Genomic DNA, 57,671 nt, shown 5'->3' with positions numbered 1-57,671 from the left:
CGTCGGCGCGTTCGCCGCGTACCTGCTCTCGCGTCGGGTTCAGCGGCAGACCCGTGACCTGGCTTTCTCCGACATCTCGGCGTTGCTCGCGGAGCGCGAGGCGATGCTGCACGGCATTCGGGAGGGCGTCATCGCCCTGGACCGTGTCGGCCGCGTACGGCTCCTCAACGACGAGGCGCTGCGCCTGCTCGGGCTCGACGCGGAGGCCATCGGGCAGCCGCTCGACGACGTGCTCGGGCCGGGCCGCACCACCGATGTGCTGGCCGGACGGGTCACCGGCACGGATCTGTTGACGGTGCGCGGTCAGCGCGTCCTGGTCGCCAACCGCATGCCGACCGACGACGGCGGCGCCGTGGCCACCCTGCGCGACCGCACGGAACTGGAGCAGCTGGGCCGTGAACTCGACTCGACCCACGGTCTGATCGACGCCCTGCGCGCGCAGGACCACGAGCACGCCAACCGGATGCACACGGTCCTGGGGCTGCTGGAGCTGGAGATGTACGACGACGCCGTGGAGTTCGTCGGCGAGGTGGTCGGCGACCACAGGGTCACCGCGGAACAGGTCACCGAGAAGATCCACGATCCGCTCCTGGCCGCCCTGCTGGTCGGCAAGGCCACGGTGGCGGCCGAGCGCGGGGTCGCTCTCTGGGTCGCGGACGGGACCCTGCTGCCCGACCGGCTGGTCGATCCGCGGGGGCTGGTCACCGTCGTGGGCAACCTGGTCGACAACGCACTCGACGCCGTCGCGGGCACCCCGCACGCGCGCGTGGAGGTCGAATTGCACGCCGAGGGACGCACGGCCGTGCTGCGCGTACGGGACACCGGGCCCGGAATTCCGGCGGAGCGGCGGGAGCTGATCTTCACGGACGGGTGGTCCACGAAGAAGCCACCCGCGCACGGCAAACGCGGACTCGGGCTCTCCCTGGTGCGTCGGCTCGCCGAGCGGCAAGGAGGCAGCGCGAAGGCGGCGGAGGCCGACGGCGGGGGCGCGGAGTTCACGGTCGTACTGCCGGAAGCGCTCACGGAGGCCGGTCTCGGGCCGGCGGACAGCCTGGAGCCGGCGGAGGGTCTGGTACCGACGGAAGGCCCCGTGCCGGCGGAAGGTCTCATGCCGGGCCCGGAGGGCGAGCCCGGCCGCGGGCCCGCACCGGAACTCGTACGACAGTCGGAGACGTTGTCCCAGAACACCACCGGCGCCACCGTCGCCGAGGAGGAGTCGCGATGATCGAGGTTCTGGTCGTGGACGACGACACGCGGGTCGCGCGGGTCAACGCCGCGTACGTCGACAAGGTGCCCGGCTTCCGTGTCGCCGGCGAGGCGCACAGCGCCGCCGAGGCGCTGCACGGGATAGAGACGCTGCCCCACCTGGACCTGGTCCTGATGGACCACTACCTGCCCGACGAGACGGGCCTCGCGGTCGTCCAGGAGATGCGCCGACGCGGCCACCAGACCGACGTCATCATGGTGACCGCGGCCCGCGACATCTCGACCGTCCAGGCGGCCATGCGGCAGGGCGCCCTGCAGTACCTGGTCAAACCGTTCGCCTTCGCGGGCCTGCGCGCCAAGCTGGAGGCGTACGCGGGTCTGCGCCGCACGCTCGACGGCGGCGGCGAGGCCGAACAGTCGCAGGTGGACCGGATTTTCGGCGCCCTGTCGGCGAGTGTGGAGCCGGACCTGCCCAAAGGGCACTCCCCCACGACCGCAGAGCTCGTCCGGCGGGCCCTGGTGACCGCCGAGGGGCCGCTGTCCGCCCAGGAGATCGCCGAGGAGACCGGACTGAGCCGACAGACCGCCCAGCGCTATCTGAAGCTCCTGGAGCGCACGGGACGGGCCAGGCTGACCCTCAAATACGGCGACGCGGGCCGCCCGGAGCATCGCTACGTCTGGGCGACCCGCGCCTGAGGGCACGGCCGAAGAGGGGAAGATCCCGAAGGCGGGGCCACGGGGCGGGGGGAAGAGGCCGCGCCCCGCTCTGACCTGGACCAGTGGCGGCCGTCATTTCTCCGCCGGTGGTGGCCTCGGTGACCTTGGTGGCCTTCTTCCTCAGCCGGTGACGGCCTTCTTCACGAACTCCGTGGTGTACGTCTTGCTCAGGTCCACCTTGGCGTTCTTGATGTTGGGGTTGAACGCCTTGAGCACCTTCTCTACAGTCGCGGGGCCGTCCACGGGCATCACGCCGTCCTTGGTGAACATCGGCAGCGTGCTCTGGATGGCGGTCGCGTAGAGCGTCTTGTTGCCCTGTGAGTAGTCGGCGGGCATCTTGGCGGCGATCTCGGAGGCGCTGTGCGTGGACATCCACTTGAGGGTCTTCACGAAGGCGTTGGCCAGCTTCTGGACCGTCTCCTTGTGGCCGTTCACCCAGTCCGTCTGCATGTAGAGGCTGGAGGAGGGATACGGTCCGCCGAGCGCCTGCTGCGAACCACTCGGCGTACGCATGTCGATGAGCACCTTGCCGAGGCCCTTCTGCAGGACCGTGGCGACGGTCGGGTCCGTCGTCATGCCGCCGTCGATGGCCCCCTTCTGGAGCGCCGAGACGAAGGTCGGACCCGCGCCGACGGCGACCGGCGCGAACTCGCTGACCTTCACACCGTTCTTGACCGCGAGGTACTTGGTGAGGAAGTCGGTGGAGGAACCGAGCCCGGTGACGCCGAGCTTCTTGCCCTTGAAGTCCTTGGGCGAGGTGATGTCGTCCGCTCGCTTGTTGGAGACGATCTCCACCTCACCGGGCGCGTGCGAGAACTGCACGACGGACTCCACGGCCTTGCCCTTGGTCTGCAGGTCGAGAGTGTGGTCGTAGAAGCCGACGGCTCCCTGGACCTGTCCGGACACGAGGGCGGTCTCCGCCTGCACACCGGCCGGCTCACTCAGGAGTTCGACATCCAAACCCTCGTCGTTGAAGTAGCCGAGCCGCTGCGTGAGCATCGCCGGCATGTAGATGACCTTGTCCAGGCCGCCGACCATGATCTTGACGTGCTCCCCCTTGCCGCCGCCCCCGTTGCTGCCGGAGTCGGCGGTGGTGGAGGCCGCGTCGTTGGCGCAGGCGGTGAGCGAGGAGAGGGCGAGCAGACCGGCGGCTGCCAGCGCGGAGTATCTGGCGGTCTTGCGCATGATGGGTCACGTCCTTGTGAGAGGGCAGTGCGGGAAAAAGGGGTGTCCTGGGAAGCGTTGAGCGGAAAGGGAGCACCCTGGAGAGCGTTGAGAGGAAGTCGGGCACCCTGGGCGGGTGCTGTCCGCCGATCAGCTCTCGGAGTCCGACGGCTTCCAGCGGAAGATGCGGCGCTCGGCGAAGGTGAGCAGCCCTTCGGCCAGCAGGGCGACGACGGCGAGGATGACCATCGCGGCGTACACACCGGCCGCGTTGAAGGTGCCCTGGGACTGGGCGACGAGCAGGCCGATGCCCTTGGTGGCGCCGATGTACTCGCCGACGATCGCACCGATGAGGGCGAAGCCGAAGCTGACGTGGAGGCTGGTGAAGATCCACGAGGTGGCGGAGGGGATGACGACCTGAAGGGTCACCCGGCGGTCGCTCGCCCCCAGGATCCGGGCGTTGGCGACGAGGTTGCGGTCGACCTCGCGGGCACCCTGGAACGCGTTGAAGAAGACCGGGAAGAAGACCAGGACCACGGCCGAGGCGACCTTGGAGGCCGGCCCGAGCCCGAACCAGATCACGAAGATCGGCGCGAGGACGATCCTGGGTACGGAGTTGAGCACCTTGATGTATGGACCAAGGACATCGGCGAGGAAGGCGATGCGGCCCAGCGCGATACCGAAGACCACACCGGCCACGACTCCGATGACCCAGCCGAGCAGTGCCTCTTGGAGCGTGTACCAGACCTGCTCGCCGAGTGAGCCGAGCGCCGTCCCGTGGGTCACCCAGGTGTAGACCTGGTCCCAGATCTTCGACGGCATCGAGAAGTTGAACGGGTCGATGATCTTGGCGCGTGCGAACACCTCCCACAGGCCGAGCACGGCGACCAGGAGCACCGCACGGGCGGCGGCGACGATCATCCTGCGTCTGCGGGCGGCACGAGCACGGGAGTGGGCGCGTCCCGGCCTGGCGGGCTCGGTGGCGGTCGCCGCGACGACGGTCTCGGGCATGACGTCAGGCGACATTCGCGGCGCCCCTCTCTCGGGTGATGCGGACCTCTTCACCGAGGGACTCCCAGATCTCACGGTAGATCTCGATGAACCGCGGCTCCAGGCGCACCGATTCGACCTTGCGCGGCCTCGGCAGATCGATGTCGAAGACCTGCTTCACGGTGGCGGGGCCCGCCGTCATCACGACGACCTTGTCGGCGAGCGCGATGGACTCCTCCAGGTCGTGGGTGACGAAGACGACCGAGGCGCCCGTGCCCTCCCACAGCTCCAGCAGCTCGTCCGACATCAGGGCCCTGGTCTGCACGTCGAGCGCCGAGAACGGCTCGTCCATCAGCAGGATCTCGGGGTCGTTGACGAAGGTCGCGGCGAGGGCGACGCGCTTGCGCTGACCGCCGGAGAGCTGGTGGGGATAACGGTCCTCGAAGGCCGACAACCCGACCCTGGCCAGCCATTCGCGGGCCCGCTGCTTGGCCTCCGTCTTCGGAACACCGCGAAAACGCGGGCCCGCCATGACATTGGACAGGACCGTCCGCCAGGGGAAGGTGGCGTCCTGCTGGAAGACGAAGCCGACCTTGTCGCCGACGCCCGCGACCGGCTCACCGGCCACCAGGACCTCGCCCTCAGTGGGCTCCTCCAGACCGCTCACCAGGGTCAAGGTCGTGGACTTCCCACAGCCGGTGGGACCGACGACGGCCACGAACTCGCCACGACCGATGGTCAGATCCAGTTCCCTGACCGCCGTGTGCAGACCCCCTGACGGGGTCTTGAAGATCTTGCTCGCGCCCCGCAGCTCAATGGCGGGGCTGGTGTCTGCGCTCATGGCCCGGGACCGTAGATGTGGCGCGGGCCACAGCATCAGTCTTCTGGGCGCAAGGCCTTCTTATGCTTGCAAGAGTCTGTTGTGCTCGTTTTGCTCGCGCTACAACAGCGGAGCCGAAACACGGGCTTAACGCTCGCCAGGCCTTGAGAGAAAGAGGCCCGATGATTGACGTCCTGGTCGTGGACGACGACTTCCGCGTCGCTGAGATCAACGCGAAGTACGTGGGGAAGGTTCCCGGATTCCGGGTGGCCGCCCGCGCGCACAGCGCTGCCCAGGCCCTGGCCGCCGTGGAGCGCGCGCCCGTCGACCTGGTCCTGCTCGACCACTATCTGCCCGACCAGACAGGCCTCGAACTGGTGCACCGCATGCGCGAACGCGGCCACGGCACCGACGTCATCATGATCACCGCGGCCAGCGATGTGACGACCGTGCAGGCCGCGATGCGTCTGGGCGCCCTGCACTATCTGGTCAAGCCGTTCACCTTCGCCGCGCTGCGCACCCGCCTCGACTCGTACGCGGCCCTGCGGCGCACCGTCGACCGGGTCGGCGGGCGCGGCGTGGCGGGTCAGGAGCAGGTCGACCGGATCTTCAGCGCCTTGCGCACCACGCCCGTCCCGTCGTCGCCGGGACTGCCCAGCGGCCATTCGGAACCCACCACGGACCTGATCTGCGGTGTCCTCCACCGCGCGAACCAGCCGCTGTCGGCCCACGAGGTCGCGGCCGAGACCGGGCTCAGCCGCTCCACCGCGCAGCGCTATCTGCGCCACCTGGAACAGGCGGGACGGCTGCGCCTCTCGCTCAAGTACGGCGACACGGGCCGCCCGGAACACCGGTACGCCTGGGTGGCGCCCTAGCCCCACGCCGTACGCCGAGCCCATGGCATCGACCCGGCGCTCGACGCATGTCGTGGGGCCGTACGTCACTGGGGGCGCCCCCACTGCTTGAGGCGCCCCCGGACACTCAGCTGGGGCCGCCTCAGACCGCGCCGGCACCCGTCAGCGACCGCACCTCGGTCTCGGCGTGCTTGGCCTCGTCCGGCGGCTCCGCGGACGTGACCGTGCCCAGCCAGCCCGCCAGGAAGCCGAGCGGAATCGACACCAGGCCGGGGTTCTGCAACGGGAAGTACTGGAAGTCCACGCTCGGGAACAGCGAATCGGGACTCCCTGTCACCACCGGCGACAGCAGGACGAGCAGCAGCGCGGGCACCAGGCCGCCGTATACGGCCCACACGGCACCGCGGGTCGTGAAACTCCGCCAGAACAGCGAGTACAACAGCACCGGCAGGTTCGCGGACGCGGCGACCGCGAAGGCGAGGCCCACCAGGAAGGCCACGTTCAGATCGCGGGCCAGGAGCCCGAGCGCGATCGCGACCACCCCGATACCCACCGCCGCCGTACGCGCCACGGCGACCTCGCTGCGGGGCTTCGCGTGCCGACGGCGCATCGAGGCGTAGAGGTCGTGCGCCACGGACGCCGAGGACGCCAGGGTGATCCCGGCGACGACCGCGAGGATCGTTGCGAAGGCAATGGCCGCGACGACGGCAAAGAGAACCGTTCCTCCCGCGGAGTTCGCGCCGCCGCCCAGATCGAGCGCCAGCAGCGGAACCGCCGTGTTGCCCGCCGCGTTCGCTCCCCGCACCTCCTTTGGGCCGACGATCGCCGCCGCGCCGAAGCCCAGCACGATCGTCATGAGATAGAAGCCCCCGAGGAGCCCGATCGACCAGACCACCGAGCGCCGCGCTGCCCGTGCCGTGGGCACGGTGTAGAAACGCGACAGGATGTGCGGCAGCCCGGCCGTGCCGAGCACCAGCGCGAGGCCGAGACTGATGAAGTCGAAGCGCGCCGTCCAGTCCCCGCCGTACTTCAACCCGGGCGCGAGAAACGCGTCACCATGGCCACTGCGCTCCGCCGCCGCACGCAGCAACTCATTCACGTCCCCGTGGAACCGCACCAGGACGAGCACGGTCAAGGCGATGGAACCGCTCAGCAACAGGACCGCCTTGACGATCTGAATCCATGTGGTGGCCCGCATCCCTCCCAGCGACACATAGATCACCATGAGCGCGCCGACGCCGATCACCGTCCAGTTCCGCGCCGCCTCGCTCGAACCTCCCAGCAGTAGCGCGACCAGGCTGCCCGCCCCCACCATCTGCGCCACCAGATACAGAACGGACACGGTCACCGAAGAGGTTCCCGCCGCGATCCGCACCGGCCGTTCGTCCATCCGGGCCGCGACGACGTCGGCGAGCGTGAACCGCCCGCAGTTGCGTACCAGTTCGGCGACCAGGAACAGGACGACCAGCCAAGCGACGAGAAACCCGACGACATACAGCAGCCCGTCGTAGCCGTAGAGCGAGATGAGCCCCGTGACCCCCAGGAACGACGCCGCCGACATGTAGTCGCCCGAAATGGCAAAACCATTCTCCATCGGCGAGAACAACCGCCCGCCGGCATAGAACTCCTCGGCAGACCCGTGTCTGTTTCGACTCACCCACGTCGTGATCCCCAGCGTCACCGCCACGAACGCGCTGAACAGCAACAACGCCAGTGTCTGATGGTTGCCGGTCACCGCTCACCACCTCGGACGCCCCGGGTCAGCTCCTGGGTGTCCCAGCGCAGATCCAGTGCGGCCCGGTCCCTGCGCAGCCGCGCATGCCGTGCGTACGCCCACGTGAACAGAAACGTGCTGAGGAACTGCCCGAGCCCCGCCACCATCGCCACGTTCACCGCGCCGGCGACGGGCCGGGCCATGAACCCGGGCGCCGTCGTCGCGGTCACCACATAGCCCACGTACCAGGTGAAGAACACGGCGACGCCCGGCACCACGAACCTCCGGTACCGACTGCGCACTTCCTGGAAGGCGGCGCTGCGCTGCACCTCCAGATAGACGTCGGCCGTCCCGCCCGTGCGACCTTCGTGCTCCGGGCGCGCGAACGGCACGGCGGGTGCGCCCGTGCTGTCCAACTCACCCCAGCCGGAAGCGAGCGCGTCGTACCAGGGGTCATCGAACCGGACCTCCCCGGTATCGCGCCCGTCGTGCTTCTCCACCGAACTCTCCTTGTCCGCGACCCTTTTTCTGCCGCGTGCCCAAGGATGGACAGATCGGGAAGATCCCGGACTCTTCTCTCCGCGCTCTTCACCCCATCAGGTGACTCATCCCGTCGGTGGCCGTACGAGACCTTTCCCAAAGGCGTAACGCACCGCCTGAGCACGGTCCTTGAGGCCCGTCTTGGCGAAGAGATTGTTGATGTGGGTCTTCACGGTGGCGGGGGAGACATGCAGTCTGCGGGCGATCTCCTGATTGGTGAGTCCCTCGGCGATCAGCAGCAGCACCTCGGTCTCCCGCGTGGTGAGCCCGTCGGGCGGCTCCACGGGCGCAACGGCCGCGGGCGCCGGCTCCGACAGCCGCTCCAGCAGTCGCCGTTGGATGCTCGGCGAGAGTCCCGCGTCCCCGGACAGCACGCTTTCCACCGCGCGCACGATCTCGTCGCCGCCCGCGTCCTTCGTGAGATAGCCCCGGGCTCCCGCTCTGAGCGCGGGGAACAGCGACTCGTCGTCCGCGTACGTGGTGAGCACGACGACCTGTGTCCCCGGATGCTCAGCGCGAATACGCCGGGTCGCCTCGACGCCGTCGCAGCGCGGCATGCGCAGGTCCATCAGCACGACGTCCGGGGCGAGCTCGGCCACCAGCGCCACGGCCTCGTGCCCGTCCCCCGCCGCACCCACGACCTCGATCCCCGGCAGCAGGCCCAGCAGCATCACAATGCCTTCGCGCACCACGGTCTGATCGTCCGCCACCACGACCCGAGCCGGCTTCCTGGTCCCCTCCTCCGTCATACGGGCACCCTCAGCGTCACCACGAACCCCTCCTCGTCCGGCCCGGCCTCCAACGAGCCGCCCAGCAGCTCAGCACGCTCCCGCATGCCCAGCAGACCGTACCCGGCCCCCGCACCGCTGAGTTCGCCCGGCGGTCCTCCCGAGTCCCGTACGCCCAGGGTCACTTCGTGCTCGCCGTACTCGAGCCGCAGGTGGACCTGGGCGCCCGGCGCATGCTTGCGGACGTTCGTCAGGGCTTCCTGCGCCACCCTGCGCACCGCCTGCGAGGCCTCGGCGGGCAGCGGCTGCCGTTCACCCGAGACGGTGATGTCGGCGCCGTCCGCCGTGGCGACCAGCTCGCTCAGGAAGTCCTCCACCGGGGACATCTCCCCGCGAAGGGCGGAGAGCGCCTGCCGGGTCTCGGCGAGCCCCTCACGGGCCATCCCACGTGCCGCCACGACCCGCTCGAGGATCTGCTCCCGGTCGCCTCCCCGCTCGATCAGCAGCCGGGCCGCCTCCAGATGCACCATCTGTGCCGAGAGACTGTGCGCCAGGACGTCATGGATCTCCCGCGCGATCCTGGCCCGCTCCGCCAGTGCCGCGGACTCCGCCTCGGCCACGCGAGCCGCCCGCTCCTGAGCGAGCAACCTCTGGGCACTGCCGCGGGCCTCCGCGTCGAGGCGCAGCACGTATCCGGCCAGGGCGAGCCCCCCGGCGGTGGCGGCCGTGGTCAGCCAGACGTCGTTGTTGACCGCCGCGAACGCGCTCAGTGCCACGGAGGTGGCAGGCAGCGCCGCCACTAGAGGCAACCTCTCTATGGCGCTGATGGCGCACCCGCACCACAGGACGATGGCCGGCACCCGGAATCCCGTGCTCGCTCCCACCGTCGCGATCGCGAGCAGCAGGGCGAGCAGCGCCAGGGACGGCAGCAGACGGTGTTCGAGCGTGGTCCGCCAGAAGGCCCACGCCGCCAGCCCGCAGACGAGGACCCCCAGAGCGCCCGCCGCGATCTTCCAGGCGCCGAGATGGCCGCTCGTGAAGGTCGTCCACAGGAGCAGGCCGAGGGCGAAGAGGCGCGCGGCCCAGGCGAGCGCACGCCTGGACCTGACCACTCCCGCTCGGGACAGCGCCTCGCGGGAGGGCCAGCGCTTCAAGGCGTTCTCCGTCACACGCGCTCCTTCCACGAGCCCCGGGGCACGTCGTCACCGTACGCCGTCGCCTGCGTGACGGCCGGGTACAGAGACTGAGAGCGCCAGGCCAGGATCCCGGAGCGGACCAGCAGAGTGGCCGCGAGGGCGAGCAGCAGGGCGGAGCTGTCCTGATGGACGCCCAGCAGGGCGCCGATGCCGAACAGTCCCAGCCGCAGGGCTATGCCCACGCCCCAGACGGCCGCGCTGGCCTTGGTGCTCTTGCTCCACACCGAGCCGTCCGGCTCCGCCCATATCCGTGTCGTCCACCCCCACGCGGCTCCGATGGCCAGCCCGATGAACAGCTCTGCCCCGAGCAGCAGAATCGCCTCGGTCCGATGGTGGACGTCGATCAGGCCCGGCTCCCGCAGAGCGATCACGGCCAGGACGACGGGCACGATCCACCAGCGCCTGTCCGTGCTGATCCTGCGCGTACGGAACTGGCGCGCGATGACCAGCACTACAACGGCAAGGATCACCAAGGCATTGACGAGCCCGGACATCACGACCTCCGTGGGCGAGGAAAGAGCGGGTTCCGACAGCCAGCGCTGTCGACGCCTTCGACGCTACGGAAATCGGCAGCTCAGCAGATCGGAGCCGGGGTGGATCGCGGGTGGATCCGCACCCACCCCATCCCTCCACCCACGGGTGGAGCCCCCCAGGCCCCCACCGCGTTTCTCGCCCCCGCCGCCCCTACCCGTCCCATCCCTCGGGGCTACGCCCCCCTGTCGGCCTGAACGGCCTCGCCCTCACACGCCGGACGGGCTTGCACATGCGGACCGGCGTCCCCAGCCTCGCGAGGAACAGCGCGAGCGACCCTCACCACCCAGCACCCGCAGCCGGGCCCCCACGGAAGGGGCCGTGGCGGTGCGTCGCAAGCCCGTCGCTTACGCCCGGATCGAGCAGCGGTTCCCTTGCCCGGCCCACGTCCGATCCGGCGGCGACGGGCTCGAGGTACCGCCACGGCCCCGACCCACCACAGCCACCCATCACAGCCACCCGGCACCGCCGGCGCAGCGCCTACGCGTCGATACGCGACCGATCCAGCGTCGCCGCAGAGCTGGAGATGAACTCCTTACGGGGAGCGACATCGTTCCCCATCAGCAGGTCAAACACCTGCTCGGACGCCTCCAGGTCGGAGATGTTGATCCGCCGCAGCGTCCGGTGACGCGGGTCCATCGTCGTCTCCGCCAGCTGATCGGCGTCCATCTCGCCAAGACCCTTGTAACGCTGGATCGAGTCCTTGTAGCGCACGTTCTTGCGCTGCAGCTCCAGCAGCGTCTCGCGCAGCTCACGGTCCGAGTACGTGTAGACGTACTTGTCCTGGCCCTTCTTGGGCTGGCTCAGCTCGATGCGGTGCAGTGGCGGCACCGCCGCGAACACCCGCCCCGCCTCGACCATCGGTCGCATGTACCGCTGGAAGAGTGTCAGCAGCAGAATCCGGATGTGCGCACCGTCGACGTCGGCGTCGACGAGCAGGATGATCTTCCCGTACCGCGCTGCGTCGATGTCGAACGTCCGGCCGGACCCGGCCCCTATGACCTGGATGATCGCACCGCACTCGGCGTTCTTGAGCATGTCCGTGACGGACGCCTTCTGGACGTTGAGGATCTTGCCGCGAATCGGCAGCAGCGCTTGGAACTCGGAGTTCCTGGCCAGCTTGGCGGTGCCGAGCGCGGAGTCTCCCTCGACGATGAACAGCTCGCTGCGCTCGACGTCGTCGCTGCGGCAGTCCGCGAGCTTGGCGGGCAGCGAGGAGGACTCGAGGGCCGTCTTGCGACGCTGCGCGTCCTTGTGCTGACGGGCCGCGATCCGCGTACGCGCGGCAGCCACGGCCTTCTCCATCACGACCCGGGCCTGCGCGGCCGCGTCCCGCTTCGTGGTGGTCAGGAAGGCCTTGAGTTCGTTGGAGACCACGTTCGTCACGATCCTGCGGGCCGCCGAGGTGCCGAGGACCTCCTTGGTCTGCCCCTCGAACTGCGGCTCCGCGAGGCGCACGGTGACGACGGCGGTCAGGCCCTCCAGCGCGTCGTCCTTGACGATGTCGTCCTCGGCGACCCGCAGCAGCTTCTTGGCCCGCAGCACCTCGTTCATCGTCTTGGCGACGGCCTGCTCGAAGCCGGCGACGTGGGTGCCGCCCTTGGGCGTGGCGATGATGTTCACGAACGACTTGAGGTTCGTGTCGTAACCGGTGCCCCAGCGCAGCGCCACGTCGACGCCGAGCTCACGGGTGACCTCGGTGGGCGTCATCTGTCCGTGGTCGTCCAGGACCGGGACGGTCTCCTTGAAGGTGCCCTGCCCGGAGAAGCGGAGGACGTCGCAGACGGGCTTGTCGGCGGCCAGGTACTCGCAGAATTCACTGATGCCGCCGTCGAAGCGGAAGGACTCCTCGCCCTTGCTGCCGCCCTCGCCGAGCCCGTATTCGTCACGGACGACGATGGTCAGGCCGGGCACCAGGAACGCGGTCTGGCGGGCGCGCTGGTGCAGGTTCTCCAGGGAGAGCTTGGCGTCCTTGAGGAAGATCTGGCGGTCGGCCCAGTAGCGCACGCGCGTGCCGGTGCGGGTCTTGGGGATCCGCTTCAGCTTCCGCAGACCGCTGCTCGCGTCGAAGGCGGCCTCGGGACCGTCCGCCTTGAACGCTCCCGGGGTGCCGCGCCGGAAGCTCACCGCGTGGGTGTGGCCACCACGGTCCACCTCGACGTCGAGACGGGCGGAGAGCGCGTTCACCACGGAGGCGCCCACGCCGTGCAGACCGCCGGAGGCCGCGTACGAGCCGCCTCCGAACTTGCCGCCCGCGTGCAGCTTGGTCATCACGACCTCGACGCCCGACATGCCTGTCTTGGGCTCCACGTCGACCGGGATGCCGCGGCCGTTGTCGCGCACCTCCACCGAGGCGTCGTCGTGCAGGATCACCTCGATGTGGTCACAGTAGCCCCCGAGGGCCTCGTCCACGGAGTTGTCGATGATCTCCCACAGGCAGTGCATCAGACCGCGGCTGTCGGTCGAGCCGATGTACATGCCGGGGCGCTTGCGTACGGCCTCGAGCCCCTCGAGGACGAGCAGGTGCCGCGCGGTGTAGTTGGAACCGTCCCGGTCTGCTCCGGTCAGCAACGCTGTGGACGGCACGGACGTGTCGGCGGTCACGCGGTTCGCTCCTCGCTGAATTTCAGGTGGGACCCTTTTGGGTAAGGGGTCGGCTTCGGTCTCCGCTCAGAGGGTACCGAGGCCTGGTAGAGCCGTTGTAACGCCACCCTCGCATGAACTCAGACTAGTCCAGGCTCGCATGGGTGTTCGATCCCTCGATGGAGTGAAGTACATATCACGTTCCCTTCCAGGCATGAACCATTTAGGCTCCGGGCACGTCCTCATGAACAACCGGCAAGCCAGCCGGGGAGGGCTGACCCTGACAGACAGCGCGAACCCGTAAGACACAAAGACACGTAATACGGCTCATTCGCCGCCACCCGGCAGCAGACAGCCGCCCCGGAAGAATTTTTCGAGGAAAAGCCACGAGCGGGAACGTTTTCGGCCTGGTTGGATGTTGACCCTGGTACGACAGCTCGTCGAGCTAGAGAAGAGGCGACGTGACTACTGTTCTGACCCCCGCGAGCCCGCTGACGGCCGCTGACCGCTGCGACCGTTGCGGCGCCCAGGCATATCTGCGCGTCGTCCTCCTCAGCGGCGGTGAACTGCTCTTCTGCGCCCACCACGGGCGCAAGTTTGAGCCGGAACTCAAGAAGATCGCCGCTGAGATACAGGACGAGACGGAGCGACTGACGTCGGTCCCGGCAACGTCCAACGACGAAGAGCGCTGACACTTCGCGTCAACGACGACGAGCCAGCTCTGGCAATAGGCCGGTGTACGGGCGGTCACCCCTGCTACTCGGGGTGGCCGCCCGTATGCGTACCGCTTCCCGGGCGGTGCGGTGTGCCTCCGCCCGGAGCCTCACGGCCCCGTGCAAAGGCGACAGGCGCCGGGCTCAGGCACGTCAACGCGTCACCGGTTCACACCCTTGCCGCGCACCTTCACGCGCCACCGGCCCGCTCCGGCGCACGTTGACGGGCCACCGGTCCGTACCGCTCCAGCGCACCTCCCTTCGTCACCGGCGCGGATCAGTCCCCCCACGCGCCACCTGGTTCCCTTCACCCGGCGCCCCGTGATCCGCGACCCGGTGCGGTCCGTGCCACATCCCTCCCACGCCTTCAGCGGCGCTTACCGAGCGCCTTGACGACGTCCGAGACCCGCGTGTAGACCCCGGGGCTTCCGGCCTGCCCACAGCCGCTGCCCCACGACACAAGGCCGATCAGCCGCCCCTGGGCCACCAGCGGGCCGCCGCTGTCCCCCTGGCAGGCATCCCGCCCACCCGCGGCCGCCCCGGCGCACACCATGGAAGTGGCTTGATAGGTTCCGTCCTCACTCCCCGGGTACGCACGCTCGCAGATGGAGTCGGACAGTACGTTCACGCCCGCGGACCGCAGACCGAGCGCGTAGGTGCCGGTGCCTGTCGTATCGCCCCAGCCGTAGACCGTGGCGGCCGTGCCGGGTGCGTACGCGGGATCCCCTGAGGGGGCCATACGGATGACCGAGCTCTGGGGCAGCGGGGAGGCGAGGGTGATCACGGCGAAGTCACCGGCGTTCGTGACGGCGTCGTACTGCGGATTGACCCAGGTGTCGCGCACCGGGATCTCCTTGCCGTTGCCGGACAGCAGGTCGGTGCGGTCCGCGATGATCTTCAAGTCGCGCATCTGCTGCGGCGGAGCCCCCAGCACGAGCGGGCTCAGGCAGTGGGCCGCAGTCAGCACGAGCGACGGGCCGATCACCACGCCCCCGCAGAACTGTCCGGCCCGCGTTCCCCCGAACCGGTCACGGCTGGACAGTGCGACCGTCCACGGGCTCTGGGCGATGTCGACCGGATGGCCCCCGATGACGATGTCGTCGGTCGCGGCCGGGGCGGGGGATGCCAGCGGTATGAGGGCCGCGGCGGCCGCAAGGGCCAGTACTGGGGCGAAAGGACGGCGCATGCGCTTTCCTCACTCTGGGATGGTCATGGAAAACCCAGAGTGATCCAGCGGACGGCAGTACGCACTCCATGCATGCGCCGAGGGCCCGGCTCCCCATCGGGAGCCGGGCCCTCGGCGACAGACGGTCGAGACCTAGTCGAGGTAGTCGCGCAGCACCTGCGAACGCGACGGGTGGCGCAGCTTCGACATCGTCTTGGACTCGATCTGACGGATCCGCTCACGCGTGACGCCGTACACCTTGCCGATCTCGTCGAGGGTCTTCGGCTGACCGTCGGTGAGACCGAAACGCATGGAGACGACGCCCGCCTCGCGCTCGGACAGAGTGTCGAGGACGGAGTGCAGCTGCTCCTGGAGGAGCGTGAAGCTGACCGCGTCGGCCGGGACGACGGCCTCGGAGTCCTCGATGAGGTCACCGAACTCGCTGTCGCCGTCCTCGCCCAGCGGGGTGTGCAGCGAGATGGGCTCGCGGCCGTACTTCTGAACCTCGATGACCTTCTCAGGGGTCATGTCGAGTTCCTTCGCCAGCTCCTCCGGGGTGGGCTCGCGGCCCAGGTCCTGGAGCATCTGACGCTGCACGCGCGCGAGCTTGTTGATGACCTCGACCATGTGCACCGGGATACGGATGGTGCGGGCCTGGTCGGCCATGGCGCGGGTGATCGCCTGACGGATCCACCAGGTGGCGTACGTGGAGAACTTGTAGCCCTTGGTGTAGTCGAACTTCTCCACCGCGCGGATCAGACCGAGGTTGCCCTCCTGGATGAGGTCCAGGAAGAGCATGCCGCGGCCGGTGTAGCGCTTGGCCAGGGAGACCACCAGGCGGAGGTTGGCCTCCAGGAGGTGGTTCTTGGCCCGACGGCCGTCCTCGGCGATGATCTCCAGCTCGCGCTTGAGCTTGGGGGCGAGCTTGTCGGCGTTGGCCAGCTTGTCCTCGGCGAACAGGCCCGCCTCGATGCGCTTGGCGAGCTCGACCTCCTGCTCGGCGTTGAGCAGGGGGACCTTGCCGATCTGCTTGAGGTAGTCCTTGACCGGGTCGGCGGTGGCGCCGGCCGCGGCGACCTGCTGCGCGGGCGCGTCGTCCTCGTCCTCGTCGGACAGGACGAAGCCCTGGGCGCCGTCCTCGGCGGGCTCCTCGGCACCGGGCTTGCCCGGGGTCTCCTCGACCGCCTCGTCGTCGATCAGCTCGACGTCGTCCTTCTTGGCGGTGGTCTTCTTGGCGACGGCCTTCTTGGCGACCGTCTTCTTGGCGACGGCCTTCTTGGCGACCGTCTTCTTGGCGGCGACCTTCTTGGCGGACGCGTCCTCAGCCGGATCGTCGGCCATGGGCACCGCCGGGGCGGTGGTGGCGGTGGCCTTCTTGGTGGTCACCGTCTTCGCCGCGACCGTCTTGGTGGCGGTGCGCTTGGCCGGACTCTTCGCTGCGACGCTCTTTCGGGTGCGCTTGGGCTCCGCGGCACTGACCATCAGCGTCACACCCTCTTCCTCGAGGATCTGGTTGAGGCTGCGCAGTACGTTCTTCCACTGAGTGGCCGGAATCTGGTCAGCTTCGAAGGCCCGACGCACGTCATCGCCGGCGATCTGCCCCTCAGCCTTTCCCCGCTCAATGAGCGCCATGACAGAGACGGACTCGGCGATCTCCGGCGGGAGCGTACGGGATGTGCTGGCCGACACGAACAACCTCTCGGAACGTTGGAAAACGGCTTCCGGCCCCGTCCACTGCGGACAGGAGCCGACGACCGCCGACTTGGGGATGGGTCGACGGCGCGGGCGGGAGCCGGGAAGATGCACAGCGCCGTAAACGGCGTCCGTATTCCCTCCTCGGCTGTCACCTCTTAGGTCATCGCGCAGTTCCGAAGAGCGTTACGCCCAATCTGCGTGGCCCGAGTCACACCCCATAAGTGCCCAAAAGCGGCCAGACACGGTCAGAGGAGGTCAGTCGATGGACTCATCACCTCAAACCGATGGGTTCATCACCTCAGCTGATGGCTTGATCACCTTCATCACATCGCCGGATCCCGCCGGATCCCGGAAGGATCCGACGGGGTCCGGCGGGGATGCTCCGCCGACCAAGCGATGCCACGAGAGGGCACACGCCCCCCGACCGCGCCGCCCTCGGGGCGCGATCAGTGCTCGCGCGGCGCGGGCACCACGCGCTCCACCTCGGGGTGAACGGCGAGCAACTGCCGCATGGCCGCCTCGGCCGCCGCGCCGTCGGCCTCGGCCAAGGCGTCGACGATCCGGCCGTGGTGCGTCAAGGAGGTCTCGGTCGGTCGGTCGCAGCCGGTGACGGGGCCGCCGGAGACCTGGAGCGCGGCCGAGACGATCCCGGAAAGGTGCTCCAGCATGCGATTGCCCGATACCTGGATGAGTAGCGAATGGAACTCCGCGTCGGCCCGCGAGAAGGTGAGCGAGTCACCCTGCGCCATGGCGTGGCCCATGATCTCGACCATGTCTCCGAGACGCTGCTGGACCTCCTCGCGCCCGTGCCCGGCGGCCAGGCGCGCGGCGAGCGGCTCGATCGTCCAGCGCAGCTCGCTCAGCTCGCGCCGCTGGTCGTCGCGCTGCGGCCCGAAGGCCCGCCATTCGATGATGTCCGGGTCGAGGAGATTCCAGTCACTGACGGGACGCACGCGCGTGCCGACGTTGGGGCGGGCGCTGACCAGCCCCTTCGCCTCCAGGACGCGGAGCGACTCACGGACGACGGTACGGGAGACCTCGAACCGTTGTCCGATCTCCTCGGGGACGAGCGGACGGTCCGCGCCCAGGTCGCCGGAGACGATCATCTGACCCAGCTGCTGAACGAGTTGGCCGTGCAGTCCGCGTCCGCGGCTGCCCGCGGCGCGCCGGCCGACGCGGCCCAGTTCCGGGTCCGCGCCCTCCCACGCGGAGGCGCCGACGCGTTCGGCACCAGGGCCCTCGGCGTAGGGGTAGCGGTCGAGTCCGCCCGGGCCGGCCAGGCCGGAGTCTGAGGAGCGGGCGGCGGTCATCATGGTGTGCGCAAGGGTACTCACGGATCATTTGTCGGCGCTGTCTCCAACTCCCTTGAGGTCTTTGGTGAAAAGCACACGAAAGGGTGATCGCTCACCGCGTCGCAATTGACGCCTTATCGGAAAGAAATGGGCGTTCTCCGGGGAGTTGTGCGCACGGCGAGAACGGAAGGGTAAGGACGGTCGTCATCGCACCCTGCTGCGCAGGGTCGTGAGCAGATACGCGCAGAGCAGAGCGGTCAGCGACAACATCAGGGCACCGCCGACAGGTTGGGCGACAAGGCGCGCCCCGGCCGCGATATAGCGCGCTCCCCCGAACGGCCATTGCATCAGCAGGAGCTCGCGCAGTCGCTCGGAAAACCCGGCCGCTTTCCGCACGGACGGACCCGCCAAGGTCTTTTGTACGAGTGGTACGACCACGACCGGGACGGCGAGCACCGCCGCGAGCCCGGCGGTGGTCGACCGGAAGATGCCTGCCGCCAGCACTCCCGCCCAGGCGCAGCCCACCGTGAGGCCGATCCAACTCGCGCTCAGCGAAAGCCAGTCCGGGGAACTCCGGCGAGATCTCGCCCGTAGACGAGATAGAGCATTTCGAGGTCGCAGCCCACCGTGAGGACGGCCAGCGCCAGCGCGGTGACCGAGGCGACGAGGAGTTTGGCGGCGAGCAGTCCCAGGCGGCGGGGGACGGTGCCGCGGTCCGCGGCCAGGGCGGGGTGGCGGAACTCCTCGCCGAAGGCGAGCGCCCCGAGCAGTCCCGCCCCGAGCGCCGCGGGCGGCAGGGGGCATTCCCGCGGCCAGGCGGCCAGGAGCCGCGGCTGGGGTGTGTGACCGATTCTGGCCAGGAGTACGGACAGCAGAGCTGAGGAGACCAGCACGGTGATCGCGGTGAGGTAGCCGGTGCCCACTCCGGTGGCGCGCCGCAGTTCGTAGCGCAGCGGACGCAGTGGGCTCGGTGCGTGGCGTACGGCGATGGGGGGCGGGAGCTGGGGCAGGTCCCGCGCGCCCGGCGAAGCGGCCTCACGGGTCCGCGACTCGGCCGTCGGCCTCGGCTCGTCGGGCGTGCGCGCCCCCGTCGCGGCTACGGCGGTGGCGGGTTCGTCGGTCGCGGGGGCGTCCTCCGTGGGGGCATCGTCCGCGGGGGCGTCCTCCGTGGGGGTGGAGGTCGCGGAGGCAGAGGTCAGGAGGGCAGAGGTGACTACGGTCGCGGAGGCGAGGCCCTCGGCGGGGAGCGTGGCACGTGGCCCCATGTCGCCGGTCTCGTCGGCGAGTTGGTGTACGAGGATGCCGTGCCGGAAGGCGGTCTCACCGATGTCGGCGCAGGTGCTGCCGTACACCGAGAGCCGGTTGCCGTCCTCGCGCACGACCTCGACGGAACGCTGCGCGGCGCGGGCCTCCTTGGCGAGCAGGGCTCCGAGGCGGGCGGCGTGCGGACTGCGGACGGCGACCCGGGGGCGGAGCCGGGTGCGGGCGAAGTCCGCGGCCTCCTGGTCGGCGACGAGCCGGCCTCCCTCCAGCGTAATGACCCGGTCGGCCGTCCGAGCGGCCTCCTTGGGGTCGTCCGTGCTGAACAGAACAGTGCCTCCGTGGGCCGCGTGCGCCCGCAGAATCCCGTGCAGCCAACGACCTTCGGTGACGGAGAGCCCGCCGGCGGGATCATCGAGGACGAGGGCGTGCGGATCGGACAGCAGCGCACAGGCCAGGCCCAGACGGCGATCCATACCGCGCGACAGGGTGCCCAGCCGTTCGTCGCACAGGCTCACGAGCCCGACGACCTCCATCACTTCGTCGACGCGCCGAATCGGGGCACCGGCGGCCGCGCACACCATGCCGAGCTGTCCGCGGATCGTACGCGCGGGATGGCCCGGCACCTCGCTCAGGAGCACCCCGACTTCACGCATGGGATGGGCGATCCGGTGCAGTGGACGGCCTCTGAAGTAGGTGATTCCACGGCCCCGCTGGAGTTCGAGCATGAGCCTCAGCGTCGTCGTCTTGCCCGCGCCCGGGGCTCCGAGGAGCGCTGTGACACGACCCGGGCGCGCCTCGAAGGACACGTCGTCGACGGCGGGGGAGCTCCTTGCGGGGATTGCTGGTCAATCCGATGGCCTGGATCACTCACAGCAAGATAGCGTGACATTTGCGGTTTTTCGGGCACCTTGCGGCTCATCCGAGGCAGCTCTCTCCACTCTTTCGGCGCGACGCGCCCTGCGAGCCGATCCGCCCTCGTCAGACCTCGGGGCGCAGCATCGGGGGATTGAGCAATGTGGCACCGCCGGCGCGGAACAGCTGCGCGGGTCGGCCGCCCTGGCGCGTGGTCGTGCCGCCTGTGGGCACGAGGAACCCCGGAGTGCCCGTCACCTTGCGGTGGAAGTTGCGCGGGTCGAGTGCCACCCCCCACACAGCCTCGTACACTCGGCGCAGCTCTCCGACGGTGAACTCGGACGGGCAGAAGGCGGTGGCCAGCGACGAGTACTCGATTTTGGACCGGGCGCGTTCCACCCCGTCCGAGAGGATCTGGGCGTGGTCGAAGGCGAGGGGTGCCGCCTGCTCTCCGTCGCGGCCGTAACCGCCCTGTTGCAGCAACTCCTCCACCGGCGCCCAGCGCGCGCTGTTGGCGTCGCCTCCGGCCCTGGGCGCGGGCAGATCGGGGGCCAGCGCGAGATGGGCGACGCTGACCACCCTCATCCGCGGGTCGCGCTTGGGGTCGCCGTAGGTCGCCAGCTGTTCCAGGTGCGCGCCGTTGTCCTGTGCCGGGGCCGACGGATCATGGGCGCGCAGTCCGGTCTCCTCGACCAGCTCGCGCGCTGCCGCCTGTGCCAGGTCCTCGTCGGGCCGTACGAAGCCGCCCGGGAGTGCCCATCGTCCCTGGAAAGGCTGTTCCCCCCTCCGTACCGCCAGCGCGCACAGGGCATGGCGACGCACGGTCAGCACGACCAGGTCCACGGTCACGGCAAACGGCGGAAAGGCCGACGGATCGTAGGGCATGTCGCGATCATAGTCGTCTGCCTGACGATAAACACGCCCTTCGTCAGTCGCTTCCACTGATGATCCACTTCCGTCCTGTACGGGTCCCACCGGCCGCCGCCGGTCGCCGTCCGAGGACGCGTCGCGCGAGGTCACACGCCCAACTGCAGTCCGTCGGCCGCCTCCTCCACCATCGCGAGACCGAGTCTGCTGACGCGCACGGAGAACGTGGCGCCCGCGATCCGCAGTCCCGTCAGTCCGATCTCGCCCAGCGGCGCGCTACCGACCGGGCGCAGTGTCACCGTCCGGGCCGGGGCGTCGGGGCGGATGCCCGCGAGGGAGGTGAGGAGCAGCACCCCGGCGGCCGCCGCCGTGGCCGCAGGCCGACAGGCAGCGGGGTGCGGGAGCGGGGCGCCGCCTTCCGTGCGCTGCTCTCCCGCGTACATCTCGGGCAGCCTGTTTCCGAAGGTCTCGGCGGCCGCCAGCAGCCCCCGGAGCAGAGCGCTCGCCTCCTTCTCGTAGCCGGCGGTGACCAGGCCGGTGACGGCGGTCACGGTCTCCTGGACACGCACGGCGCCGCCGCGGTGTCCGAAGGGGTTGTACGCCGCCTCCCTGGCACCCAGGCTGCGCAGACCCCAGCCTGAGTCCATGGCCGGACCGCCGAGCAGCCGTGCGAGCTGCTCGGTCTGCGCCTTGTCGAGGAGGCCGGGGGCGAACACGCCGGAGCCGAGCAGCCCCGTGTCGAGGAGGTGGGCGGTGCTCGCGCCGAGGTGGGGTACGAGGCGCCCGTCCGGTGCCCGGGCGGCCGCCGGTCTGCCGCCTCCCCGGTCCTCGGCCCAGAAGTCCCCGCGGAACGCGGTCCGCAGTTCCCGGGCCCACTGCACCAGTCCCTCGCCACCCGGCCGGCCGTACGTGTCGAGCAGATCGGCGCCCAGCAGTGCCGCGCGGTGGGCGTGCGCCTGCGTCTCGCAGCGGAACGGACCGCCGGGGTGCGGGTCGGGCAGATAGGTGCCGTCACCGGCGGTGGTACGCAGCCAAGCGAGGCACCGCTCGGCAGCGGGCAGCAGTTCCTCGGTCTCCTGCTCCGGAAGTCCCCAGCGCCTGGCCTCCGCGAGCAGTACGGGGAACAGCAGGGTCGCCTCGGTGGCCGTGCAACCCGGTGGCAGGTACGGGCCGGCGTCCCGGCGCGGGCCGGGGATCAGGCCGGACTGCGGTCCGCGGCCCGCGATTTGGGTACGGGCGAGGGTCCGCAGCGTGCCCGCGGCGAGCCGGGTGCCGAGTGGCAGTGTCATCCGGGCCGCGACCAGTGCCTCGGCCGGCGCCAGGCCGCATCGCCACGGCGCCCCCGCCGCGAGGTGCGTGTCCGACGGGTGGGCGGCATCGCGCAGCAGTAGCGCCCGGAGGTCCTCGACGCAGGTGTCCATGAGCGCCTGGACCCTGGGGTCGTCGCCGGTGGCCCGCGCGGCGGAGAGCGGGCTCGTGGCGCCGCGGCCGACAGCTCTGGCCGGCCACGCACCGCCCGGTCGCACCCTCAACTCCACGCTCCGGGTGCCACCGGGTGGCAGTTCGAGCTCCCAGCGGAGCAGTCCCGCGGAGGCCAGCGCGTCGGCGGGCGGTGGGTCGGCGGTGACGATCGAGCTACCGGTGGCACAGGACCATCGCAGGCCCGAGTCGTGGACGCTGGCGGGCAGTTCGGGCCCGGCTCGGCCCGAGGCGACGGCGCCGAGCTCCGCGAGATCCGTGGCGAGGGCGACCTCGACGGGCACGCGCAGGGCGCGGGGGAGGCGCTGCGCAGCGTGATCCGTTCCGTGCCGTCCGCGTCGCGCGTCCGCTCCACGACCACGTCGGGATCCGGGCCGCCGTCGGCGGAGGCGCGCACCGTCCCGACGAAGCGGGCTCGGTCGGCGGCGACCATCCGGGCCTGTACGGCGAGCGGTTCGCGCCCCGCCACTCGCACCTGGCAGCGGGACAGCGTCCGGCGGCCGGCGCGGTAGAACCCCTCCAGCCCGCGGCCGGTCAGCTGCCCCTGGTCCGTGGAGATCGCCAGTCCCGGCAGGGCGACGCAGATCAGGGCGTTGTGCACGGGTGGCAGGTCCGTGGTCCGGCGCGGCCCGGGAAGCGGGGTGTGACGAGCCGCCGGACCGCCCGGGCCCGCGAAGGGGCTCAAAGTGCTCTCGGCTCCTGCGAACGGGGCCTGTGAACCGGCGCGGCGCGGGAAGGGCTGAGCGGGCCTGCGCACCGGCGGGAGGGCGCCGTCGGGATCGGAGGGTGGAACGGGCAGGGGCATGTGGCTTCCTCGGTCAGTGCGCCTGTGGCGCGCTCGGCGCCGGGTTGGGGGCTCCGAAGGGGCGAGGGCGTTCGGCGGCGCGGCCCAGCCACGGTTACCGCCGCACAGGTGAACGGAACGGCCCCGTCCGAGGTCACGCCCTGGGCCGGGCAAGCAGACCAAATGGCGGTGGGATGGTCGGCCGGGCATACCGCGGACGGCTGGTACGGGTGCGGTGGGGGCCGAGGGTTCGGGCTTGGAGAGCGCGGGCGCGCGCTGTCCGCCCGTGCCGCGCGGGCTGGGGCGTGCCGCCGCGCGCCGTCCGCCCGTGCCGCCCGGGCGGGGGTGTGCCGCCGCGTCGAGTGGGGTGACATCCGGCGCCCGGAGCACCTCAGGTGTCACCCGACCCGATGATCGTCGATCCGCTCCGCTCGCCCCGCTCACGTCTCCTCCCCCACAACCCGCCGACCACCCTTGCGGCGGGCACGTGCCCTTTCGCTCGCCGCCTCAGGCGCGCGCCCAGGTCCCTCCCCGCCGGGCGCGGCCTCATCGGTGGGCCGACGCCGACGGAGGCTGCCCGCCCCGGGGTGACGCCCGTTTCCGCGCGATGCCCCGATCCCCGCCCTGCGTGCCCTGCGCCGACGTCGGTTCGAGGTGCCCGGCGGCTCGGCGACATCGCGTGGCGTCGAGCGATCGGGACCCGATACCTGTTCCCCTTCCGCCCCGCTCCGGCCGGTGCGCTCCGCGCGCAGGCAACGGCGGATCGACTCCGGGTCGAGGCCCTCGTTGCACGCCTGGTGCAGAAGGCGGGCGAAGAGGTAGTCGGGATCGGCGCCGAGTGCCATGGCCAGGGCCTCGCGAGCCTCCAGTTCGTCACCGGTCGACCAGGCGACCCACCCGGCGAGGGTGAGGGGTGCCGCCGCGTGCTCGCCGTAGCGGCCGACGCACCGGCGGGCCAGCGCCCGCCAGAGGCGCAGGGCCGGGCCGGCCTCGTCACCCTCCATCCACTCGGCGGCGCGGTCACGGGTTGCGCGGTCCTGGAGTCCGAGGATCAAGGCGGCGGCCTCGTCGTGCTCCAGGAGGCCGTCGTCGCGGAGGTCCGCCGGGCGTGTGCCGGACGCGGGCGGGGCGTCGGCGAACCGCTTCACGATCTGCCGGGCCAGTCCGAGGGTCTCCTCGGCCACCTCCGCGCGGCCGTCGCCGTCGAGGATCCTGGGAACCAGGGACATGCTCGCCGTGTCGAGCGCGGTCTGCTGATCCCGTGCGACCGCGCCTTCCCACGGAATGAACCGAGCGGTGAACTCCCTCAGCGATCCGCGAACTTGGAGGCCGGCGTAGGTCGCGGCAGCGGCCAGGACGGAGGTGCCGGGCAGTCCCATCGGATGCCCCTCGGACGGACAGCACCCCTGGCCGGGGCAGCAGTACGACCAGAAGCGGCCGTCGGAGATGCACAGAGCCTCGATGACGGGGACGTCGAGGCGACCGCAGGCCGTGCGCAGAAACTGCGCGAGCGGCCGCAGACGTTCCATGACGTCCCGTCCCGATTCCCCGGTCCCCGGCTCCTGGCAGAGGTAGGCGACCATGCTCTCGGGCCGTGCCCCTCTGCGCTCGCTTCCCTTCACCAGTCCTTGCGCCAGCTGATCGGCGACGGACGGCCAGTCGTCCACGTGAGCGGAGATGCCGAGCCGTGCCCGCCCACCGAAGCGGCCGCGCCTCTCCCCGTCGTGCAGGGCCACCAGCACGACGCTGTCCTCGGGCCGGTAGCCGAGCAGGTAGGGCAGGGCATCGGCCAGTTCGGCCGGTGTGCGCAGGGTCACCTGGTGCCGACCGGGCAGGTCGCGCCCATCGTGCGCGCCCCGTCCGCTGCGCCCGCTCGGCGCGTGGCCCGCGCTGTCTCCCCCGTGCCGACCGCGCCCGCTGATGTCACTGTCACCGGACATGTCGGCCGCTTCGCTGTGATTCGTCATGCCGTGACCATCCCGCGGATCTTGAAATTCCGCTTTGCCCTGTGGATAACCCTGGCCATGACCACGACATGACTTGTCCACAGCCAGGCGGTCTCGTTCGCGCTATGTCCGACCCATCGGGTTGCATGGGGCCATGAGCAACGACGACCCACGCCCCCCGACCCCCACGGACCTGCCCAACGCCGACCTGCGCGCCGCGGCCGATGTCGTACTCGCCCGCCTTGTCGGCGCCCCGGCGGGCGAGGCCCGGCTGCGCGAAGACCAGTGGCGCGCCATCGAGGCCCTGGTGGCCGACAAGCGCAGAGCCCTCGTCGTGCAGCGCACGGGCTGGGGCAAGTCCGCCGTGTACTTCGTCGCCACCGCGCTGCTGCGCGAGCGGGGCGCCGGGCCCACGGTCATCGTCTCGCCGCTCCTCGCCCTCATGCGCAACCAGGTGGAGGCGGCCGCCCGCGCCGGCATCCACGCGCGGAGCATCAACTCGTCGAACACGGAGGAGTGGGAGACGATCCAGGCCGAGGTGGCCGCGAGCGAGGTCGACGTGCTCCTGGTGAGCCCGGAGCGGCTCAACAATCCCGATTTCCGCGATCAGGTGCTGCCCAAGCTGGCCGCGGCGACCGGCCTGCTCGTGGTGGACGAGGCACACTGCATCTCCGACTGGGGACACGACTTCCGGCCGGACTACCGCAGGCTGCGCACGATGCTGGCCGATCTCCCGCCGGGCGTCCCCGTCCTGGCCACCACCGCGACCGCCAACGCGCGCGTGACGGCCGATGTGGCCGAACAGCTGGGCACCGGCGCCAGCACCGACGCACTCGTCCTGCGCGGACCGCTGGACCGGGAGAGCCTGAGCCTCGGTGTGCTGCGGCTGCCGGACGCCGCCCACCGGATGGCCTGGCTCGCCGAGCACCTGAGCGACCTGCCGGGCTCGGGCATCATCTACACACTCACCGTGGCCGCCGCCGAGGAGGTCACCGCGTTCCTGCGCCAGAGCGGGCACACCGTCACCTCGTACACCGGAAAGACGGAGAACGCGGACCGCCAGCAGGCCGAGGAGGACCTCCTCGCCAACCGCGTCAAGGCCCTGGTCGCCACCTCCGCGCTGGGCATGGGCTTCGACAAGCCCGACCTCGGATTCGTGGTGCACCTGGGCTCCCCCTCCTCCCCCATCGCGTACTACCAGCAGGTGGGGCGCGCGGGCCGCGGGGTGAAGCATGCCGAGGTGCTTCTCCTGCCGGGCAAGGAGGACCAGGCGATCTGGGAGTACTTCGCGTCGATCGCCTTCCCTCCGGAGGAGCAGGTGCGCCGGACCCTGGACGTCCTGGCCCGCGCCGAGAGGCCGCTCTCGCTGCCCGCCCTCGAACCCCTGGTGGAGCTGCGCAGGTCCCGTCTGGAGACGATGCTCAAAGTGCTCGACGTGGACGGCGCGGTGCGGCGCGTCCAGGGCGGCTGGATCTCCACGGGCGTGCCCTGGACGTACGACACCGAGCGCTACGCCTGGGTCGCCAAGCAGCGGGCCGCCGAACAGCAGGCGATGCGCGACTACGTGTCGACCACCGGCTGCCGGATGGAGTTTCTGCGGCGTCAGCTCGACGACGAGCTGGCGAAGCCGTGCGGGCGCTGCGACACGTGTGCGGGAGCCCGGTTCGAGGCGTCCGTGTCCCCCGCCGCACTCGACGCGGCCAACGGCGAGCTGGGCCGCGCCGGTGTCGACGTCGACCCCCGCAAGATGTGGCCTACGGGCCTGCCGGCCGTCGGCGTCGACCTGAAGGGGCGAATCCCGGCGGGCGAACAAGCGGCACCGGGGCGCGCCTTGGGGCGGCTCTCGGACATCGGCTGGGGCAACCGGCTGCGGCCGATGCTCACACCCCAGGCACCGGACGGACCCGTGCCGGACGATGTGGCGAAGGCCGTGGTCGGCGTCCTGACCGACTGGGCGAAGGGGCCGGGCGGCTGGGCCTCCGGGCAGCCCGACGCGCAGCCGCGCCCGGTCGGCGTCGTCACCATGGCCTCGCGCAGGCGTCCGCAGTTGATCCAGTCGCTGGGCGCACGGATCGCGGAGGTCGGCCGACTGCCGCTGCTGGGGTCCGTGGAGTACGTCGGCGAGGCCGTCGCACAGGTCTCCCGGAGCAACAGCGCCCAGCGGCTCAAGGCACTCGACGGAGCGCTGGCCGTGCCGCCCGCGCTGGCAGCCGCCCTCAAGGAAGCAGGCGGTCCCGTGCTGCTCGTGGACGACGCCACCGAGACGGGCTGGACGCTCGCGGTCGCCGCGCGCATGCTGCGACGATCCGGGGCGCAGGGGGTGTTGCCGCTGGTCCTGGCCGTGCAGGCATGACCCACGTGTCGCGAACGAGAACAGTGGGCAGGGATATACACGACGTATAGCCGGAAAACGGTCGGTGGCCCCAATTGCTCGTTGCCGCAGCCAAGTTCGACAGGAAGAATTGAGGTCCGCTCCCCGCACGGCTCGCCCGTGATCCGGTAGGGCTCTGCTGCGGCGTGCGCTCCCCCAAGTCCGACCCCGCCCGCTGTGTGGGCGCGTAGCCGAAGGGAGGACCGTGACCTTCGGATTCGCTCCGTCCTCGGCGGCATCCATGTCGACGTCTGCCGATCTGTCCGCCGCTTCCGCCAACCCACTGACCCGTATGCTCGAACCCGCCGAATGGGCCGCTGCGGGGATTCCGCTGCTGCGCAATCCCCGGGAGGTCGTCAGCGGATTGCACGCACGGCACCGGCCGAGACCCACGACCGCCGTCGTGGCCGTCCTCGACGCGGACGAACGGCTGCGGGCGAGCGCCTCGTTCACCCGGCGGTCGGCGCCGGCCGACGGCTGGATGTTCCGCAACTCCCTGCTGGCGCAGCTGCGCCGGGTGATCCCGCACGACCTGCGCCGCCGCACCCCGGTACGCACGGCGGTACTGCTCTACTGCCGCGAGGGCGACGCACGGTGGACCGAGGAGGACGGGGCGTGGATGTGGGGGCTGCGGGACGCCTGCACCCTCCACGGGCTGCGCTGCGGCGCCTACATCACGCTGACGCACGACGGCTGGCAGGTACTCGGCGAAGGCCGCGGCGGACGCCGTCCGAGCGCGGACTCCCCACCGGAGTCCTTCGCTCTGACCGAGGCACCGCCGCCGCTCCCGCGCACCGGGGGCGCCGCGTCGGAGGTGCTGCGCCGGGCGGCCGCCCGCTGAGTCGCCCGCGGCCGTGAGGCCTCGGCGCCCGCCCAGGCACCGACCCGCCTTGCAGGCCCCCTGAGGAGCACTCGTCCCCCGGGGTTCGGGCGCGTCCGCCCCGTCGTGGGGCCCCGCGGCGCGGCAGGACCGGGCAGGGGCAGTGCCATAGCGCTCGCGCCCGCTCCAGCGGCGTACGCGCCCCTCCGGAACATGCGGACGACCACCGGGGCCGTCCGACGCCGACGTACGCCGGGGAGACACCCCGCCATCAGAGACGCGCACCGCCCTCACCACGACCTCGGCGAGCAAGCACTCACTTCGGGCCATGAACCACGGGCACATGGACCACAGGCACACTCACTGCAGGCACGCCAAAAAGACCGCCGTACAGGTGGTGCCGTAGTGGCACCACCATCACGCCCTAGGCATCACGCCCTCAGCATCGCCCCGAGCCTCGCCCGAGCGAATCCCGGACGGTGTCCGGGATTCGTTCAGACCCCGGCGCCCAGCACCGAGTTGATCTGCTGCGGGTCGCCGCAGACGATCAGCAGGGCGCCGGCCCGGCCGAGGGCCAGGGGCAGGGCGGTGGCGGCGGCGTCGGGACCGCCGTTGACGGCGACCACGACCACGGGACGGGACGCGGCCCGGCCCGCGACGGAGGCGTCGGCGTAGAAGACGTCGTCGCCCGCGTCGTGCTGCGCCCAGTAGGCGGCTTCGCCGAAGGAGAGTTCGTGCGCGGCCCACGGATGCGGTTCGCCGGTGGTGATCACCAGCACCTCACCGGGGGCTCGGCCCGACTCCAACAGCAGGTCGACCGCTTCTTCGGCGGCGTCCAGCGCACCCTCGACCGAGGCCGGGATCAGCTGGACCTGTGGGGTGGCGGCAGCGGGCGCGGCCGCCGGGGCGGATGACCCCGGCGTGGCCACGACCGGCTCACGCGGGGTGCGTTGGGCCGGCATCGGCCGGACAGGTCCCGGACGTCCGGGACGCGGCGGAGCCGCGGGACGGGGACCGGGTACGGGACGGGGGGTCGGCGCGGTGCGGCCACTGGCCGGAGTCGCGCGGGGACCCTGGGCACTCTCGTGAATCTGAGGCTCCTCGGGAATGAGAGGCATGAGCTGATATTTATCAAACGCCGGTGCGACTCGCGTCGGCGGGTGGCACATGAGTGCGAGCGGAACCGTCAGAAATCGAAGCCGAGCTGACCTTCGATCTCCGGACCGCTTCCGTCCGCCCAGCTGCGGACCTTCTTGAGGTGCCGCCACTGGGGCAGCGCATCAAGATACGCCCATGACAGCCGGTGGTACGGAGTGGGGCCCCGTTCCTCCAGTGCGGCCTTGTGCACCGGAGACGGATACCCGGCGTTGGCCGCAAACCCGAAGTCTGCATGGTCGACACCCAGTTCGGCCATCATTTTGTCGCGCTGAACCTTGGCGATCACCGAGGCCGCCGCGACGGCCACGCAGGACTGGTCACCCTTGATCACCGTGCGAACCCGCCACGGCGACCCGAGGTAGTCGTGCTTCCCATCGAGGATGACCGCGTCGGGGCGGACGGGCAAGGCTTCCAGGGCCCGCACCGCGGCCAGGCGCAGCGCGGCCGTCATCCCCAGGTCGTCGATCTCCTCAGGAGAGGCATGCCCCAGGGCGTACGACGTCACCCATTTCTCCAACTCCGCGGCCATCACGGTACGACGCTTGACGGTGAGGAGTTTGGAGTCGGTGAGGCCCTCGGGCGGACGGCGTAGTCCCGTGACAGCGGCGCAGACGGTGACCGGGCCGGCCCACGCACCACGGCCCACCTCGTCGACACCGGCAATGATCTTCGCTCCGGTCGTGGCGCGGAGGGAGCGCTCGACGGTGTGAGTCGGTGGTTCGTACGGCATGGCGCCCTCAGCCTACGCCGCCCCGAGCCCCTCGCGACACCCAGGTTTCGTCGTTGGTTCCTGGACCGTCGGGTCGTTGGTCCGCGGACGGTCGGGGGGCTGGTTCGTGCTGGTGGCGGCGCCATGGTCGCTCAGGGCCCCGCCCGTCGCAGCAGCGGGACCATCAGCTGGTCGATCATCTCCTCCAGATCCCGCTCACCCCATTCGCTCGCGCACACCTTCGAGCGATACATCATCATCGCCGGAATGACGTCGAAGACGTAGGAGTTCGCGGCGTCCGGTCGCACCTCTTCCCGCTCGATTCCGCGGTCGACGATCTCTCGCAGCAGATGCTTGGTCGGCTCGACGACCCCTCCGACGATCAGACTCTGAAAACGTTCCGCCTGCGCCACATCGCATTCGTGAAGCACTGAGCGCAGCGCGAATCCGGGCTGCGAGTACATCGCCTCACGCACCCGTCGGCACAGTTCCAGCAGGTCGTCCCGGACGCTTCCGAGGTCGGGGGCCTCCGTCAGGCTCGGCAGTCCGGCCTTCAGCGCGTCCGCGACGAGGTCCTCCTTGGACGGCCAGCGGCGGTAGACCGCGGCCTTGCCGGTCTGGGCCCGGGCGGCGACGCCCTCCATCGTGAGGCCGTTCCAGCCGACCGTACTGAGCTGCTCGAGCGCGGCGTCGAGGATCGCGCGTTCGAGCACGGCACCGCGTCGGCGCAGGGAGGCCGCCTGAGCGGGAGCGGCCGTCCAACGCGAAGTAACCATCTGAGTGTCTCCGTTGCGCATGGGGGAGCGGGGAGTTCGGGGAGAGCGGGCGGTCAAGTGACGGCGCGGGGCAGCGACTTCAGTGAACGCTTGCGTTCACTGTCGGGGACTCACTACCGTTGCCGCAACAGTGAACGCGAGCGTTCACTAACGCACCTGTGGGGGAACCATAGTGACAACCTCTCAAACCTCTCAGTTGATCCAGGATCCAAAGCCAGGAGCGGCCCGCCGGGAGGGACACCCCGGCATCGCACTCGCCGTCATCGCGGCCTGCCAACTCATGGTGGTACTCGACTCGACGATTGTGAACATCGCCCTCCCGCACATTCAAGACGCGCTCAAATTCAGCACGACCGACCTGACCTGGGTGATCAGCGCGTACACCCTCACCTTCGGTGGCCTGCTCCTTCTCGGCGGTCGCGCGGGGGACATCCTCGGTCGGCGCCGGGTCTTCATGACCGGCATCATGCTGTTCACGCTCGCCTCGCTGCTCGGTGGACTCGCCCAGGAGCCCTGGCAGTTGCTGGCCGCGCGGGCCCTTCAGGGCGTGGGTGGCGCGATAGCGTCGCCCACCGCGCTGGCGCTCATCACCACCACCTTCCCCGAGGGCCCGGAACGGAACCGGGCCTTCGCCGTCTTCGCCGCGGTCTCCGCGGGCGGCGGCGCCATCGGGCTGCTTGCGGGTGGCATGCTCACCGAGTGGCTCGACTGGCGCTGGGTGCTTTTCGTCAACGTGCCCATCGGTGTGCTGATCACCGTGCTCGCCCCCATGTACATCAACGAGTCCGAGCGCCATCCGGGGCGCTTCGACGTGGCGGGCGCGCTCACCTCGACGGCCGGTATGGCCTCCCTGGTGTACGGGTTCATCCGCGCCGCGGAGGAGGGCTGGCGCGACAGCCTCACGATCGGGTCGTTCGCCACGGCGCTGGTCCTGTTGCTGGGCTTCGCGTTCATCGAGACCCGGGCGAAGGAACCGATCACCCCGCTGAAGATGTTCGGCGACCGCAACCGCTCCGGCACGTACGTGATCATGCTCAGTCTGGCCGCGGCGATGTTCGGGATGTTCTTCTTCATCGTCCTGTTCGTACAGAACGTGCTGGGTTACAGCCCGATCCAGGCCGGTCTGGCGTTCCTGCCCGTGACGGCGGCGATCGGTATCGGAGCGGGGCTGTCGCAGCGGTTCCTGCCGGTCCTCGGGCCCAAGCCGTTCATGGTCGTCGGCTCCGCCCTCGTCGCGCTCGGGCTCGGCTGGCTGACCTTCATGAGCCCCGACAGCACGTACGTCGGCGGGGTCCTCGGCCCGATGCTGCTCTTCGCCTTCGGCATGGGCCTGAACTTCGTGACACTGACCCTGACCGCGGTCTCCGGCGTCGCCCAGCACGAGGCGGGCGCCGCGTCCGGACTCCTCAACGTCACCCAGCAGGTGGGCGGTTCGCTCGGTCTGTCCATCCTGACCACGGTCTTCGGCTCGGCCAGCCGGGACGAGGCGGAGAAGCAGCTGCCGAAGTTCCTGGCGAACGGCTCGCCCGAGCAGAAGGCGGAGTTCGCCAAGACCCACCAGCTGCCCGCTCCGTGGGGCCACGACGTGCTCGCCCAGGGCATCTCGACCGCCTTCGTCCCGGCCGTCGCGATGGCGGTACTGGCCCTGGCCACCGCCGCGCTGGTGATCCGCGTCCGCAAGAGCGACCTGGAGGCCCTCGCGGGCACGGCGGGGCCCGCCGCGGGCTGAGGCGGCCCGCCGAAGCTTGGCGGGATCCGCGGAGGCCGGTCCCCGGTCCGGGATACGGACGGCGAGGTCCACGGTCCGGCCGTCCGCAGCGGAACGGCACCCCGGGGCCTGGCCTTGCAAGCAGCTCTACGGCGCCAGGGGCGGCCCTCGAGGTCTTACGGCACCGAGGCCCGGACCCCCTGCCCGGAGGTACGGCAGGGGGTCCGGGCCTCGCAGTCAGCGGTACGGCAGCTTGTACGGCCCCGCGAGCGGCACCACAGGACCGGGGTGAGCCCCATGGGTCGCGGCGCGGCACCGAGGGCGAGCCGTGACGCGCTCGGTCCGACACCGGGAAGAACCATCAGGCCCGGGGGGTACGGCATCGCAGGCGGCCCAGCAGGACACCGCTGTACGGCGCCGACGACCGACCCGTGCGACGCGCTGCCCCACGAGCCTCGGGACGCACGGAGCCGCACCCGTGCCGCACGACGCCCACCCCGGCCCCTGCCCGGGCACCGCGTTCCGCAAGGGACTCTCCAGCGTCACCGAACCGTCCCCGCGGCCTATGCCCCCGCCCGCACCCATCCCGGCAGGCTCTCCGTCCGCTCCACCCACTCCCTTGGCGGCGCCCCCGCCTTGCCCGCGGCGATCACACCGCCGACGATGGCGCAGGTCGTGTCCATGTCGCCGCCCACCTGGGCGGTCGACCAGAAGCCCTCTTCGTAGTCGCCCAGGGCCCGGGCCGCGGACCAGAGCGCGAACGGCACCGTGTCGTGCGCCGTCGTACGCCGCCCGCAGCCCAGTACGGCGGCGACCGTCGCGGTGTCCCCGTAGTCGAGCATGTCGCGAGCGCGCCGCAGACCGGCTCCCACGGCGCTGCGCGGGACGAGCGCGACGACGCCGTCGAGCAGTGCCTCGGCACTCGGCGGGCTCGCCGGGTCGGCCGCCAGGGCGGCGGCCGCGGCGACGGCCATGGCACCCACGACGGCCTCGCGGTGCTGGTGGGTGGTGTACGCCGAGATCTCCGCCTGGTGGACCGCCTGCTCCGGGTCGTCCGCGTACCAGGCCCCCAGGGGGGCGATCCGCATCGCGGCGCCGTTGCCCCACGAGCCCTGTCCCTTGAAGAGGGCGGACGCCAGCGCCCGCCAGTCGCCCCCCTCCCGGATCTGCCCCAGCAGCCGGTTGACCGCGGGACCGTAGCCCCGGTCGACATCGTGGTGCTCGGCGAAGGAGCCGGCCAGCGCGTCCTGGTCGATGCGGCGGTGCCGGGCCAAAACGGCCACTACGGAGGAGGCCATTTCGGTGTCGTCCGTCCACCGCCAGGGGCCGGACGGCAGCTCGCGTCGCTTGAGCAGCGGGTAGTTCACGGGCACGAAGAACCGCGAGCCCAGCGCGTCCCCCACCGCGAGTCCACGCAGGCTGGCCAGGGCGCGGTCCAGGCGTCCGCCGGGAGAGGAATCAGAGGTCATCGCCCTGCCACTCTATCCCGGGGTCCCCGTACGACTCGGGTACGCACCAGCGTTCGAACGGACGGTCAAGCGTGTACTTCCCGTCGTCACCGAGGACGAGCATCCGCATCTCGGCGTTCCCCGGATTCGACAGCGATTCGAACTCCGCGACCGTCCAGTGGAACCAGCGCATGCAGAACAGCCGCATGGCAAGGCCATGGGTCACCAGGAGCACGTTCGACGGGTGGTCGGGGGCCTCGAAGCTCCGGTAGAGGCTCTCCAGGAAGCCGCCGACCCGGTCGTAGACGTCGGCGCCGGACTCGCCCTGCGCGAAGCGGTAGAAGAAATGCCCGTAGGCGTCCCGGTAGGCCTTCTGGAGGCGTACGTCGTCGCGGTCCTGCCAGTTGCCCCAGTCCTGCTCGCGCAGCCGCGGCTCCTCGCGCACCCGTATGAGCTCGGGGTCGAGGTGGAAGGCGCGGAGCGTCTCGTGCGTACGGCGGTAGGGCGACACGTACACGCTTACGCGCTCTCGCCCGAAGACCTCCCGCAACCGTTTTCCCGTCTCCTCCGCCTGCTGCCACCCCTTCTCGGTGAGCGGCAGAGCGTGGTCGGGCTCGCGTTCATAAACGGTGTCATCGGCGTTGCCCGCTGACTCGCCGTGCCGGACAAGGACGATACGCCGTGGTCGAACCATGCCAAGACCCTAAAACGGCTGACGGCCGATCGAGCACTCGTACGGGCTCCATACGGCGTAGGTCACATGTTCTCCGCGCGGATCACACCCGCGGACGGCACTCCGGTCAGACCGTCCACGAGGGCTCCAGCGCCACTATGTCGCCGGTCAGGGCCGCGACGTCGGCCTCCGTCTGGGCGCGCAGCGCGAGCCGTTCCACCCGCTCCGCCCGGTACTTACCGTGTTCGGCGGCCGACTGCCACATGGACAGGATCAGGAACTCATGGCCCGGCGCCTCACCGAACAGGCCCCGCACCATGCCGGGCGAGCCCGCCATCGCGGGATTCCAGACCTTCTCCTGCATCAGCGCGAAGTGTTCGGCCCGTTCCTCGTGGATGCGGCAGTGGGCCACCCGCAGCAGGTCGGCGTCCGTGAAGCGCGGCTCGAAGCCGGTCTTCACATCGAACCGGTGATCGAATAGTTTGGCCTGCGCGTCCTTGAAGGTCCCCGACTGGGCAGCCGCGAGCCGGTCGTGCGAACGGGCCATGAAGGAGTCGTAGAAGGCACGGCTCTCCCAGAAGGCGAAGATGTGCGCCACCCCGGGCCGCCCTCGGCTCCAGCCCCCGCCCTGCCCCCGGAATCCCGGCTCACCCAGCAGCCCCGCCCACTTTCGCTGCCCCCGCTCGAAACCGCGGCGGTCCACCACGGTGCAGCGAATCCACTTGACCAGCACCGCGCCATCGTAAGGCCACGGAGCGTGGCGTCGGTCACGCTCCGGCGGAGTGCACCCGCGCGAGCGCCCCCGCGCGCGTGGCACGATGGACAACCGGCCTTGACAACAGAGCAGTTGAGGGCTGAAGAAGATGGGGAACGGGGAGGGGGAGATCCAATGACCGGTCTCAACAAGGGCATCCGCAAGGTCGAGCTCGCGGTGAAGTGGGACCCGAGTCCCGTCGGCGAGCCCGCGACCGACCTCGACATCATCGCGGCGACGTACGTGGCCGCCGATCCGTACGGCATTCCCGCCTATGTGGTGCACTTCGACAGCCGCTCCCCGGACGGCACCATCTACCTCAACCGGGACAGCAAGGACGGCAAGGGCTTCGGCTGGGACGAGGTCATGACGCTGGAACTCGACCGCCTCAACAGCGGCTACACGCGTGTGGTGGTGGGCGTACTCATCCAGCAACGTTCCGGCCACAAGTCGTTCGTGGGCGTCCTCAACCCGGGCCTGCGCATGCGGGAGGGCTACACCGTGCTGGCCGAGGACAACTTCGGCGGCGTCCTGGGGGCCACGGCCGCGACCGTCGGCGAGTTCGTACGCGACGCCTCCGGAGAGTGGACCTTCCATCCGGGGATCCATGGCTACGACACCGACCCGGCCGAGTTCCCACGCGTCATGGGCACGCGCCACGACGCCTGAAACAGCCCTCTCCGCAGGAGACGCCTGAAACAGCCTTCTCCGTAGCAGCGAGAAACGCCGAAGGGCGGCACGACCGGTGGTCGTGCCGCCCTTCAGGGTTTCAGGGCTTCGGTCAGCTGCAACCGCTGGTCGAGCCGCAGCCCTCGCAGATGTAGCAGGAACCGGCCCGCTGCATCTTCGTACCGCAGGAGAAGCACAGGGGGGCGTCCGCCTGGATGCCCAGCTGCATCTCCACCAGCTCGGCACTGGTGTGGGCCTGCTTCGGGGCGGGCTTCGCCGCCTCGACCTCGGCCTTCGGGGTAGCGACGGCCTTCAGCTCCTGCGCACGGGGCGCGGACTGGGCCAGGCCCTCGACGTCCATGTCGACGTCGTCGGACGGCTCGTAGGAGCCCGTCTCCAGGTGACGCTGACGCTCCTCGGCGGAGTGGATGCCGAGCGCGGAGCGCGTCTCGAAGGGCAGGAAGTCCAGCGCCAGGCGACGGAAGATGTAGTCGACGATCGACTGCGCCATCCGCACGTCCGGGTCGTCCGTCATGCCGGCCGGCTCGAAGCGCATGTTCGTGAACTTCGAGACGTACGTCTCGAGGGGCACGCCGTACTGCAGACCTACGGAGACCGCGATCGAGAAGGCGTCCATCATGCCCGCGAGGGTGGAGCCCTGCTTCGACATCTTCAGGAAGACCTCGCCGAGACCGTCGTCCGGGTAGGAGTTGGCGGTCATGTAGCCCTCGGCGCCGCCCACCGTGAAGGAGGTGGTGATGCCGGGACGACCCTTGGGGAGGCGCTTGCGGACCGGGCGGTACTCGACGACCTTCTCGACCGCGGTGCGGATGGTCTCCTCCGCCTTCGCCGTGACCTCGGTCTTCTCCTTCTCCTTGGTCTTGGCGGAGAGGGGCTGGCCGACCTTGCAGTTGTCGCGGTAGATCGCGAGCGCCTTGACGCCCATCTTCCACGCCTCGAAGTAGACCTCTTCGACGTCCTCGACGGTCGCCGTCTCCGGCAGGTTGACCGTCTTGGAGAGCGCGCCGGAGATCCAGGGCTGGATCGCGGCCATCATGCGGACGTGGCCCATCGCGGAGATGGAGCGCTCGCCCATGGCGCAGTCGAAGACCTCGTAGTGCTCGTGCTTGAGGCTCGGGGCGTCGACGACATTGCCGTTCTCGGCGATGTGGGCGACGATCGCCTCGATCTGCTCCTCCTGGTAGCCCAGGCGGCGCAGGGCCTGCGGAACGGTGCCGTTGACGATCTGCATCGAGCCGCCGCCGACCAGCTTCTTGAACTTGACCAGCGCGAGGTCGGGCTCGAGGCCGGTGGTGTCGCAGGACATCGCGAGACCGATGGTGCCGGTCGGGGCGATGACCGAGGCCTGCGCGTTGCGGAAGCCGTTCTTCTCACCGAGGTGCAGCACGTCCTGCCAGGCCTCCGTGGCGGCGGCCCAGATCGGCGTGTCCAGGTCGTCCACCCGGACGGCCACGGCGTTGGCGTCGGAGTGCTGCTTCATGACGCGCTGGTGCGGCTGCGCGTTGCGGGCGTAGCCGTCGTACGGGCCGACGACCGCGGCGAGCTCGGCGGAACGCCGGTACGAGGTGCCGGTCATCAGCGAGGTGATGGCACCGGCGAGGGCGCGACCGCCGTCGGAGTCGTACGCGTGACCGGTCGCCATCAGGAGGGCGCCCAGGTTGGCGTAGCCGATGCCCAGCTGACGGAAGGCGCGGGTGTTCTCGCCGATCTTCTGGGTCGGGAAGTCCGCGAAGCAGATCGAGATGTCCATCGCGGTGATGACCAGCTCGACGACCTTGGCGAAGCGCTCGACCTCGAAGGACTGGTGGCCCTTGCCGTCGTCCTTGAGGAACTTCATCAGGTTCAGCGAGGCGAGGTTGCAGGACGTGTTGTCCAGGTGCATGTACTCGCTGCACGGGTTCGAGCCGTTGATACGACCGGACTCCGGGCACGTGTGCCAGTGGTTGATCGTGTCGTCGTACTGGATGCCCGGGTCGGCGCAGGCCCAGGCGGCCTCGGCCATCTTGCGGAAGAGCGTCTTGGCGTCGACCTCCTCGATGACCTCGCCGGTCATACGGGAGGTGAGACCGAACTTGCCGCCCTCCTCGACCGCCTTCATGAACGTGTCGTTCACACGGACCGAGTTGTTGGCGTTCTGGTACTGGACGGACGTGATGTCGTCGCCGCCCAAGTCCATGTCGAAGCCCGCGTCACGGAGGGCGCGGATCTTCTCCTCCTCCTTGACCTTGGTCTCGATGAAGTCCTCGATGTCGGGGTGGTCGACGTCGAGGATGACCATCTTGGCCGCGCGGCGCGTGGCGCCACCCGACTTGATCGTTCCTGCGGAGGCGTCGGCACCGCGCATGAAGGAGACGGGACCCGAGGCGTTGCCGCCCGAGGAGAGGAGCTCCTTGGAGGAGCGGATACGGGAGAGGTTCAGGCCGGCGCCGGAGCCGCCCTTGAAGATCATGCCCTCTTCCTTGTACCAGTCGAGGATCGACTCCATGGAGTCGTCGACGGACAGGATGAAGCAGGCCGAGACCTGCTGGGGCTGAGGCGTCCCGACGTTGAACCAGACCGGGCTGTTGAAGCTGAAGATCTGGTGCAGGAGCGCGTACGCCAGCTCGTGCTCGAAGATCTCGGCGTCGGCGGGCGAGGCGAAGTACTTGTGGTCCTCGCCGGCCTTCCGGTACGTCTTCACGATGCGGTCGATGAGCTGCCTGAGGCTCACCTCGCGCTGCGGGGTGCCCACGGCACCACGGAAGTACTTGCTGGTGACGATGTTGACCGCGTTCACCGACCAGAAGCCGGGGAACTCGACGCCACGCTGCTCGAAATTGATCGAGCCGTCGCGCCAGTTGGTCATGACGACGTCACGGCGCTCCCATTCCACCTCGTCGTACGGGTGCACGCCGGGGGTGGTGTGGATGCGCTCGATGCGCAGTCCCTTGCTGGCCTTGGTGCCCTTGGCGCGGGAACCTCGTGCCGGACCGCTCGCCGTCTCTGTCATGCCGCCTCCCTGTATCGGGCTAAAACGCCCTGAAGTGCCACGTTCTTCCCATGGCACGGTGTGTGTCTGGTGCTGCGGGCGCCACTACGCGGCCGCCCGCAACAGGTCTTTGGTCGCCACCGCTGGGGGCCGATCCGAGTCGGCCCTTCCGTCAGTCGGCGGCGCTGGCGGGCACGGGGACCTGGACGGCCCCTCCGGACCCGCGGTCGCTTTCCGGGCGCTCCGCTTCCGCGGCCGCCACGTCCACCTCGCCCGCGTCTTCCTCGTCCGCGGCGGGGCGCTGCTTCGTCTCTTCCCTGAGTTCCACGATGGCGGCCTCGAAGTCCTCGAGCGAGTCGAACGCCCGGTACACGGACGCGAAGCGCAGATAGGCGACGAGGTCGAGTTCCTGCAACGGACCGAGTATGGCCAGACCCACGTCGTGGGTGGTCAGCTCGGCGCTCCCGGTGGCCCGCACCGCCTCCTCGACCCGCTGGCCGAGCTGGGCGAGCGCGTCCTCGGTGACCGGCCGCCCCTGACACGCCTTGCGCACGCCGTTGATGACCTTGGTACGACTGAAGGGTTCGGTCACGCCGGACCGCTTGACCACCATCAGCGAGCACGTCTCCACCGTCGTGAAACGACGGGAGCAGTCGGGGCACTGGCGGCGCCTGCGGATCGACGTGCCGTCATCGGTCGTACGGCTGTCGACGACACGGCTGTCGGGGTGCCTGCAGAAGGGGCAGTGCATGGCTCCAACCCTCCTTCACAGCACGACTCATAGACCTCGCGGGACCTCTCGGGCCCCTCGAAGCAGCCCCAAGCATAGGCGATGGCCGGAGGCTCGAAGACCCGGGGGACCACAACTTCTGGGCTGCTACAGCAATCCAACCACTAGATGTGGGGATCGACCCGTAAATTCACCCAGGCCACGCGTGTCGCGCACGTAAGGGCATGTGCCGCACGGCCATACCGATCCCGGACACACGGAGAGACCGTGGTCAGCGCGCGGAAGGGGGGCCGGTACCCGACTTACGGGGTGCCGGATGGCAGACTGGGCCGCGGCCCACATCTGTCGGCACGGTCATCGCCCCGGCGGTGAAGAGTACAGCAATGAGCCCTTTTGTCCGCCGGATGCATCGTTGGCTATACACCCAGACACATGATCACGACAGACAATCCGCGATTTTTCACTCGAACGTGTGTTTGGCGCAACCTTTCGAAAGCAACTACCGTTGTCCAGCAGGGAGACCATCGAGAGGGGCCGACGTGACCACCACCGCAGACAGTGCCACCATCACTGCCCAGGACCGCTCCCAGGGCCGACTCGAGCCGGTGCATGCGATGAACGAAGCCACGAATCATGAGGGGCCCAAGCGCTCCCTGCCAGGGCGACCTCCCGGCATCCGCGCCGACAGCTCGGGACTCACCGACAGGCAGCGCCGGGTGATCGAGGTCATCCGGGACTCCGTGCAGCGACGCGGCTACCCGCCGTCGATGCGGGAGATCGGACAGGCGGTCGGCCTCTCCAGCACCTCGTCGGTCGCCCACCAGCTGATGGCACTGGAGCGCAAGGGCTTCCTGCGCCGCGATCCGCACCGGCCGCGGGCGTACGAGGTCCGGGGCTCCGACCAGTCCTCGGCACAGCCCACGGACACGGCGGGCAAGCCGGCCGCGTCGTACGTGCCGCTCGTCGGCCGTATCGCCGCCGGTGGCCCGATCCTGGCCGAGGAGTCGGTGGAGGACGTCTTCCCCCTCCCCCGGCAGCTGGTCGGTGACGGCGAGCTGTTCGTCCTGAAGGTCGTCGGCGACTCGATGATCGAGGCCGCCATCTGCGACGGGGACTGGGTGACGGTCCGGCGCCAGCCGGTCGCGGAGAACGGTGACATCGTGGCCGCGATGCTGGACGGCGAGGCCACGGTGAAGCGGTTCAAGCGTGAGGACGGCCATGTGTGGCTCCTCCCGCACAACGCCGCGTACCAGCCGATTCCCGGCGACGAGGCGACCATCCTGGGCAAGGTGGTGGCGGTGCTGCGGCGCGTGTGACAGCACGCGCCGGGCGGCGGGACACCCCGCCCCGCCCTTGACCGGGCCCCGGGACCACCTGCGCCGGTTCCGGGGCCCTGTGCGTTGCCCTCCGGCGGTCAGGCGGGGGGAGTCGGCGGCGTGCGCGGTGTGCCAGAGATGGCCCGCCCCGACGAGACACGCCCCCGAGGGGATCTTGCTCCCGGGGGCTTCTACCCGCGGGGGGCAGGAGAACCGTCCACAGGCTCCGAGGGAAATGCGCGGGCGCCGAGCGATATACGCAGGCGCCGGGCCACACATGCGGTGCGCGGGTGCCGACCGATATGCGGGCCCCGGTCGGCATGCTCGGGAGACCAGCGACCTGTGCGGGCGTCGCGCGGCATGCTCGGGTGTCGGGGAGGATCGAAGGTGGCCCGGGACAGAGATCTCGAGCCTCAGAGCACACGCCCGACCTGGGGCCGCCCGCAGGACCGGTAGGTCGGGTGTGGCCGTCTGGGTGGTGTTGTTTGGCCGACGGGGCGTCCGAGGCGGAGCAACTCCGCCCGTAGAGGCACCCGGGCAGGCCCGCCTCGGGCCAAGTGCGCGGGTTCCCTCAGCCTGCCGCCGGAAGGACCTACGCCTCGTCCGTCTCCCCCGCCCCCACCGTCTCCTCCGCCTTCCGGGCCGCCGCGTCGATCGCGGTGAGCGACCTGCGTACCTGGTTGCGGTCCGTGGTGTACCAGAAGTCGGGGAGGGACGCCTTGAGATAACTGCCGTAGCGCGCCGTCGCGAGGCGCTGGTCCAGTACGGCCACCACGCCCCGGTCACCCGTGGCCCGTACGAGGCGGCCGGCGCCCTGGGCCATCAGCAGCGCCGCGTGGGTCGCGGCGACGGCCATGAAGCCGTTCCCGCCGTTCTCCTCGACGGCCTTCTGGCGGGCGCTCATCAGCGGGTCGTCGGGGCGCGGGAAGGGGATCTTGTCCATGACGACGAGCTGGCAGCTGGGCCCGGGGACGTCGACACCCTGCCAGAGCGAGAGCGTGCCGAAGAGGCAGGTCTTGGGGTCGGCCGAGAAGTTCTTGATCAGCTCGCCGAGCGTCTCCTCGCCCTGCAGCAGGATGGGGTACTCGGGGATGCGCGAGCGCAGCTCCTCCGCAGCGAGCTGGGCGGCCCGCATCGAGGAGAACAACCCCAGCGTGCGACCCCCCGCGGCCTGGATCAGCTCGGTGAGCTCGTCCAGCATGTCCCCACGGTCGCCGTCGCGCGCGGGGCGGGACAGGTGCTTGGCCACGTACAGAATGCCCTGCTTGGGGTAGTCGAAGGGCGAGCCGACGTCGACGCCCTTCCACTGCGGGAGGTCATCGCCCTCGGAGCCCTCCGGGGCGAGTCCCAGCGACGCCCCCACTCCGTTGAAGTCACCGCCGAGCTTCAGGGTGGCGGACGTCAGGACGACGGAACGGTCCGCGAAGAGCTTCTCCCTGAGGAGGCCGGAGACGGACATGGGAGCGACGCGGAGGGAGGCGCCGAAACGGTCATGCCGCTCGTACCAGACCACGTCCCACTCGGAGCCGTTGGTGATCCGCTCCGCCACGTCGTGCACCGCCTCCACCGAGGCGAGAGCCTGCTTGCGGACGGAGTCCTCGTCCTGGACGGACTTGTCGCGGGTGGAGCCGATCGCCGAGATCACCGTACGAGCGGCGTCGCGCAGTGCCATCAGCGCGTATCCGAGATCCTCCGGGATCTCCTCCAGGCGGCCCGGAAGAGCGAGCTCCATCAGCCGCTCGAAGCCCTCGGCGGCGGTCTGGAGCTGATCGGCCGCCTTCTCGTTGACCAGCTTCGCGGCGCGGCGCACCGCGCGGTTGACCTGGCCGGGCGTGAGCTCGCCGGTCGCGACACCGGTGACCCGGGAGACCAGCTCATGGGCCTCGTCGACGATCAGCACCTCGTGCTGCGGGAGGACCGGCGCGCCCTCGATGGCGTCGATCGCGAGCAGCGCGTGATTGGTGACGACGACCTCGGCCAGCTTGGCGCGCTCACGGGCCATCTCTGCGAAGCACTCCGCTCCGTAGGCACATTTGGTGGCGCCCAGGCACTCTCGGGACGAAACGGACACTTGGGCCCACGCGCGGTCGGAGACTCCGGGCGTGAGGTCGTCGCGGTCGCCGGTCTCGGTCTCGTCCGACCAGTCCCGCAGCCGCAGCAGGTCCTGGCCCAGCTTGCTGGTGGGCGCGGCCGCCTCGAACTGGTCGAAGAGGCCGTCCTCCTCGTCCTGCGGCACGCCCTCGTGCAGCCGGTGCAGACACAGGTAGTTCGACCGGCCCTTGAGCATCGCGAACTCCGGGCGGCGGCGCAGCAGCGGGTGCAGCGCGTCGACGGTCCGCGGAAGATCGCGCTCCACGAGCTGCCGCTGGAGCGCCAGGGTGGCGGTCGCCACGACGACCCGCTCCCCGTGGGCGAGCGCGGGCACGAGGTAGCCGAGCGACTTTCCGGTGCCGGTGCCCGCCTGGACCAGCAGGTGGGAGCTGTCGTCGATGGCACCCGCGACGGCTTCGGCCATGGTCACCTGGCCAGGGCGCTCCGTGCCGCCGACAGCAGTGACGGCAGCATGCAGGAGTTCGGGGAGTGAGGGCTCTGTCATAGCGTTGCCAGCCTACGGGGCGCCACTGACAATCGGGCGATCAAGGCCCGGCCTGCGGACGCGATCAGGACGAGAACGAGTACGGGACGGATGATCAAGGCCGGTGGAGGGGGTTCGGGACCGTGCCGTGCACCGCGGCGTGCGGGCGCTCGGGACGGTCGCGGTAGCCGTCGAGGTGCAGTCGGTTGCGGTTGAGGCACAGGCGCTCGATACGCGGAGTGAGCAGGTCGAACATCTCGTAGCGCTCCTTGAGCTCGGGGAAGCGCGCCTGGTGACGGACGATCTCCGCCCGGACGAGCGCCCAGAACTCGGCCTCCGGAACGCCCAGTTGTTCCTCGCAGAGCGGTGCGAGATAGCGGAAGACCCCCACGAAGAGCCCGGAGTGGATGAACTGGGTCAGGAACGCCGGCGGCTCGGTCAGCAGTACGTTCCGTACGTCGTCCGGCATGGTCGCGTGCTCGGGCAGGGGGTCCGCGCTCACGTTGACGTCGTCCACGAAGTCCTTCACCGCGAGGCGGACGGGGACGTCGTGGTCGTCGAAGACGACGATCGCGTTCTCTCCATGGGGGCTGAACACCGTGCCGTACCGATAGAGGAAGTGCAGCAGCGGCGGCAGGAGCGCGGCGAAGAGGCGGCGCAGCCAGACGTTGGGGGCGAGGCCCGAGCGGGCGACGAGCTCCGCGGTGAAGGCGCGGCCGTCCGGGTCGGTGTGCAGGAGCGCGGCCAGGGTGCGCGCGCGTTCACCGGGCGCCAGATGGCGCGAGACCGGCTCACGCCAAATCGCACCGAGCAACTCCTTGTACTGGTAGGGCACTTCGGGGAGGGCGTCGTACACGGGGTGGTTCACGGTCACCGAGGCGACCTCGCCGAGCAGGATCACCCCGCAGGTGTCCCGCAAAAAGGGGTCGGCATCTCTCAGGGCGTGCATCCAGGCGGTGACGGCGGGCGCCGCGAGCGTGCGTTCCGTCGGCAGGCCGCGCCAGACCAGGGTGTTGAGCACGGACAGCGGCAGTTTCACCGTGTGCCGGTCCGGGTGCGAGACGTTGAGGAACGTACGGATCGACTGCTGCGGGAGCCGCAGGTCGCCGTCGGAGGGCAGCGGCACGATCGCTCCCGCGGCTACGGAGGGCGCGAACAGCGGCAGCACGACGTCGTCCCACTGCCAGGGGTGCACGGGCAGATAGAGGTACGACTCCGGCGTGAGCCCACGCGCGCGTAGTACCCCGTCGAAGGACTCCCTCGTGGCGGGGGCGAGTTCGCGCGCGTAGAGCTGTTCGGCGGAGTGGAGGCTCGGGACGCCTCGGTAGGTGGCGAGCGTGGTGTGCACCGCCATCCAGGGAATCGGCGTCGCTCTGCGGGCCTCCGGTGCCCAGTCGGCGGCGTCCGTCGCCGAGAAGCCGAGGCGGCCCTTGTTCAGCACGATCCAGGGGTGGCCGGTCTGGTGGCCCTCCAGTTCGGCGTAACCGAGGTCGGCCAGTTCGGCCACCGTACGGGCGTCGCGGTGGAGGCGGGCGTCCGCGGCGAGCGTCGTGCTCAGTTCACGGACCACGTGGCCGAGCGTCGCGCCGTCGATCTCCAGCGTGCCGCGGGCCCGGGTGAGGAAGCCGAGCGGGTCGGTGAAGGGGCACGGCTCAGCCCCGTCCTCGGTGAGGGTGAGCGAGGCGGGGTCGACGCGCCAGCTGTCGTACGAGGCGCGGCGGGCGCGGAAGGAGAGGCTGCCGCCGGCGTCGAGGCGCAGGGCGTAGGGACGGAGGGTCTCGGTGTGCCCGGTGTCCTCGCGCGGGGTGTCCCGGTACGGGGTGTCGTGGTGAGCGGAGGCGGGGCGTGGTGAGGGTCGCGAGGAGGCCGCCCCGGTCGAGGAGTCGAGGCCGGTCGCCGGATTGTGCGCACCGCGGAGCAGGGCCACTTTTCCCTCCGCGCCCCGTCGAGCCTCCGACCCCGGCTCCGACCCCGAACCCGGCTCCGACCCCGAACCCGGCTCCGAACCCGGATCCAGATCGGACTCCGGATCCAGGTGGGACTCCGGATCCAGGTCGGACTCCGGATCCAGGTCGGACTCCGGATCCAGATCGGACTCCGGTTCCAGGTCGGACTCCGGTTCCGGTCTGACGATCTCCTCGTGGGCGAACTCGCCGATCATTTTCGCGAGGAGTCGGCGGCCGACCTGGTCCCATCGGTCTTTGCGCAGCTCGGGCGGGTCGTACAAGGCGGGCAGCTCTCCGGATGCCGGGGTGGCGGATGGACGCGGCACGGGGACTCCTTGGCAGGGAACCGGATCGGAACGAGCGGTGCGGTGAGGGCAGGGCGCTACAACAGATCGCGCAGGCTCCGGTCCCGGACCATGAGGGCTGCCCGTTTGCCGGGCAGGTCGACCTCGGCGGAGAACCGGAAGCCCGCGCTCAGGAAGGCGGCGACGGAGGGCGTGTTGCGGAGGTCGGGTTCCGCGACGACGCGGGCGCAGGCCGGTCGCCTGTCCAGTACGAGGTCGGCGACGGCGCGGAGCAGGGCGGAGCCGAGGCCTCGTCCGCGGTTGGCGACACCGCCGACGAGGAGGTGAAGGCCGGTGTCGTGCGGGCGGGCGGGATAGTGACGCGCCAGGAGGTCGAGGTCCGCGCGGTAGATCTCCCAGTAGCTCATCGGGGTGCCGTCCAGCACACCGAGGCAGGGCACACTGCGGCCGTCGCCGTCGAGCTGGCGGCACAGATGTTCTTCCGCGACCGACTCGGGCCCTGCCAGCTCCCAGAACTCCGCGACGGCGGGGTCGTTCATCCAACGGGAGACGAGCGGGAGATCACGCTCCACTCGGACGGGGACCAGGTGGAAGGTGCCCACGGGAGTGGCGATCGGGCCCCAGCCACCGATGCGGTCGAGCAGGTCGTCTCCCCCGGCCGACTCGACCTCGGAGCCGAGGAGCGCGAGGAGCTCGTCGGGCAGGCGCAGGTCGAGGGTGTCCTCGTTGTCCGTGCCCGGCCCGGGGCCCGGGTCGGTGCCGAGGTCGGTGACGGGGGCGGTACCGGCGTCGGTGCTCGCATCGGTGGGAGGCACGGCGACGCTCCTCTCAGGAGACGGGGTGGGACATGTTCCTCAGGGCCGGCAGGGGGTTGGCGAGGATGGCTTCGTCAGGGATGGCAGGGGGTCGGTGAGGGCGGCTTCGTCAGGAATGGAGCGGGTTGGCGAGGGTGACGTAGACGGACTGGGTGTCGACCGGGCCGACGAGTTCGTCGAGGCCGTGCAGCCGGGTCAGCAGGTTGGCCTTGCAGCGCAGGACGGGCGAGTCGAGGAGGTGGGCGGGCAGGGGCGTACGCAGTCGGGCCGGGCCGTAGGCCACGTCGGTGAGGAAGCGGCGGAAGGCGGCGAGCAGCAGTTGTTCGTCGGCGAGGTGCTGGGAGCCGAACGCGCCGATGAGGCCGAGCACGTTGTTGATCGCCAGGTAGTAGGCGAAGCGTTCGTCGGTGACCTCGTCGGAGACGAAGGTGTCGCTGTGTTCGCCGATGCCCGGCAGCCGGGCGTCCAGCTCGGCGCGCCGGGACGCGCGGAAGTAGTAGCCCTGGTTGTCGCGGTAGCGGCCGCCCGTGGGCCAGCCCTCGGGGTCCAGCAGGAGCAGGGTGTTCTGCTGGTGTGCTTCCAGCGCGATCCCCGCCTCGCTGTCGAGCCAGAGCACGGGGCGTACGACGTGCTCGAGGTAGCGCAGGAACCACTCGGCGGCGACGGCGCCACGGGGCCTGCTGGTGCGTCCGGCGAGGCGGGTGACGATCTCGGCGAGCCGGGATCGCATCACGGGCCGGTCCTCGGATCCGCTGCGTGCGCCGGGTCGGGCGTGGGGCCGGGGAGAGACGAGCCCCGCGACACAGCCGGCGTCGTCGGTCGGCCCGAACGGGTTGTGGCGGATCATCACGTCGAGCCCGACCAGGGGGGTGCCGTCCGGGGCGTTGACGGCGAGCCAGGCCGGGTCGCGGACGATGTCGAAGCCCGGGTGGGCGGACTGCCACTGCTTGGACAGGCCGCTGCGCAGCAGACGGTGGACCTCCACGCCACGGTGGAGCTCCTTGCGGAGGTTCTCACGGCGGGAGTTGGTGATGCGCAGGCCCAGCGACAGCTTGAGCATCGCTGGGGCGCCGGAGCGGTAGAGGGTGCGGACGGAGGAGGTCGGATGCCAGGCGGAGCCGTGCGGGCCGAGGTCCCGGAGCAGTCCGGCGTCGAGCAGGGCCGCGGTCTCGGGTCGGTGCCGGACGTCGGCCAGCTGCCAGGGGTGCAGCGGCAGGGCGGTGTACCCGTCGGGCAGGGACAGCCCGGCTCCCGCCAGCCGCGCGGTGATCTGCTGCGCGGGGACGGGTCGGCCGCGCTCCGTCCACGCCGAGTCGGCCGCCAGGACCGCGGGGGCGACCGCCATCCAGTGCAGCGGGAAGGAGCCGCGCAACTCGGGTGAGTACAGCCGCGCTTCGGCGTCGGAGAGCCCTTCCCGGCTCTTCGGAGTGGGGTGCCACGGGTGCCCCAGCACCAGTGCTTGTTCGGCGGCGAGGAAGAAGTCGGGGGTGTCCGCGGGCCGTTCCCTTCGGTCGTTGATGAACACGACGGTCCGCCGCACCGAGTCGGCGACACGGCCGAGCAGGTCGGCACCGTCCCCGGCGGTGCCGGTCTCGGAAACGGGCGTCGACGTCACCTCGGCCGTGCTCGTCGTCCGCCGGCCCGTCGCCGCTTGGCGCGCGAGCAGCGCCGCGACGGTGACGGCGTCGGCGGGCGGTGCTCCCTCGGGAGCGTCGGCGAGGTGCGGGAGGCCGAAGCGGTGCCAGCCGGTCGGGGACCAGTGGTGGACCGGCGTCAGGAGGGAGGTGCCGCTGGCCGGGAGGGGGATGCGGAGGGTGCCGTCGGTGGGGGCGGGCAGGTTGTTCTCGCGTACCCAGCAGCGCAACAGGTTCTCGACCGCCGCGGCCTGGGCCGCGGTGTGGGCGGCGGGGTGCTCCAGCAGGTCGGCGGTGGCGCCGCGCAGCCGCTCGGTCTCCCGGGCCCCTCCCTTCTGCCGGGGGACCGCGTCGGCTCCCGGAGCCGGGGGGGTCTGCGTGCCACAGGCCGCTCGCTCGTGGGTGTCGGGACGGCCGTCGGGTGTGGGGGTGGCGTTCAAGAGAGTTCCTCGGGGTCGTTCAGGCTCGTGCGGCGACGAACCGGGGCGGTACTGGCGTGCGTGGGGCGTGGGGCGTTCCTGGTCGGGCCGGGTGGGCGGACGGTGGTCCGGTCGAGTGGGGGACAAGCGGGGTGGTCCGAGTGGGGTCGCCGTCGCGCCCGGGCGCGGGGCCCGTCGAGGGGACCGCCGTAGGGGCCGCCCGCGGCGGTCGCAGGTCCTATCCGGCGTGCTCACCGGATGCGGATCCCCGACCGTGCCCGGCCACGCCGCCCAGTCCCGCTCGCGCCGCCGCAGCCACCGTCGCCACCGCGTCCGCCAGTCGATCGAGCACCGCGGTCGCCTGTTCGTCGCTGATCGTCAAGGGCGGGAGGAGTCGCACCACGCTCGCGCGGCGCCCGCCCAGCTCCACGATCAGACCGCGGCGCAGGCACTCGCGCTGCACGGCGGCGGCGAGTTCGGGGGCGGCGGGCCGGGGACCGTCGGTGGGGGTGTCCGGGGCTGTCTCGGGATCCACCAGCTCGACGCCGATCATCAGCCCACGGCCCCGAACGTCACCGATGCACGGGAACTCCTCGGCCAGTTGCCGGAGTTGAGCGAGCATGCGGGACCCCAGGGTCGCAGCGCGCTCGGCCAGTCCGTTCTCGCGGACGTACGCGAGGGTCGCCGTTCCCGCGGCCATGGCCAGTTGATTGCCGCGGAACGTGCCCGCGTGGGCGCCCGGTTGCCAGACGTCGAGGTCGTCGCGGTAGACGACGACGGCCAGCGGCAGACTGCCTCCGATGGCCTTGGACAGGACCATCACGTCCGGGGTGATCCCGCTGTGTTCCACGGCCCAGAAGGCTCCGGTGCGCCCGACGCCGGTCTGGACCTCGTCCGCGATCAGGGGAATGGAGCGCGCCGCGGTGATCTCGCGCATCCGGCGCATCCAGTGGTCGGGCGCGGGAATCACCCCGCCCTCGCCCTGGACGGGTTCGAGGATCATCCCGGCGGGGCGTGGCACGCCGGACTTGGTGTCGTCGAGCAGGGACTCGGTCCAGCGCGCGGCGAGTTCGGCACCTCGCTCACCGCCGATGCCGAACGGGCAGCGGTAGTCCTGGGGGTAGGGCAGGCGCGCGACCCGTACCTCGGTCGCGCCCCCGGATGCTTCGAGCGCCCCCGCGGTCATCCCGTGATAGGCACCGGTGAAGGCGAGCATTCCGGTGCGTCCGGTCGCGGCGCGCACCAGTTTGAACGCGGCCTCGACGGCGTCCGTCCCGGCGGGTCCGCAGAACTGCACCCGCGCGCGGGCGGCGAACTCCGGGGGCAGCGTGCGGAACAGCTCGGTGGTGAAGGCGTCCTTGACGGGTGTGGCCAGGTCGAGGACGTGCAGTGGCGCCCCGGAATCGAGGACTTTTCTGATCGCCTCCAGGACCACCGGGTGGTTGTGTCCCAGGGCCAGGGTGCCCGCGCCGGAGAGACAGTCGAGGTAACGGCGCCCGTCCGCGCCCTCGATGGTCAGCCCCCGCGCCCGCACGGGGACGATCGGCAGGGCGCGCGCGTAGGTGCGGGCCGCCGACTCGCGCGCCGACTGACGCCGCAGAATCCCCTCGTGCGCCGCGCGCGCCCCCTCGGACACTCCGGGCACCGTCTCTCGCACCCTCTCGGACACTCCGGACACGACCTCCCGCGTCTCCTCGGGCTCGCGCCCCACCGGTACCACCGCAGACTCGGTCACGGCCACGACTTCAGGTCCTCCCGCTGTCCAGAGGCGAGTTGGCAGGGGGCTCTGAGCGCAGGCGGCAGGCCCCCGTACGTACCAACGACGCGACCGGCTCGGGGAAGCGGGTGAGTCGAAGATCCTTGCCGTGACGGAACCGTTGCCGTTCCGTGGGATGTCCCCCACAGCGAGCGCATAGTGTGTGGTGCCGTTCAGAACACCGAACGATGCACCTGTGTCCCGTACCGAGGGACTTTGGATCGGCGGATCCTGACAGGTTCTCTTACGTCCAGGGGGAGTTACACCATGCGATCCATACGCCCGTCCTTCGCCGCTCGTCGAGGGAGGAGCGCGCGCCGCGGAACCTCCCCCGTACTGGCCGCCGTCGGCCTGACGGCGGCGCTGGCGCTGACCGCCACCGCCTGCGACTCGGGCAACAGCAACGCGAGCGGCCAGGCCGGCGCGTCGGCGTCCCAGAGTGCCGACGACAAGATCAAGATCCCGGACGACATCAAGAACAAGCTCAAAGAGCACGGGATCGACATCGACAAGTGGAAGAACGGCGCCTGGAAGAACTGGAACAAGGACGACTGGCTGCGCGAGGCCAACGACTTCGTCAACCCCATCATCAAGGGGCTGTGGGACCCGGACCGGATGCGCGGCGCCAACGACCCGGACAAGAACAAGGGCGTCGACGAGAACGACCTCTCCGGTGACCAGGGCGTCACCGACGCCACTCCGGCGCCCGTGGCGGCGAAGGCCGTGAGCGTCGCCTACCACGACAACGTGCCCGAGGCGGGCAAGGTGTTCTTCGACTCCCCCGAGGGCACGATGGTCTGCTCGGCGACGGTGGTCGAGGACCCCGCGCACCCGGGCAAGTCGAACCTCGTGTGGACCGCGGGCCACTGTGTGCACGCCGGCAAGAAGGGCGGCTGGTACCGCAACATCGCCTTCGTGCCCTCGTACAACGACGCCGGCAGGACGTCCGCCCAACTGCAGAACGCCACGCGGACGGAGGTCGCTCCGTACGGTGTCTGGTGGAGCGACTGGGCGCAGACCTCGGACCAGTGGATCGCCCAGGGCGGCTCCACCGGCGGCCAGGGCGCGTCGTACGACTACGCGGTCCTGCATGTGACGCCGGAGAAGGGCGGCAACGGCAAGTCGCTGGAGGAGACGGTCGGTTCGGCGCTCCCGGTGAACTTCAACGCTCCGGCCGTACCCAAGGTCGCGAGCATCACGGCGACCGGTTACCCGGCGGCGGCGCCGTTCGACGGGCAGAAGCTGTACCAGTGCACCGACAGGCCCGGCCGTCTGTCGATCGCCAAGGCGGACCCGACGATGTACCGCATCGGGTGCACCATGACCGGTGGTTCGTCCGGCGGCGGCTGGGTGGCGACCGGGTCGGACGGCAAGCCCGCCCTGGTGTCCAACACCTCGATCGGCCCGGTCAGCGCGGGCTGGCTGGCGGGTCCGCACCTGGGTACGGTCGCCAAGGGTGTGTACGACTCGGTGAGCAAGAAGTTCGCGAGCCAGTGAGCCAAGGGGGCAGTGGGACCACGGGCCCGTGAGACGACGATGCGCAGGCGGGTGACCCGACGGGCCTGACAGGAATCGCACACGGGCCGCACGGGCGGCGGTGGGGTGGCGCACGGAACCCTTCACCACTCCACCGCCGTTCGCCCCCAACGGCCCGGGCATAGTGAGGTGTCAGCACGTCAACGGGGGTTACACCAGCATGCGTTCCGTACGTACGCTCGGCGCGCGCGGGCGCGGTCGGCGCCGCGTTCTCACCGCCACCGGCCTCGCCGCCGCCCTGGCCCTCACGCCACCGCCTGCAACTCGGGCGACGACAAGGCGAGCGGGCCCAGCTCCTCCTCGTCGCGGAACGGCGACGACAAGATCAGGATCTCGGAGGCCGTCAGGAGCAAGCTCAAAGAGCACGGCATCGACGTCGCGCAGGCGCTCTACGAGAACATGAGCAAGCGGTACGGCGGACGGTAGGCGCCGTGCTCACCCGGCCGCGGCGAAGGCCCGCCCCTGCGAGAGGGTGCGGGCCTTCGTACGTCGTCCCTGCGGAAGCGGGCGGCTAGAGCGCGACGGGCGCCGGAACGTACGGCGCGAGGTCGGCCGCCAGTTCCTCGTGCACCCGCACCTTGAGCAGGGTGCCCTCCGGGGTGTGCTCCTCGGAGATCACCTCACCCTCGGAGTGGGCGCGCGCGACCAGCCTGCCGTGCGTGTACGGCACGAGCGCCTCGATCTCGACCGAGGGGCGGGGCAGCTCGTTGTCGATGAGCGCGAGCAACTGGTCCATGTTCATACCGGTGCGGGCCGAGACCGCGATAGAACGCTTCTCGATCCGCATCAGCCGCTGGAGGACCAGCGGGTCGGCCGCGTCCGCCTTGTTGATCACCACGATCTCGGGCACGTCCGTCGCGCCGACGTCGCGGATGACCTCGCGCACGGCGGCCAGCTGCTCCTCCGGCGCCGGGTGCGAGCCGTCCACCACGTGCAGGATCAGGTCGGAGCCGCCGACCTCCTCCATCGTGGAGCGGAACGCCTCGACGAGGTGGTGCGGCAGGTGACGTACGAACCCGACCGTGTCGGCCAGGGTGTACAGCCGCCCGCTCGGGGTCTCGGCCCGGCGCACGGTCGGGTCGAGGGTCGCGAACAGCGCGTTCTCGACGAGCACGCCCGCGCCGGTGAGGCGGTTGAGCAGAGAGGACTTGCCTGCGTTGGTGTAGCCGGCGATGGCGACCGAGGGCACCTTGTTCCTGCGTCGCTCCTGGCGCTTGATCTCGCGGCCGGTCTTCATGTCCGCGATCTCCCGGCGCATCTTCGCCATCTTCTCGCGGATACGACGCCGGTCCGTCTCGATCTTGGTCTCACCGGGACCACGGGTGGCGAGGCCGCCGCCCTTGCCGCCGCCCATCTGACGGGACAGCGACTGACCCCAGCCGCGCAGCCTCGGCAGCATGTACTGCATCTGCGCGAGCGCGACCTGCGCCTTGCCCTCTCGGGACTTGGCGTGCTGGGCGAAGATGTCGAGGATCAGGGCCGTACGGTCGATGACCTTGACCTTGACGACGTCCTCGAGGTGGATCAGCTGGCCGGGGCTCAGCTCACCGTCGCAGATCACGGTGTCGGCGCCGGTCTCCAGGACGATGTCCCGCAGCTCGTTGGCCTTGCCGGATCCGATGTACGTCGCCGCGTCGGGCTTGTCCCGGCGCTGGACGACGCCGTCGAGCACGAGCGCGCCCGCGGTCTCCGCGAGGGCTGCCAGCTCGGCGAGCGAGTTGTCCGCGTCCTGAATCGTTCCCGTGGTCCACACACCGACGAGGACGACGCGCTCCAGACGGAGCTGTCGGTACTCGACCTCGGTGACGTCCTCGAGCTCGGTGGAGAGGCCCGCCACACGGCGCAGGGCCGCGCGCTCGGAGCGATCGAACTGTTCGCCGTCCCGCTCTCCGTCGATCTCGTGGCTCCAGGCGACGTCCTCTTCCATCAGGGCATCGGCCCGAAGACCTTCGGGGTAGTTCTGCGCGAGGCTCTGCGCGTCCTGGGAAGGGGAAGAAGAGGAGGTCATTGGATCCTTACGTCGATGGGGACACCGATACGTCACTGGTGGTATCGATGGCGTCACTGGTGAAACCTGTTGGCGACGGACACCGCCCGTCACAGGGAAGAACGTCCGGGACCACCGGGAGATTCCCGGATTCCGCCGGGCCAACCCTCCGCGGGGCCGCGCCGCCGACCTGATGATGGTCGCACGGCACGTCCCGTCTCGTCATCCGAGTTCTCAGGCGCCCTTGCGTGCCTTCGGGGCGTCGCTCTTCCAGTCCGGGTGACCGGGCATCGGCGGCGTCTTCGAGTCGTAGAGCCAGGCCCGGAAGAACCCGCTCAGGTCACGGTTCGCGAGGTCGGACGCGAGCCGCTCGTAGTCCGCGGTGGTCGCCGAGCCGTCCCGATGGAGGGCGACCCAGGTGCGCTCCAGGCGCTCGAAGGTGGGGTGTCCGATCTCCTGGCGCAGCGCGTACAGGGCGAGCGCGGCCCCGTCGTAGACGCTCGGCCGGAAGATGCTGATCTTCCGTCCCGGAGCGGGCTCCTTGGGCGCCGCGGGCGGCCCTCCGGCGGCCCGCCAGGAGTCGGAGGCGCGGTAGGCCGCCTTCATACGGGTCTCCATGGGCTTGTCCGCCTTCTCCTCGGCGTAAAGGGCCTCGTACCAGGTCGCGTGGCCCTCGTTGAGCCACAGGTCGGACCAGACGCGGGGGCTGACGCTGTCGCCGAACCACTGGTGCGACAGCTCGTGCACCATGATCGACTCGACGTACCACTTGGGCAGCGCGGGCTCCGTGAAGAGCTCTCTCGAAGAGAGAGAGTGTCTGTGTCTCCAGCTCGAAGCCGGTCTGCGCCTGGGCCATCAGCAGCCCGTAGGTCTCGAAGGGGTACGGGCCGACCTTGCTCTCCATCCAGGCGATCTGGTCGGGCGTCTTCTTGAGCCACGGTTCGAGCAGCTCACGGTCCTTGGTGGGCACGACGTCACGGAGCGGCAGGCCGTGCGGACCCTCGCGGTGCGCCACGCTGGAGCGGCCGATGGACACCTGGGTGAGTTCCGTGGCCATGGGGTGCCTGGTGCGGTACGTCCACGTGGTGGACGTACCGGCCCGGTCCACCCCGGCGGGCAGGCCGTTGGCCACGGCGGTGTACCCGTCGGGCGCGGTGACGTGGATGGTGAACATCGCCTTGTCCGAGGGGTGGTCGTTGCACGGGAAGACCAGGTGCGCGGCGTCGGCCTGGTTGGCCATGGCGAGGCCGTCCTTCGTCCGCACCCAGCCGCCGTCCCCGTTCCCGGTGGTGACCGGATCGCTCGAGTGCCGCACGGTGATCCGCATCCAGCCGCCCGCGGGCACCGGTTCCCCGGGCGTCACCACCAGGTCCTCCCCGGCGCTCGTGAACGTCGCCGGCGCGCCGTTGACCTCGACCGATTCCACCGTGCCGTGCGTGTAGTCCAGATTGACGCGCTCGAGCCGCTCGGACGTCACGGCGTCGATCGTGGTGACGGCCGCCAGCGGTTTGTCGTTGACGCCGGGGTAGGTGAAGGAGAGGTCGTACGACTTGACGTCGTACCCGGGATTGCCCAGGTGCGGGAAGAGGCGGTCACCGATACCGAGGGGCGTGGCCGGGGACGGGGCGCTCGCGGCGACGAGACAGACCGAGACGGCGGAGGCGAGGAGCGCCCCCTGGATACGACGTTTCCTGGTGCGGGGGGTGAGCAGCATGGACCACGGCTACCAGCGCGCACCCGCCCCGCGGCGACGACTCGCACCCGGCCCACCCGATCGGGTGCTACTGCGTGGCAGCCGCCGCGTGCTGCGCCCGGCTCACGTCGTACACGCCCGGCACGTTCCGCATCGCGCGCATCAGCCCGGGAAGGTGGGCCGCGTCCGGGAGTTGCAGCGTGTACGTGTGGCGTACGCGCTGCTGGCTGGGGGGTTCGACGGTGGCCGAGACGATCGCGACGCCCTCCAGGGCGATGGCTTCGGTGAGGTCGGCGAGCAGATGCGGGCGTCCGAAGGACTCGGCGACCAGCGTGACCCGGCACTCGGTGGTGTCGCCCCAGCGCACCTCCACCTCCGCGCGCCCCGAGTTCTTCATGCGCGCCACTCCGGCGCACTCCACGCGGTGGACGGTCACCACTCCCCCGCGTACGGCGAAGCCGGTCACCTCGTCGGGCGGTACGGGCGTACAGCAGCCCGCGAGGCGTACGGAGGCGCCGGGCTGGTCGACGACGACGTTCGCGGCGGCGGGGCGGGCGGCAGGGGCGTCGGTGGGGCGGCCCGCGGGCGCCTCGGCGGACGGCCTGCGGGCCGCGGCCGGGGGCTCGGTGGTTTCCGGGGCTTCCCGGGCCGCCGGTTCCTCCGTGGCGACGGGTGAGGGGTGTGCGGCCAGCCACCGCTGGATGGCGATCCGCGCGGCGGGCGTGTGCGCGTGCTCCAGCCACTCTCTGGAGGGCTCCGAGGCGGGCTCCTGACCCATGAGGAGCTGCACGGTGTCGCCGTCCTTCAGGACCGTACTGAGCGTCGCCAGGCGGCCGTTGACGCGGGCGCCGATGCAGGCGTGCGCGTCCTCGCCGTACTGCGCGTAGGCGGCGTCCACACAACTGGCGCCCTCCGGAAGGCCCAACGAGCCGCCGTCTGCGCGGAAGACGGTGATCTCGCGGTCCTGGGCGAGGTCTTCGCGCAGCGTGGACCAGAACGTGTCCGGGTCCGGGGCGCCCTCCTGCCAGTCGAGGAGCCGGGAGAGCCAGCCGGGGCGGGTGGGGTCCACCCGCTCGCCGTCCACCGGGCGCCCGCCGACACCCGGCCGACCCTCGGACTGCTCGTCCGACTGCTCCTCCGAAGGAGGAGCGTAGGGATTGCCGAGGGCGATGACCCCGGCCTCGGCGACCTTGTGCATCTGGTGGGTGCGGATGAGGACTTCGGCGATCTCGCCGTCGCCGCTCGCGACAGCCGTGTGCAGCGACTGGTACAGGTTGAACTTGGGGACCGCGATGAAGTCCTTGAACTCCGAGACGACCGGGGTGAGACAGGTGTGCAGTTCGCCGAGGACCCCGTAGCAGTCCGCGTCCTCGTTCACGAGCACCAGGAGCCGTCCGAAGTCGGCACCACGCATGGGCCCGCGTTTGCGTGACACGCGATGCACGGAGACGAAGTGCCGTGGCCTGATGAGGACTTCGGCCGGGATCCCGGCCTCGCGCAGGACCGTGCGCACCTCCTCGGCGATCTCGGCCAGCGGGTCGCTCGCGCGCGAGGCGTTGTCGACGATGAGTTCCCTGGTGTGCTCGTACTCCTCGGGGTGCAGGATCGCGAAGACGAGGTCCTCCAGCTCGGTCTTGAGCGCCTGGACGCCGAGCCGTTCGGCGAGCGGGATCAGTACGTCCCTGGTGACCTTGGCGATGCGCGCCTGTTTCTCGGGGCGCATGACGCCGAGCGTGCGCATGTTGTGCAGCCGGTCGGCGAGTTTGATCGACATCACGCGGACGT

General features: G+C 70.5%; 39 protein-coding genes and 3 pseudogenes (2 of these 42 cut by a window edge). 10 read left to right on the top strand and 32 right to left on the bottom strand.

What is annotated here, in order from left to right; genetic code table 11:
• Together AAFF41_RS34610 and AAFF41_RS34605 are read left to right on the top strand one after the other, a co-directional pair.
• Positions 1-1,225 carry the 3' portion of a sensor histidine kinase gene (locus AAFF41_RS34610; RefSeq protein WP_319748451.1) on the top strand. The gene continues 581 nt to the left of window position 1, outside the view, so 1,225 of the gene's 1,806 nt are visible here — the last part of the coding sequence; the start codon falls outside the window, past its left edge; it ends in the stop codon at positions 1,223-1,225.
• The gene (locus tag AAFF41_RS34605; protein ID WP_319748450.1) at positions 1,222-1,902 is read left to right on the top strand and encodes a response regulator; all 681 of its coding nucleotides are present in this window, start codon (positions 1,222-1,224) and stop codon (positions 1,900-1,902) included. The genes AAFF41_RS34610 and AAFF41_RS34605 overlap by 4 nt, the downstream gene beginning before the upstream one ends.
• Positions 1,903-2,043: 141 nt before the next feature.
• Here AAFF41_RS34605 and AAFF41_RS34600 read toward each other — a convergent pair whose 3' ends face one another.
• From AAFF41_RS34600 to AAFF41_RS34590, 3 genes are all read right to left on the bottom strand, one after another.
• Entirely contained in the window at positions 2,044-3,108 is a 1,065-nt protein-coding gene (locus AAFF41_RS34600; protein WP_319748449.1) for an ABC transporter substrate-binding protein, read from the bottom strand.
• A gap of 129 nt (positions 3,109-3,237) precedes the next feature.
• Positions 3,238-4,113 (bottom strand): ABC transporter permease, encoded by an 876-nt coding sequence (locus AAFF41_RS34595; RefSeq protein ID WP_319748448.1) that lies wholly within the window; start codon positions 4,111-4,113, stop codon positions 3,238-3,240.
• The gene (locus tag AAFF41_RS34590; protein WP_054229902.1) at positions 4,103-4,918 is read right to left on the bottom strand and encodes an ABC transporter ATP-binding protein; all 816 of its coding nucleotides are present in this window, start codon (positions 4,916-4,918) and stop codon (positions 4,103-4,105) included. Before AAFF41_RS34590 ends, AAFF41_RS34595 begins: the two co-directional genes overlap by 11 nt.
• A gap of 161 nt (positions 4,919-5,079) precedes the next feature.
• Here AAFF41_RS34590 and AAFF41_RS34585 point away from each other — a divergent pair, with 161 nt between their 5' ends.
• Entirely contained in the window at positions 5,080-5,772 is a 693-nt protein-coding gene (locus tag AAFF41_RS34585) for a response regulator (RefSeq protein WP_054229901.1), read from the top strand.
• Positions 5,773-5,893: 121 nt separating this feature from the next.
• Here AAFF41_RS34585 and AAFF41_RS34580 read toward each other — a convergent pair whose 3' ends face one another.
• From AAFF41_RS34580 to AAFF41_RS34555, 6 genes are all read right to left on the bottom strand, one after another.
• A complete protein-coding gene (locus tag AAFF41_RS34580; RefSeq protein ID WP_319748447.1) occupies positions 5,894-7,486 on the bottom strand; it encodes a solute symporter family protein in 1,593 nt (530 codons plus the stop codon).
• Positions 7,483-7,965 carry a DUF485 domain-containing protein gene (locus tag AAFF41_RS34575; RefSeq protein WP_319748446.1) on the bottom strand — a complete coding sequence of 161 codons (483 nt, stop codon included), beginning with the start codon at positions 7,963-7,965 and terminating at the stop codon, positions 7,483-7,485. The genes AAFF41_RS34580 and AAFF41_RS34575 overlap by 4 nt, the downstream gene beginning before the upstream one ends.
• Positions 7,966-8,070: 105 nt before the next feature.
• Complete coding sequence (locus AAFF41_RS34570; RefSeq protein ID WP_319748445.1) at positions 8,071-8,754, bottom strand: response regulator transcription factor; 684 nt, start codon at positions 8,752-8,754, stop codon at positions 8,071-8,073.
• Complete coding sequence (locus AAFF41_RS34565) at positions 8,751-9,902, bottom strand: sensor histidine kinase (protein WP_319748444.1); 1,152 nt, start codon at positions 9,900-9,902, stop codon at positions 8,751-8,753. The genes AAFF41_RS34570 and AAFF41_RS34565 overlap by 4 nt, the downstream gene beginning before the upstream one ends.
• The gene (locus tag AAFF41_RS34560) at positions 9,899-10,423 is read right to left on the bottom strand and encodes a DUF1453 domain-containing protein (RefSeq protein ID WP_343325156.1); all 525 of its coding nucleotides are present in this window, start codon (positions 10,421-10,423) and stop codon (positions 9,899-9,901) included. Before AAFF41_RS34560 ends, AAFF41_RS34565 begins: the two co-directional genes overlap by 4 nt.
• A 517-nt stretch (positions 10,424-10,940) precedes the next feature.
• On the bottom strand, positions 10,941-13,064 hold the full coding sequence (locus AAFF41_RS34555) for a DNA gyrase/topoisomerase IV subunit B (RefSeq protein ID WP_060894394.1): 2,124 nt from the start codon (positions 13,062-13,064) through the stop codon (positions 10,941-10,943).
• A gap of 440 nt (positions 13,065-13,504) precedes the next feature.
• On the opposite strand from AAFF41_RS34555, the gene AAFF41_RS34550 reads away from it, so the two are divergent.
• Positions 13,505-13,735, top strand: a complete 231-nt coding sequence (locus AAFF41_RS34550) for a DUF7455 domain-containing protein (RefSeq protein ID WP_075030622.1) — start codon at positions 13,505-13,507, stop codon at positions 13,733-13,735.
• Positions 13,736-14,123: 388 nt separating this feature from the next.
• On the opposite strand, the gene AAFF41_RS34545 is transcribed toward AAFF41_RS34550, so the two are convergent.
• The 7 genes and pseudogenes from AAFF41_RS34545 to AAFF41_RS34515 form a co-directional block, all read right to left on the bottom strand.
• Positions 14,124-14,942 carry a S1 family serine peptidase gene (locus tag AAFF41_RS34545; protein ID WP_319748442.1) on the bottom strand — a complete coding sequence of 273 codons (819 nt, stop codon included), beginning with the start codon at positions 14,940-14,942 and terminating at the stop codon, positions 14,124-14,126.
• Between the two features lie 132 nt (positions 14,943-15,074).
• Positions 15,075-16,610 (bottom strand): RNA polymerase sigma factor, encoded by a 1,536-nt coding sequence (locus tag AAFF41_RS34540; protein WP_060894398.1) that lies wholly within the window; start codon positions 16,608-16,610, stop codon positions 15,075-15,077.
• 452 nt (positions 16,611-17,062) lie between these two features.
• Complete coding sequence (locus AAFF41_RS34535) at positions 17,063-17,950, bottom strand: FadR/GntR family transcriptional regulator (protein WP_319748441.1); 888 nt, start codon at positions 17,948-17,950, stop codon at positions 17,063-17,065.
• Between the two features lie 162 nt (positions 17,951-18,112).
• Positions 18,113-20,038 (bottom strand): annotated as a pseudogene (locus AAFF41_RS34530) (ATP-binding cassette domain-containing protein).
• Positions 20,039-20,149: 111 nt separating this feature from the next.
• Complete coding sequence (locus AAFF41_RS34525) at positions 20,150-20,908, bottom strand: NUDIX hydrolase (protein WP_054229890.1); 759 nt, start codon at positions 20,906-20,908, stop codon at positions 20,150-20,152.
• A gap of 131 nt (positions 20,909-21,039) precedes the next feature.
• Positions 21,040-22,907 (bottom strand): annotated as a pseudogene (locus AAFF41_RS34520) (glycogen debranching N-terminal domain-containing protein).
• Positions 22,908-23,593: 686 nt separating this feature from the next.
• The gene (locus tag AAFF41_RS34515; protein WP_343325155.1) at positions 23,594-25,120 is read right to left on the bottom strand and encodes a DUF4192 domain-containing protein; all 1,527 of its coding nucleotides are present in this window, start codon (positions 25,118-25,120) and stop codon (positions 23,594-23,596) included.
• Between the two features lie 133 nt (positions 25,121-25,253).
• Here AAFF41_RS34515 and AAFF41_RS34510 point away from each other — a divergent pair, with 133 nt between their 5' ends.
• Positions 25,254-27,452 carry a RecQ family ATP-dependent DNA helicase gene (locus AAFF41_RS34510; protein ID WP_319748437.1) on the top strand — a complete coding sequence of 733 codons (2,199 nt, stop codon included), beginning with the start codon at positions 25,254-25,256 and terminating at the stop codon, positions 27,450-27,452.
• Positions 27,453-27,675: 223 nt separating this feature from the next.
• Complete coding sequence (locus tag AAFF41_RS34505; RefSeq protein WP_143603131.1) at positions 27,676-28,311, top strand: hypothetical protein; 636 nt, start codon at positions 27,676-27,678, stop codon at positions 28,309-28,311.
• A gap of 473 nt (positions 28,312-28,784) precedes the next feature.
• On the opposite strand, the gene AAFF41_RS34500 is transcribed toward AAFF41_RS34505, so the two are convergent.
• From AAFF41_RS34500 to AAFF41_RS34490, 3 genes are all read right to left on the bottom strand, one after another.
• Positions 28,785-29,408, bottom strand: a complete 624-nt coding sequence (locus AAFF41_RS34500; protein ID WP_319748436.1) for a hypothetical protein — start codon at positions 29,406-29,408, stop codon at positions 28,785-28,787.
• A 68-nt stretch (positions 29,409-29,476) separates the two neighbouring features.
• Positions 29,477-30,178, bottom strand: a complete 702-nt coding sequence (locus AAFF41_RS34495; protein WP_054229885.1) for a ribonuclease HII — start codon at positions 30,176-30,178, stop codon at positions 29,477-29,479.
• A 131-nt stretch (positions 30,179-30,309) separates the two neighbouring features.
• The gene (locus tag AAFF41_RS34490; RefSeq protein WP_319748435.1) at positions 30,310-30,933 is read right to left on the bottom strand and encodes a TetR/AcrR family transcriptional regulator; all 624 of its coding nucleotides are present in this window, start codon (positions 30,931-30,933) and stop codon (positions 30,310-30,312) included.
• Positions 30,934-31,129: 196 nt separating this feature from the next.
• Between AAFF41_RS34490 and AAFF41_RS34485 the strand changes: the two genes are divergently transcribed.
• Positions 31,130-32,662, top strand: a complete 1,533-nt coding sequence (locus tag AAFF41_RS34485) for an MFS transporter (protein WP_319748434.1) — start codon at positions 31,130-31,132, stop codon at positions 32,660-32,662.
• A gap of 542 nt (positions 32,663-33,204) precedes the next feature.
• On the opposite strand, the gene AAFF41_RS34480 is transcribed toward AAFF41_RS34485, so the two are convergent.
• The 3 genes from AAFF41_RS34480 to AAFF41_RS34470 form a co-directional block, all read right to left on the bottom strand.
• Positions 33,205-34,110, bottom strand: a complete 906-nt coding sequence (locus AAFF41_RS34480; RefSeq protein WP_343325154.1) for an ADP-ribosylglycohydrolase family protein — start codon at positions 34,108-34,110, stop codon at positions 33,205-33,207.
• On the bottom strand, positions 34,100-34,783 hold the full coding sequence (locus AAFF41_RS34475; protein ID WP_319748432.1) for a histidine phosphatase family protein: 684 nt from the start codon (positions 34,781-34,783) through the stop codon (positions 34,100-34,102). The genes AAFF41_RS34480 and AAFF41_RS34475 overlap by 11 nt, the downstream gene beginning before the upstream one ends.
• 106 nt (positions 34,784-34,889) lie before the next feature.
• Positions 34,890-35,495, bottom strand: coding sequence for a YdbC family protein (locus AAFF41_RS34470; protein WP_319748431.1), 606 nt, complete (start codon positions 35,493-35,495; stop codon positions 34,890-34,892).
• A gap of 156 nt (positions 35,496-35,651) precedes the next feature.
• On the opposite strand from AAFF41_RS34470, the gene AAFF41_RS34465 reads away from it, so the two are divergent.
• The gene (locus tag AAFF41_RS34465) at positions 35,652-36,185 is read left to right on the top strand and encodes a TerD family protein (RefSeq protein WP_319748430.1); all 534 of its coding nucleotides are present in this window, start codon (positions 35,652-35,654) and stop codon (positions 36,183-36,185) included.
• Between the two features lie 112 nt (positions 36,186-36,297).
• On the opposite strand, the gene AAFF41_RS34460 is transcribed toward AAFF41_RS34465, so the two are convergent.
• Positions 36,298-39,195 (bottom strand): vitamin B12-dependent ribonucleotide reductase, encoded by a 2,898-nt coding sequence (locus AAFF41_RS34460; RefSeq protein WP_319748429.1) that lies wholly within the window; start codon positions 39,193-39,195, stop codon positions 36,298-36,300.
• Between the two features lie 151 nt (positions 39,196-39,346).
• The gene (nrdR, locus tag AAFF41_RS34455; RefSeq protein ID WP_343325153.1) at positions 39,347-39,925 is read right to left on the bottom strand and encodes a transcriptional regulator NrdR; all 579 of its coding nucleotides are present in this window, start codon (positions 39,923-39,925) and stop codon (positions 39,347-39,349) included.
• Between the two features lie 518 nt (positions 39,926-40,443).
• Between nrdR and lexA the strand changes: the two genes are divergently transcribed.
• The gene (gene lexA / locus AAFF41_RS34450) at positions 40,444-41,220 is read left to right on the top strand and encodes a transcriptional repressor LexA (protein WP_054229877.1); all 777 of its coding nucleotides are present in this window, start codon (positions 40,444-40,446) and stop codon (positions 41,218-41,220) included.
• 592 nt (positions 41,221-41,812) lie between these two features.
• Here the strand turns inward: lexA and AAFF41_RS34445 are convergent.
• The 5 genes from AAFF41_RS34445 to AAFF41_RS34425 form a co-directional block, all read right to left on the bottom strand.
• Positions 41,813-43,816 carry an ATP-dependent DNA helicase gene (locus AAFF41_RS34445; RefSeq protein ID WP_319748427.1) on the bottom strand — a complete coding sequence of 668 codons (2,004 nt, stop codon included), beginning with the start codon at positions 43,814-43,816 and terminating at the stop codon, positions 41,813-41,815.
• A 94-nt stretch (positions 43,817-43,910) separates the two neighbouring features.
• Complete coding sequence (locus tag AAFF41_RS34440; RefSeq protein ID WP_343325152.1) at positions 43,911-46,067, bottom strand: IucA/IucC family protein; 2,157 nt, start codon at positions 46,065-46,067, stop codon at positions 43,911-43,913.
• 56 nt (positions 46,068-46,123) lie between these two features.
• Positions 46,124-46,861: a GNAT family N-acetyltransferase gene (locus AAFF41_RS34435; protein WP_319748425.1), complete on the bottom strand. Its 738-nt coding sequence runs from the start codon at positions 46,859-46,861 to the stop codon at positions 46,124-46,126.
• A 109-nt stretch (positions 46,862-46,970) separates the two neighbouring features.
• Positions 46,971-48,935 carry an IucA/IucC family protein gene (locus AAFF41_RS34430; RefSeq protein ID WP_319748424.1) on the bottom strand — a complete coding sequence of 655 codons (1,965 nt, stop codon included), beginning with the start codon at positions 48,933-48,935 and terminating at the stop codon, positions 46,971-46,973.
• Between the two features lie 217 nt (positions 48,936-49,152).
• The gene (locus AAFF41_RS34425) at positions 49,153-50,571 is read right to left on the bottom strand and encodes a diaminobutyrate--2-oxoglutarate transaminase family protein (RefSeq protein ID WP_319748607.1); all 1,419 of its coding nucleotides are present in this window, start codon (positions 50,569-50,571) and stop codon (positions 49,153-49,155) included.
• A gap of 366 nt (positions 50,572-50,937) precedes the next feature.
• Between AAFF41_RS34425 and AAFF41_RS34420 the strand changes: the two genes are divergently transcribed.
• Positions 50,938-52,167 carry a trypsin-like serine peptidase gene (locus AAFF41_RS34420; protein WP_343325151.1) on the top strand — a complete coding sequence of 410 codons (1,230 nt, stop codon included), beginning with the start codon at positions 50,938-50,940 and terminating at the stop codon, positions 52,165-52,167.
• 550 nt (positions 52,168-52,717) lie between these two features.
• Here AAFF41_RS34420 and hflX read toward each other — a convergent pair.
• From hflX to AAFF41_RS34405, 3 genes and pseudogenes are all read right to left on the bottom strand, one after another.
• The gene (hflX, locus tag AAFF41_RS34415) at positions 52,718-54,214 is read right to left on the bottom strand and encodes a GTPase HflX (RefSeq protein ID WP_319748422.1); all 1,497 of its coding nucleotides are present in this window, start codon (positions 54,212-54,214) and stop codon (positions 52,718-52,720) included.
• Positions 54,215-54,427: 213 nt separating this feature from the next.
• Positions 54,428-55,907 (bottom strand): annotated as a pseudogene (locus tag AAFF41_RS34410) (M1 family metallopeptidase).
• Between the two features lie 67 nt (positions 55,908-55,974).
• Positions 55,975-57,671, bottom strand: the 3' portion of a protein-coding gene (locus tag AAFF41_RS34405) for a RelA/SpoT family protein (RefSeq protein ID WP_319748420.1). 592 nt of this gene lie beyond the right edge of the window; 1,697 of the gene's 2,289 nt are visible here — the last part of the coding sequence; the start codon falls outside the window, past its right edge — the gene reads right to left on this strand; its stop codon occupies positions 55,975-55,977.

Origin of the sequence: Streptomyces mirabilis (genome assembly GCF_039503195.1) — a bacterium.
Classification (GTDB): Bacteria; Actinomycetota; Actinomycetes; order Streptomycetales; family Streptomycetaceae; genus Streptomyces; species Streptomyces mirabilis_D.
This window is presented reverse-complemented; position numbering and strand designations above follow the sequence as displayed.

What these genes read in the sequence shown, in the direction of transcription:
- AAFF41_RS34605 (WP_319748450.1), top strand. Translation starts at nt 1,222, where the DNA reads ATGATCGAGGTTCTGGTCGTGGACGACGACACGCGGGTCGCGCGGGTC.
- AAFF41_RS34600 (WP_319748449.1), bottom strand. Translation starts at nt 3,108, where the DNA reads ATGCGCAAGACCGCCAGATACTCCGCGCTGGCAGCCGCCGGTCTGCTC.
- AAFF41_RS34595 (WP_319748448.1), bottom strand. Translation starts at nt 4,113, where the DNA reads ATGTCGCCTGACGTCATGCCCGAGACCGTCGTCGCGGCGACCGCCACC.
- AAFF41_RS34590 (WP_054229902.1), bottom strand. Translation starts at nt 4,918, where the DNA reads ATGAGCGCAGACACCAGCCCCGCCATTGAGCTGCGGGGCGCGAGCAAG.
- AAFF41_RS34585 (WP_054229901.1), top strand. Translation starts at nt 5,080, where the DNA reads ATGATTGACGTCCTGGTCGTGGACGACGACTTCCGCGTCGCTGAGATC.
- AAFF41_RS34570 (WP_319748445.1), bottom strand. Translation starts at nt 8,754, where the DNA reads ATGACGGAGGAGGGGACCAGGAAGCCGGCTCGGGTCGTGGTGGCGGAC.
- AAFF41_RS34560 (WP_343325156.1), bottom strand. Translation starts at nt 10,423, where the DNA reads ATGTCCGGGCTCGTCAATGCCTTGGTGATCCTTGCCGTTGTAGTGCTG.
- AAFF41_RS34545 (WP_319748442.1), bottom strand. Translation starts at nt 14,942, where the DNA reads ATGCGCCGTCCTTTCGCCCCAGTACTGGCCCTTGCGGCCGCCGCGGCC.
- AAFF41_RS34525 (WP_054229890.1), bottom strand. Translation starts at nt 20,908, where the DNA reads ATGCCCTACGATCCGTCGGCCTTTCCGCCGTTTGCCGTGACCGTGGAC.
- AAFF41_RS34515 (WP_343325155.1), bottom strand. Translation starts at nt 25,120, where the DNA reads ATGACGAATCACAGCGAAGCGGCCGACATGTCCGGTGACAGTGACATC.
- AAFF41_RS34510 (WP_319748437.1), top strand. Translation starts at nt 25,254, where the DNA reads ATGAGCAACGACGACCCACGCCCCCCGACCCCCACGGACCTGCCCAAC.
- AAFF41_RS34500 (WP_319748436.1), bottom strand. Translation starts at nt 29,408, where the DNA reads ATGCCTCTCATTCCCGAGGAGCCTCAGATTCACGAGAGTGCCCAGGGT.
- AAFF41_RS34495 (WP_054229885.1), bottom strand. Translation starts at nt 30,178, where the DNA reads ATGCCGTACGAACCACCGACTCACACCGTCGAGCGCTCCCTCCGCGCC.
- AAFF41_RS34490 (WP_319748435.1), bottom strand. Translation starts at nt 30,933, where the DNA reads ATGGTTACTTCGCGTTGGACGGCCGCTCCCGCTCAGGCGGCCTCCCTG.
- AAFF41_RS34480 (WP_343325154.1), bottom strand. Translation starts at nt 34,110, where the DNA reads ATGACCTCTGATTCCTCTCCCGGCGGACGCCTGGACCGCGCCCTGGCC.
- AAFF41_RS34475 (WP_319748432.1), bottom strand. Translation starts at nt 34,783, where the DNA reads ATGGTTCGACCACGGCGTATCGTCCTTGTCCGGCACGGCGAGTCAGCG.
- AAFF41_RS34465 (WP_319748430.1), top strand. Translation starts at nt 35,652, where the DNA reads ATGACCGGTCTCAACAAGGGCATCCGCAAGGTCGAGCTCGCGGTGAAG.
- AAFF41_RS34460 (WP_319748429.1), bottom strand. Translation starts at nt 39,195, where the DNA reads ATGACAGAGACGGCGAGCGGTCCGGCACGAGGTTCCCGCGCCAAGGGC.
- nrdR (WP_343325153.1), bottom strand. Translation starts at nt 39,925, where the DNA reads ATGCACTGCCCCTTCTGCAGGCACCCCGACAGCCGTGTCGTCGACAGC.
- AAFF41_RS34445 (WP_319748427.1), bottom strand. Translation starts at nt 43,816, where the DNA reads ATGACAGAGCCCTCACTCCCCGAACTCCTGCATGCTGCCGTCACTGCT.
- AAFF41_RS34420 (WP_343325151.1), top strand. Translation starts at nt 50,938, where the DNA reads ATGCGATCCATACGCCCGTCCTTCGCCGCTCGTCGAGGGAGGAGCGCG.
- hflX (WP_319748422.1), bottom strand. Translation starts at nt 54,214, where the DNA reads ATGACCTCCTCTTCTTCCCCTTCCCAGGACGCGCAGAGCCTCGCGCAG.